Here is a 57,671-nt window from a genome sequence, read left to right on the forward strand (position 1 = left end):
CATGATCCTCAGAAAGCTGCGGCGTTTTTACGTCCTTGTACTTGTCGCATTGCTCAACCGCTCCGCGGCTTCCGCTTCGACACCATGAACGGCGTCGTCGCCGAAAACGAATTATTCAGACCCGACTGATGAGAGTCCGGTCAGCGTATTCCATCGGGGACCGCCGGCCTCGCGCCGGACAGTGAAGTCCGGAAGCATGGCCGCAATCATTACCTGACCTTCGTTGCAAATGAGAGCCTTGGCAAGCCGGGGGCGTCCATGCATGGTGTACACGGGTCGGGCGGCATGATCAGGCGGCCAGCGCTTGAGGAGCCGGTGTGCTTTCAATCACCGGAGTGCCGTCCTTGAAGGGAATGCCCTTCAGAAGCGGTTCGAACTTGTCGACGCCGCGGATCTTTCTCCAGGTCTGCTCGGCCGCTTCAATCAGCTTGAACGCCACTATCTGCACTAATTGGCGGGGCGGGCAGGCTGATCCTGTATTTCGGCGATCGCGTCTGAAATAGTGTCCCGCATGGCGATTAGGTCGTCTCCGTTAATGACGAACCCCTGCCAGCCAAACCCAGGGTGCCGCAAATGGAGCAAGATACCGTCAGTCATCGTTTCTAGGCTAATCTGCCACGGCGGAAAGGCAACGGACTCCAGTTTCTGATTAAGGTCGGGGGGCGCAGTATCGATCTGCGGCACCATATTCAGACGTACGCGCCCTAATGTCTCGATTAATTTACTTAAATTATTCGCATTCATCCGTACAACGGACTCAGGAAACGCCAATGTTGCGCGGCTGTCTCCCTTTGAATCCAACTCAAATGTTACAACAAAGCACGATGAATCAGCGTCAGGATCTATATCACTCAATTTTGACCTCTCGTTTTACGGTTGTTCCACGCCGGTCGGGGCTGGAGTTTGTTGAGGCGCTGCCTGCTGACGGCGCAGCCTGTCAAGATCGAAAAGGTTCAGCGTTGCCCCCCCTTCAGTTGGACCTGTCGGCCTCGGCGGAACTACCGGATCGTCCTTATCCTTGATGAGATTGTTATCCGATCTATATGCACCCTGCACACCTTGAATGTGATCGTAGCGATTTTGTGTCACCGCAAGAGCAGTAGCCCGGTCTCTGATAATGACAGGGCGCAGGAATACAAGTAGATTGGTTTTGGATCGGGTTTTATTTTCGGAGCGGAACAACGGGCCGAGCCACGGGATATCGCCAAGCAGCGGTACCTTGCTGTTGCTAACAACATAATTGTCCTGCATCAAGCCGCCTAACACAATAATCTCACCATCGTCTGCAAGTACAGTAGATTGAATCGAGCGCCTAGTGAATTGTGGGCCGTTTGGATTGGTCGATACGTCGGTCGTGGAGCCTACGATCGAGGAAATCTCCGTAGCGAGCTGTAATTTTAGGATGCCACCCTCGGTGATCTGCGGTTTAATATCCAGCGTCAAGCCGACATCGACCCGATCAACAGTGTTAAGGGTCGACGGGTTGCTGCCGCTGGTACTTGTGAGACTGGCATAGGATTCCCTTATAACCGGCACGTTTGTACCGACGACAATTTTTGCTTCCTCATTGTCAAGCGAGATGAGGTTTGGTGTCGAAAGAACGTTTGCATCGGAGGAATTTGCAAAAGCTTGCAGCAGAGCGCCAAGACCTTGCACACCGAGGAAATTGCGTACTAGACCTATATTGAGCCCTTGCGATAGCCCTGCAGTCGCGAGACCAGTTGCGCCATTCGCAAGTGCACCGCTCAAATTTACGATGCTGTTTCCGCTTCCGGTCGATAGATTCGTACCGCCTACGACAGTGTTGTTTCCGATCTGCCACTGGATTCCAAGATTTGCGCTGGTATCCGAATTCAGTTCGACAATAAGCGCTTCGATATAGACCTGCGCGCGCCGGGAGTCCAGTTCGTCGATAACTGCACGCAGATTACGGTATACCGGCTCGGATGCCGTGATAATTAATGAATTAGACGCAGCATCCGCTTGGATCATCCCGCCTTGCTGATTATCATCGCTTTTATCTTTATTGTTTCCAAGTAGACCAACCGCACTGTTCGTCCCACTTGAACCAGACTGTGAACTACCAAAGGGAGGCGATGAAGATGAGCCAGAGGGTAATGGCGGCATCCCTGATGTGCCAGTTGAATTGCTGCCGAAGGACGAGGATGAACCGGCATTCTGATTGCCTGTATTTGTGCCCTCGCTTGAGCTCGAACCGGTATCACCGCCTTTGCCGAGCATTCCCCGCAGAGTCTCTGCAAGCTTCACCGCATTAGCGTTACGCAGCGGCACAACGTGCATATTACCAAGTTGCGCAGTCGGCGCATCCAGCTGCTGTGCCAGTTTTTTCGCTTCTAATAGCCTTGCGTCGTTCGACGCACGCACCAATATCGAATTGGTGCGTGCGTCCGCGGTAACCAAAACCTTCATCGTGGCATCGGTGTTCCCAATTGCTCCAGGATCAAGCATCTTTGCGAGTTGCGGTGCCGCATCAAGCGCATTCGCGTTTTTCATTAAGACGACTGCTGAGTGCTGACCCGGTGTGTCAATGCCTGCGATGATTTGTCCAATTCGCTGTACATTATCCGCGTAATCGGTGACAACGATTGTGTTATTCGACGGATAGGCGGATACCGTGTTGTTTGGTGAAATCAACGAGCGCACAACAGGCAAAACGTTGTTGGCCGACGCGTTTCTTAGATGAAGTATCTGCGTGACAACTTGATCGCCGCGTGCAGGTGCAACGTTGCCCACATATGTCGGGACACCCTGCAGCTTTGCATCGGCTTCGGGCACCACCTTCAGAAGACCATGGTCTTGAACCAGAGAGAACCCTTGCATACGCAACGATGACTGTAGCGTCTTGAGAGCCAAGTCCTCGGGCACCGGATTTTCCGACACAAGATTCAGTTGTCCGTTCACACGGGGGTCAACAACGATAGTTTTGCCGGTCGCAGCTCCGATAGCCTTCGCCACCTGATCGATGTCTGCATTGACGAAATTTAGCGTTACCTGCGCATACACGATGTGCGTGGTGATCAACCCAACCGCTAGAAGTGCCATCGCGACAACTCCCAAAACCTTACGATCTCTTCTCATGGAATGTGATGTGTTCCCACCGATTGAGTTGCCCAGACTGGCTGCCGCCGTTCGGCAAGGGTGATGGATTATGCCTAGGGGAGATGACACGAGCACCTCGATTACTGCCTGAGTGAGGGAATGTCATTTGTTAATAGAACGCAAACGTCGTCGCCCTTACAGTGCCATCCCGCTCCGGATCGCATAAAGGTTGGCATCGCCGTGAGCAACTGTACGCCAATCACGGACGCGCTTTGTCCTAGGTCAAACATCGAAGATGGATCTGACCTGTGGCCACGACAGACCAGCGAAAGAGCGTGCGCGCCTTAAATTTGACGCGATCTTATGCAAAAAACGTAATTTTGTGGAATCAAATTGTTTTGATACGTTTTGGAAGTTTCTTTGATAGAAAGCCGAGTGCGATTATGCACATAGGAGATTTCATGAAAAGGCGATAAGGCGCCTGCTCTCAAAACAGATCGATCAGGATGCGCTCCAATCCGTTGGCCGTGTGACCCGTGAAGAGAGCTTTCACGCCATCGAGAGAGTGAACCTGCGGATCAAATTGGTCGACGGAAAGAGGATTCGGGGATGGTTCATTTGCAGTGAACACTCCTCGGTTGGTTGTGGTGCAAATAGCGCAAGGATCGGTTAGAGTGTCGCCCTGACCGATTTGAGAAGCCGCGATGAACAAGCGCTGAAGAGTCTGGACGGGCTATTCGCTGGCCGTCATTTTGACCGTGAGGTGATCATTCTTTGTGTGCGCTGGTATCTGCGCTACAAACTCAGCCTGCGCGATCTCGTCGAGATGATGGCTGAGCGAGGGTTGTCGCTGGCTCACACGACGATTCTGCGTTGGGTGCGCCGCTATAGGTTCTGTCGCGGTAAGAATGAGAGTTTAGAGAGTGTTAGGAACTTTGAAGTACTGACACGGCGTGGACAAGCATGAGCATTGCGAAGACGACGAAATGAAGCCCAGCGAGAGTTTCGGGGAGCCGTTCATAGTCACGTGCGAGACGCCGGAAACGGTTGAGCCAGCCAAAGCTGCGCTCGACCACCCACCGGCGGGGGAGCAGAACGAAACCCTTTTTCGTTTCTTCGAGTTTGATCACCTGAAGGTCAATGCCCTCGTCGAATGCAGCCTGCGCTGGCTCCTTGCCCGTGTATCCCTGATCGGCAAATGCCACCTTGACCGTTCGTCCCGTTACCTGCTGGACCTGCCGCGCAAGCTCCGCTACCTGTGCGCGCTCCTGTTCATTGGCTGGGGTCACGTGCACCGCCAGCAACTGTCCCAACGTGTCTACTGCAATATGTACCTTACTACCGCGCTTGCGCTTATAACCGTCATAACCCGCACGCGGGCCGCTCTCGCAGGTCGACTGTATCGTGCGGCCATCGAGGATGACCGCGCTGGGCTGTCCCCGACGGCCCTGTCCCACGCCTATCACCGAGCGCAGGTCACTCACCATGCTCTCAAAGCAGCCAGCCTGCAACCAGCGTTGAGTCTGCTGATACACCAACTCCCACGGCGGGAAATCATTGGGCAGCATCCTCCACGGCGCGCCGGCACGAGCCATCCAGCGCAATGCATCAAACATGTCGCGCAGTTCGTATTTGCGCTGGGGCGCGTCAACGTCCATCAGCGTCAGATACGGCGCCGCGAAACTCCATTCCTCATCCGACACATCAGTCGGATACCCTTTGCGGTCCGTTGTTTTCATCCCGCCAGGATACCAGGTCTCAATCGAAGTTCCTAACACGCTCTAAGTAGCGCTATGAATGGCAAAATGCAGCGCGGAGGAGTCGATCGTCATCTTCTGGTCGACTAACCGCCGACGCTTCGCGAAAGGTCCGGCGCAATCGTCGCGCCGCTCCTAATGTCGATTCTTGCCTTCGCGCTTCGGTCTTGAGGATGTTATTGGAACAGCAACGCAGACGAAGCCAGCGATGTCGAGCAATTAGGGAGACCCAATACGCATGCTTTCCGGAGGGTTGAACTGCCCCCCTTTTAGCACTCAACACTGAGCCCAGCCCCGAACGGCTCCACCCCTCACCGGATGATGTCATAGCTGTAATCGGTCTTCGAGATGCCAATCGTGCTTGCATCGAGTGTCTCGAAGAATTCATCCAGCAGCGCTAATAGAACGCGTAATGCCCCCGCATACCCCCACGTCGGATAGCGGTGGTAATGGTGGCGGTCGAAAATCGGAAACACGAGTCGGACGAGCGGCGTACCAGTGTCGCGCTCCAAGTACTTTCCGTGTGTATTGCCGATCAGGAAATCCACTGGTTCCGTAAATAGCAGCGAGCGCAAGTGCCATAGATCGCGCTTTGGATAGACCTTGCATCCTTCACCATATGGCGACGCGTCCAGCAATGCCCTAACCTTTTCCGCCCACCCCTCGTTACCGTTCGTCGAGAGAACGTGCACCGGCTCCGCGCCCAACTCGAGCAGGAAGTTCGTGTAACCGAGCATCTGATCTGGATCGCCATAGAGCGCATACCGCTTGCCGTGCAGACTCGCCTGACTGTCTGCCATCGCATCAACTAGTTGCCCACGCTCATTTTCAAGTTCAGCCGGGACTGGTCTTCCCGTCACGCGCGAAATCTCCATGAGGAAATGATCTGTACCTGAAACGCCGACAGGCGCATTCAGTGACACGACTTCGTGGCCATGATCGGCGAGGAACTTGCTGGTCTTCTCACAACAATACTCCTGAAAGACGAACGTTGCCTTGGCGTTCAGCGCACGTTCGACCTCCTCTTTCGTAGTCCCGCCCTCGTACATCCGAAATTCGCCATCAGTCGGCGTGTTCCATGTTCCCGATGGATCGCAAATAATATTCACGCTTACGCCAAATAAATCGAAGATACGCCGAATCTCCTTCATGTTTCCGACCACGAAGCCGTCGAACCCTCCGATAAAGTTCACGCTCTCGTCAGGAACTCGCAAAAGTGGTGCAGTAGTGCCCGCCTTGCCGTCCCAAAAGTACTTCAGGATGCCCAGGAGCGCATTGTCGTAGCCGGTCACGTGGCTGCCGACAAACGCGGGCGTATGCGCGAACGGCACGTCGTAATCTTGTGGCACGCTGCCCTTCTGCTTGCTATTCTTGATGAACGCGTCGAGGTCGTCGCCAATCACCTCCGCCATGCAGGTCGTGGATACGGCGATCATGTCGGGCTTGTAGAGATTGTACGCATTCGCGAGACCGTCGATCATGTTGTTCAGACCACCGAACACGGCCGCATCCTCTGTCATGGACGAACTGACGCACGACGTCGGCTCTTTAAAATGTCGCGAAAAATGCGAACGGTAATAGGCCACGCAGCCCTGCGAGCCATGCACGAAAGGCAGTGTCTTATGGAATCCGTTCGCGACGAATACGGCACCAAGAGGCTGACACGCCTTGGCTGGATTTATGGTCAGGGAGTCACGGGCGAAGTTCTTCAGTTTATAATCTTCTGTCTTCGTCCATTCGGCAACCCGCTTTATCGCCTCGTCGGAATGGTTGAACTCGAAGTTATCTTTCTTATTGCGAAGGAGCTCTTGATACTCCGGCTCGCGAAACAGCAGTTCGTGATCGAGAATTTTGTCGCTTGATTGGGGCATGATTCGCTCCTGTATTGATGTTCTATGCAACCGGCAATCGGCGCGGCCATGCCGCTAACAGCGCTCACGCCGCCTTCTTCCAAGGTGCTTTCGACAGACTCCAGACAGGACTCGAGATCGCCATGTCCATGTCCCGCGCGAAGATAGCGAAGCCGTCGTAGCCATGATATGGGCCAGAATAATCCCAGCTGTGCATCTGGCGGAATGGGACGCCCATCTTCTGAAAGACGTATTTTTCCTTGATGCCGGAGCCGACGAGGTCTGGTCGCGTATGTTCGACAAACTTCTCGAATTCGTAGCCAGTCACGTCGTCGTAAATCAGAGTGCCTTCTTTTATGTGATGCCTTGTGCGCTGGTAGTCGTCATTGTGAGCAAACTCGTAGCCGGTACCGACAACTTCCATCCCAAGATCCTCGTACGCGCCTATTACGTGGCGTGGGCGAAGGCCACCTACAAACAGCATCACTTTTTTCCTCTGAAGCCGCGGCTTATATTTGGCTATGACGGCATCCATCAACGGACGATATTTTGCGATCACCTTCTCGGCATTTTCCATAATGGTGTCGTCGAATCGGCTTGCAATCTCGCGCAAGCTTTTTTCGATCATTGTCGGGCCGAAAAAATTGTATTCGACCCACGGAGTGCCATACTTCTCCTCCATGTGCCGGCTGATGTAGTTCATCGAACGGTAGCAGTGAAGCAGGTTGAGCTTAGATCGCGGCGTATTCTCAAGTTCTGCGAGAGTGCCATCGCCTGACCACTGCGCGATGACCCGCAGGCCCATTTCCTCGAGGAGAATGCGGCTCGACCACGCATCACCGCCAATGTTGTAGTCGCCAATGATCGCGACATCGTACGGTGTGGACTCCAGCGCGGATCGCTGTCTCGGCTCGGTGCGGTCGAATACGCAGTCGCGAATCGCATCGTTTGCGAGGTGATGACCGAGTGACTGCGATACGCCTCGAAAGCCCTCACAGCGCACCGGTACGATCGTGTGCCCGCCGTACTGCGCGCTCTTCCTTTTAGATACTGCCTCAATATCGTCACCGATGAGGCCGATTGGGCATTCGGTTTGGACGGATATGCCCCTGTTCAGCGGAAACAGCTCCTGAATCTCGTCGACGATCTTATCGAGTTTCTTGTCACCGCCGAACACAATGTCCTTCTCTTGGAAGTCGGACGTGAATTGCATCGTGACAAACGCATCGATTCCTGTCGTCCCGACGTAGTAGTTGCGGCGCGATCCCCACGAGTACTGCCCGCATCCGACAGGTCCGTGACTGATGTGAATCATGTCCTTGATCGGCCCCCAGACGACGCCCTTCGAGCCCGCGTAAGCGCAGCCCCGAATCGTCATCACCCCCGGCAAAGACTTGATGTTTGACTTCACACCACAGTCAGGCTTGCCCTGTTCGAAGGAACCCAAATGCTTGGCCCGCCGTTTAGCCATTTTTTCAGGGTAAGCTCGCAGCACTTCGTCAATCAAGGCCTTATTAGCAGCTTTGCGTTCTTCAACCGTCGCGGTCATTGAATATCCTATAAGTGAAGACTGTCATTGGCGGAAACGGTAGCCGCGCGCCGCACGGCAACCGTCGTCCAGCACTCGTCAGGCGGTGAGCTCGGCGGCGGTCTTGCCGACTTGGGACTCATCGACTTGCACCATAATTCCTTTTTCCATCAATAAGTCTTCGAGCTGATCCATCGTGATCGGGGTTGGGATCACGCCATTGCCGCCGTTATGGTGAACCTTCTCCGCAAGCGCGCGATATTGCCCAGCCTGCTCGCTGTCCGGCGCGTACTCAATCACGGTCATCCGACGAAGTTCCGCATGCTGCACAATGTTGTCGCGCGGGACGAAGTGAATCAATTTGGTGCCTAGCATCGCTGCGAGTGATTCGGCCAGTTCAAGTTCCTTGTCGGTTTTGCGCTCGTTGCAAATGAGTCCGCCCAAACGCACACCCCCACTGTTCGCATATTTCAAGATTCCCTTCGAGATGTTATTAGCGGCGTACATCGCCATCATTTCTCCCGACATCACGATGTAAATTTCCTGTGCCTTGTTCTCGCGAATAGGCATTGCGAAACCACCGCAAACGACGTCGCCGAGCACATCGTATGACACGTAATCGACTCCGTCGTAGGCGCCATTCTCCTCAAGGAAGTTGATCGATGTGATGACACCCCGACCCGCACAGCCGACGCCTGGCTCAGGCCCGCCCGACTCGACACAGCGGATATTCTTGTAGCCTATCTTCATAACGTCATCGAGTTCGAGGTCTTCGACCGAACCGGCTTCCGCCGCGAGAGAGAGGATGGTGTCCTGAGCTTTCGCGTGCAATATAAGACGTGTCGAGTCGGCCTTGGGATCGCACCCCACGATCAAGATCTTTTGTCCAAGCTCGCTAAGCGCTGCAAGCGTATTCTGCGACGTGGTCGACTTACCGATGCCGCCCTTTCCGTAGAAGGCAATTTGTCGAAGTTGAGACATTGTTGTACTCCATTGAGATTAGAAGATAAAACTATAGGTGCGAATCAGCACTGAAAAGCCACGACCAAGTCCTCAGCCTGCTGCGTCTATATGGTCTTCTTCTAGAGTCACGCATCGGCCGGAGTGTGTCCGCGCCCTTCGTCCCTGCAACGTCCATGCCACAAGCCCCTGAATCGGCCAAATGCTTGCTCAGCGAGGCCATCCGCAAACTCTCAAATTTCGGCCACCGACAATTTCGACGTCGTCTTCCTGACAAACCGCACGCCGCTTTGCCCCAAATGGACATCCACGTGCAGAGTTGGTGCCCGCTTGACCCGGCTTACCGCAGTATTGGCCAGCATGCAGCATTGGTACGGATGTTGCGAGTTTCCTGCTGCCCGCTGAAAAGGCACGATCCAGCACCAGATTAACGATGCCAAGCTATTTCTCCAATTAGGATTACAAAATGCCTGATACGCTAACCTCTTCTGCACTCAGTGGGACACCATTTGCCCGCCTCGATCGCGAGGGGCGCCTCCTCAACCCCGTCTTTAAGGGCTGCACAAATGCGGCTGACAGGATCGGCTTTCGCGGCGAGCTGGCGCTACGATTTGGGCCTCACCTCGCCGACGAGGCCCGTCCGCCCGAGCTCTCTTGCGAGCAGGTGATGGCTGTCGCGAATGCTGGCGACCCACACGTCCAATTCTTCGCAGGTTGGTTACTGAGTTTTGAACACTTGACGAATGTCGGAGAAGTACTCGGCGAGGCCCTGTCGCACCACGGCAAGTACTTCCTGTTCTGTGACAACATCGATCTGTCCAGTCGCTTTCAGGTGCCGTACAAAGAAGCGACGTTTTATGTTCTGCCGATACTCGAATCGACAGTCTACAACGAGATGCTCGAACTCCTTTACCTGGAGAAGGGCGAACTCAAGAGGAAAGACACTGCCGGGAAGCTCGATGCTATCGTCGATGCGGCGATGCAATTTAGCTTTTCCTTTGACACGATAAGTTACGCGGAAGGCCTCAAACTGATGGGACCGATTCGCGATCCAAATGAAAACAGGCCCGTCTGACGACAGCGTCACGGCAGGTCGCCCGCATGTAATCGCTGCCTCTCGTTTCAGAATGTGACGGCGGTTCCAATCACCTCCACCGGAGTTAAAGCATGTCACTGCGCACCAAGACCGCATCACGTCAAACCGCGTCACTCGAGACTCCCCTACTCGAAAACCCGAGCCACACGCACACGGATATCGCGAACGCCGACGCAGATCTTCATGCACCTCCGTGCGTGGCGGTTGCGAAATGGCTCGATGCTCACGACTTCCCGGACACTCAATCGCGCAGCATTGACGGCAGTACGCCCTTAATGCTGGCGGCGCTGCACGGCGAAGACTACATTGTCGCTGCGCTACTCGAATCAGGCGCACGCATCAGCGCCCTCGACGACGAAGGAAACCATGCGCTGTGGTATGCATGTTTGGGCGGCGCACCAGGACCGATCCTTCGGTTGGTCGGTGCAGGACTCGCTCTTGATCACCTAAACGCGGACGATATGACGTGTCTGATGCAGGCGGCCGCCACCGGTCGAATTGAGGTTATGTGGCTGTTGCTGTCGCTCGGCGCGAATGACAGTCTCGTTGCGCCAGACGGCCGTGACGCCCTCGACATGGCTGCCGATTTGGGACTCCAGTTACTGCACGCGGCACACGAACGCAGGAGCCCCAAATTGGTCTCAGCCGGCGAATCGCCTTATTATGGCCCGGGGAGCGCGCGCGGCGTCTTCTCCGATAATGTTTCCCGCTGACCTGCCCCTCGTCATGCCGCTCTACGACTATGTATGTCGCAACTGCAGGTTGCGCTTCGAAACTCTCGTGCGCACGGACTCGCCCGTGGCCTGCCCCCGCTGTCAGAGCACCGAACTGGAGAAGCAGGTCAGTGCGCCGTCCGCCCCAGCGCGCAGCAGGGCAATCATCGCTGCGGCCCGCCGTCAAGCGGCGCACGAGGGACATTTCAGCAACTACTCGACGGCGGACCGCAGCAAACTGTTGCGTGAGGGTTAATAAAGGCGCAGCGACAACATGGCCGATGTTACCTTCTTCTCTCTTTCCGTCGTTCTACCTAGAGATAGATCGCGGCCCCCGCACCGACGTTGGTCGCCGTGTCCTTCAAAGTTTTGACGATGTACTTCACATCCTGAACAGTAAGCTGAGTGTGCAGCGGCAACGCGAGTGCTCGATCGCCAATCCGCTCGGTATCGGGCAGACAGCCTCGTCGACCTCCAATAGCATCGGCGGCCTTCATGTAATGAAACTGCTCATGCAACGGATAGCTGTAGGCTGCCGTTTCTACCCCGCAAGCCAGCATGTCGTCGATCATTTGAGCACGCGCGCTCTGAGTAAACCTCTTGCCCAGATGCACGACGTAAAGCATCCAATTCACTTCGTCCACGTCCTCCGCCTGATACGGTGGTTTGATGCCTTCGAAGCTCTCCATCGCTTCATGATACCAGGCTTCGACCCGCCTCCGTTGGGCGAGCCGCTCCTCGAGCCCTGCCAGTTGTGCGAGGCCGAGCGCGGCGGTGATTTCACTCATACCCGCCTGCAGCGGCACCCGGGCACCGAGGGAGACCGACTTTCGATCGGCGCTCAGACGTCGCCTTAAGTAACGCAGTTCGTGCGCCAAGCTGTCGTCGTCCGTGACGAGCATTCCGCCCTCTCCCGCACACAACGCGGAGGGTGGCGAAAAGTCAAAAACCGTCACTTTACCGAACGACCCCACGCAGCGCCCACGGTAGCGTGATCCGAGCGCCTCAGTGCTATCCTCGATCAGGCTCAGACCGTTCAGATCGGCAAGCTCGCGCAACGATTGCCACGCGGCAGGATGTCCGTTCGTATTTCCCGCAAGGATTGCACGCGTCCGATCTCCAATCTTCTCTTGTGCCTTCATCGCGTCGAGGCAACCGCTCCAGTAGTCGATATCGGCAAACACCGGTGTCGCGCCGGCGAGGGTGATCGCATGCGCGATCTGATGCCATGTATGCGATGCGCAGATGACTTCATGGCCTTGACCGATGCCGAGCGCACGCATCGCAATCCAAGTGCCGAGCGTCCCGCTCGCCACTGCGACCGCATGGACACGGCCGCTCCAGCCTGCGAATGCAGTCTCAAAAGAATCAAGCATTGGTCCGTCGCTCCAGCACGACGATTGCAGGACCGCGTGAACCAGCTCGATCTCCCGCGGCCCGCACGCAGGCTCAGTAAGTGAAATTCTCTCAGTTTCCATCGTAGACTCCGTCTTCTGCAAGGATGAGCATATTGGCCTTACTTGCGTCTGTTGTCACGGAGACACAGACACCTGTTGACGTCGCGAGATAAACGCGGCGGCCCCGAAACTGGAGGAGGGGTTTTTCATTGACAAGCTCGACCGCGCTAATCCGAATGACTCGCACATCGGGATACGACTTCCGCCAAGTTGCGGCAGCCTCCGGCAGCGTCGGTTCGCTCAGAATTAATTCGGCGATAGTACTGATCTGATCTGCTGTAAGTGCCATGTCAGTCGCGCTCACCCGCGACGCGACGCGCCTCTACGGTGACAGGAAGCGTTGTATCGGCCACCATCTCCGGCAGCTGGAATCGCCAGCCGTTCGCAAGCGTTATCACCCCGCCCCACATCTTCTTGCCATCGATGCAGACGATCTGCTCCTCGAGATCCTTCTTTGGCACGTAGGCGCTGAGTATGCCTTTCCTGTCCATGCGGATCATTAGTTTCACGTTGAGAGTTCCAAGGTCGGTTAAAAGATTCGCACTTCAACAAGTAATTCCAATAAATCTAACGATCGGGCCGAGAAGCACAGCGCTCGTCGTAGGTGGCTCTTGTACTGCGACGAGTGCCTCCCAGCTCTGATAGGCCGATATCGTCCTTCCTCCCTTACGACCGTCCAGTCGGGCGCGATCTCGCCCTCAGTGCAGCGACCGCCTGCCCGTCAAAATTGACTGATTGAGCGCATCGCAAGACTCGCCGGCACCACGTATTTATGGCCATTTCGGCAAGCCTCCAAGCCTTAACCAGAAAGCCGCTTCCGCACCGGCCTCAATAGACGTCACCGTTGCAAAGGTCCCGCAACTCCGTGACGCGGATTGCCGACGACTAGACGGGCTCCGTTGACTTGCGAACCGTCCGGTGCATCGTCACCATGCGCGTTACACGAGCCGCGTCCGACGGGTCCGTTGTGGTCAGTTCCCTCGGGGCTACGAAGACCTATCCAGCCTAGATCGGCCGCATGCTCGCCCAAACGGGCGAGCACGTCATGGGGAAGGTGGTCAAGCGTGCATAGCTCCTTGGCGCGCATGCCGACGCGATGGTCGATTTCGACGAAGTGAACTGCATAGATGTAGAACCGTTGCAGGAAGGTTTCGATTCCGATCACATACCCCACGTCGCCTTTGCTGACGAGCGATTCACCCATAGCCTTACCGGCGTAGGTGCCGTCGTTACGGATGGAGAAGCGCGAAGCGACGCACTCACCAATGCTGAAGCGAGGCGCAAATGTGAGCTCAATGAGGTCATCGCTGTCAATTCCAGTCATACTTATCCTCCGTGACATACCGAACTGCTAGCTCAAGACAACTGCGGTGGAGGAAGGGGTCACCCGCGTCCGATCGCGCTAACATCCATCCGAGCGACATTGGCACTGACCGCGACGACCGACCGTTGGTTTTCCTTAATAAATGCGAAACCTGACCGATCTGGCGTTTCGATGAAGTCGATCTTCAGACCATCTAGCAAAACGCGGCTTTCTGCCGGCAAGAAAATTCGCAGTCCGTGGACCTCGATGGTCTCGTCGCCGGTCCGAGCCTCTACTTCGGCACTGAATTCGGCGTCATATCCAGAGCATCCGCCGGTCCTGACAAGAAGACGAAAACCAGCACTTGATGGCAAGCCGGAAAAACGCACCACACGGCGCATAAACTTTTCCGCGGCAGCGGTAACAGCAAATTTGGTCAACATGATGTCGGCATGGTAATAGTTAGTAATCCTTTGACGATTCGTCCAGGTGCTGCCCGCGGCCAGCGATGCTAGCTCACCACAATGCACCCGTCCACGGGACAAACCGCCAAGCACTGCGGACTATCAAACTGTCCTTCGCATACGGTACATTTCTTCGGATCGATTGCGAATACGCCACCTTTCTCGCTTATGGCGACATTCGGGCACTGCGGCTCGCAGGCCGAGCAGCCGGTACAGGTTGAGGCAATGATCTTCAGGGGCATAATGGCACTCCTTGTAAGAAGGTTTGTATAGCGCGCGGGCAGCCGATCCATTTGTCCGTGTGCCGCTCAATCAGCAGCAGCCGTCGCAGTAATCGACGTCTTCTGCCGGATCCCGGGGGCGCCACGCTCCACGTGCACGGTCACGCCTTTCGTGATGCGGCTGCAATATTCGATGAACCATATCAGCGCGGCTTTTTCGATTGTTTCGTACGCGTACTGGTCCACCGGCTCAATGCCCGCCTGCGACAGCTCCTTGCGCGGACACAAACCGACCTTCGCAACCAGTACAGCGTGGCAATCGCTGATCGCGTGTATGAGCGGTGGCAGGCGATCTTCATCATCATGGCCGCCCCGACAATACGACTCCACGCGGCGGTGTCCCACAAAGATCGCTCCGCCAGCGCTGACCTCGAAAATCTGGAACTCGGAGACATGCCCGAAATGTGCGTTCACGCGGCCGTCTCCCTTCGTCGCGACAGCGATCAGCACCTTCAGGTCGGCCGGCACTTCGCTCGCCTTCACCAAAGCCATTGCAGTCTGTTTCGCGTCGCGCTGCGCAATGCGTTGCACTTCCACTCGGCGCTGAAGTTCCCGACGGTAATTAGCGTCGGACCTAGTTTCCATGTCGTCGATCCCGTCGAGCTTGAACTCGTCGCGGCGGTCCTCACTCAGTAGACCTACTGCGTCCGCACGGCACTGACGGCAATGGCGCATTAACGTAGCGCCTCCCTTGCAACGGTCCTGCACGACCATTAACTCGCTAGCAGTAGGGCCACGCTGTCCGTGCAGTCCGAAATACGTGCCATGCTCAGCGTCCGAGATGAGCGGCATGATATTGTGCAGGAAAGCACCGCGCTTCTTCACTTCGCTGTTCACCTCGATCAGGTGTTCGTCATTTATGCCCGGAATCAACACCGAGTTGATCTTCGTCAACACGCCGCGCGCCGTGAGCATTTCGAGCCCTTGCATTTGCCGCTCATGAAGGATCTGCGAGGCCTCCTTGCCCCTGACGCGCCGGTGGTCCCAAAAAATCCACGGATAGATCAATTCACCGACGTTGGGGTCCACCATATTGATGGTGATCGTCACATGCTCAACAGCGTTGCTGCAAATCTCATCGACAAAGTCCGGCAACGCTAGTCCGTTCGTTGACAGACATAGTTTGATGTCCGGAGCGCGCTCGCGGAGCATACGGAAAGTGTCAAAAGTCCTCTTCGGATTGGCGAGCGAGTCACCGGGACCCGCAACGCCCAACACCGTCAACTGCGGAATCTTGGCCGCGACGGCCAAAACCTTATTCACGGCCTGCTCCGGCGTCAGCTTCTCCGACACGACGCCGGGTCGCGACTCATTGGAACAGTCATATTTACGATTGCAGTAGTTGCATTGGATGTTGCAGGCGGGCGCCACCGCCACATGCATTCGCGCGTAATGGCGATGCGCTTCTTCCGAAAAACAAGGATGCTTGTTTATCCTTTCCCATACTTCTGCCGGCTCGCGCTCAGGCTCGTCCGACGAACTGCAGCCCGACTTGTCTGCGCGGCCGTGGGTGTCGCAGCCGTCGATCTGAACAAGCGCATGTCCGGTCACCCTCAGGGTTAGTGTCTTTTGGATACCGACAGGCGCAGTCGAGGACAGCGTGCTGGCATTCGCGCAATCTTGCATGGATGTTCTCTCCAAAGCCTCCAGTGGTTCGCCGGCTTTATCAGCGAAATCCATGCCACTCACTCGAACTCCATTGGTATCGGTACGTGAGTTGGCCAACCAACTCAATCTTCTTGCTACGCGTCTTGACCAAAAGCCGACAACCAAGCCGTATTCTGTCGCTGTCACGACAAAAATAACGCACTCGTCGTGAGCACAAATTGCTTTTGGTAGGCCACTATCCGCTCTCTATCACCCGGCACTGCCGCATTGCGCGTGGGGCATCCGCGATGCCTCTCCGCCTGAAGGGCAAGCTTCGGCCGTTCGTGTGGCGCCGACAGGGTACCGCGAAGCGTTGCTTTGACCTGTAGACCATCACCTGGCACAACGTTTGCGATACATGGCCAACAGCTGAAGGGATCCGACATGAGCAACCCAATCATCAATGACACGACACTCCGCGACGGCGAGCAAACCGCTGGCGTCGCATTTCGCACGGAGGAAAAGTGCGCGATTGCCGCCGCACTGTCGCAGGCTGGCGTCGCCGTACTCGAAATCGGCATTCCAGCCATGGGCGAAGACGAAATGGCGTGCATTGATGCGATTGTCGACATGAACCTCGACGCTCGTCTGATCGTTTGGGGGCGACTCACCGACGAGGACCTCAGCGCGGCATTACGCTGCGATGCCGACATGATTCATCTTTCGGTCCCGGTATCGGATATTCACTTGCAACACAAGCTACGGCAGTCGCGTAGTTGGGTGTTAGCGCGGATCGCACGCGTCATTGGAAAGGCTGCGAAAAGCCACCCCAAGATCTCCCTCGGTATGGAAGACGCCTCGCGGGCGGACCCCTCGTTCATCTTAGAAGTTGTGCGATGCGCAGAGCAGCATGGGGCTCAGCGCGTACGATTTGCGGACACCGTGGGCATATTGGACCCATTCAAGACATTCCACGCTATCGCAGCAATCCGCGTCGCCGTGGACCTGGAGATCGAAATCCATTCGCACGACGACCTCGGACTCGCCACCGCCAACACGCTGGCGGCCCTCTCAGCAGGGGCGACCCACGCCAGCACTACCGTCAACGGCCTGGGCGAGGGGGCCGGCAATGCAGCGCTTGAGGAGGTCGTCATGGGCACGCGACATCTGCTCCGACGAGACACAGGCATTGACGCAACTGCGTTACGCGACATCTCATCGCTGGTCGAACGGGCGTCTGGCCGCGCTATTTCCTCCAACAAGAGCATTGTTGGTAAGGACGTCTTTATGTACGAGTCAGGCATTCCTACCGACGGCCTTTCGAAGCTCCCCACGACCTACGAGGGATTCGATCCCACAGAACTAGGCCAGCAACGGTCGACGATACTCGGCAAGCATTCTGGATGCTCAAAGTGTACGTGACGTCTACGACGCTCTTGGCGTCACAGTGTCCGAGCGGCTTGTGCCTCAGTTGCTTGCACGTATCCGGTCATTTGCCACACAGTACAAACAGGCGCCGGGGACAGCCGATCTGCATCGCTTCCTGACGCAAGCACGTGGCACCCGAGTTAAGGTGTCTTGAGGCCGTCATCGGGTGCGCATTGGTCCAATAGGAGAAACGACGTGCAAGAGGTTATCGAACAACTGCATCGCCTGTCGTCCACGGAAGACTTCCTGCGATTCTTTGACATTTCATTCGACGAGAAGGTAGTGAACGTCAGCCGCCTGCACATTCTCAAGCGTTTTTTTCAGTACATCGAGCAACAGAAGGGGCTACCGCGTAACAACGCGGCGGCTGTGTTCTCTATCTATCGATGTTTACTGAATAAGGCCTACAACGACTTCGTCGTGTCCACGCCCGCAGAGCAAAAGGTTTTCAGAGTCTTTCAGGAAGCGGATGGACGGCGGGTCGTCTCAATTGACCAGCTGCGCGCGTCGCTGCCAGCACGCGGCGACGCCTGACCCGGAGTACCCAATGCATATTGTCGTTTGCATCAAGCAGGTACCGGACTCGGCACAGATCCGCGTTCACCCTGTCACCAACACCATCATGCGTCAAGGCGTCCCAGCCATCGTCAACCCGTACGATCTGTTCTCGCTGGAGGAAGCGCTGAGGCTAAAGGACCGCTTTGGCGGTACTGTAACCACACTCTGCATGGGGCCGCCGCAGGCTGAAGACGCACTTCGCAAATGCGTCAGCTATGGGGCCGACGAGGCTGTACTCGTCACCGATCGCGCTTTCGCTGGCGCCGACACGCTGGCAACGTCATATGCGCTGGCTGCCGCGATCCGACAAATCGCCAAGGAACAGCCGGTCGATATGATCTTTACTGGCAAGCAGACTATCGACGGCGACACTGCCCAGGTCGGCCCCGGCATCGCTACACGCATGGGCTTCCAGTTGCTCACTTACGTGTCCAGGATCGTGGAAATCGACCTCGCCGCACGCTCGATCGTCGTCGAGCGTCGCGCAGAAGGCGGCGTACACGTACTCAAAACTCGATTGCCATGCTTGGTGACGATGCTTGAGAACACCAACGAACTTCGCTTCGCGACGCTGCCCAGAATGATCCACGCGGCAGCTTTTCCGGTACGGAAATGGAATCGCGAGCAGGCCGGCATCGAGGACGTTAGCAAAATTGGGCTGAAAGGCTCACATACCGTAGTGAGCAAAGTGTTCGGCCCAACACCGCGCGAGCAAAAAGCCGAGATGCTCACACTGGATATGGCGAGCCTGCGCGGCGTCTCGTTGGATCTGGTGCATAGGATGTTCGCTCGCCATCCGACTTTGGAGGCAGATGTGCTAATGAAGAGGACCTTATGAACTCGACCGTTGCCGCGAAAAAGCAGCCGGCCTTGAATGCCAGAGGCCGCAACCTGGAGCTACCCGAACATCTAAAAAACTACACCGGTGTCTGGGTCTTCCTTGAGCACGACCGCGGCCACGTGCATAACGTGTCGTGGGAGCTGCTCGGCGAGGCCCGCAAGCTTGCAGACAAACTTGGCAGCAACGTCTGCGTGGCGGTGCTCGGCGGCACGGATGAGCCCCTCGAAAAGTTTTCAACTGAGGCGTTCAGCCTTGGAGCAGACAAAGCCTATGTCATTCACGACCCAGTGTTGCGTGGCTATCGCAATGAGCCATTCACGAAGGGGCTGACCGATCTGGTCAACAAGTACCGCCCTGAAATTTTACTGCTCGGCGCGACCTCGATGGGCCGGGATCTCGCCGGCTCCGTTGCGACAACCCTGCTCACCGGGCTCACCGCCGACTGCACCGAACTGAACATCGATCCGACCTCCCGGGCACTGGCGGCCACTCGTCCGACGTTTGGCGGCTCGCTGCTCTGCACGATCATGACGCTTGCATATCGACCGCAGATGGCGACGGTACGCCCACGGGTCATGGCGATGCCCTCAGCGCAAGAAGGCCGCGTCGGCGAGATCGTGCAGGAAACACTGGGGCTCGTCGAAGCCGACATTGTCACCAAATTGCTCGACTTTGTCGCTGATGCGACGAGCTCTCAGATCAACCTTCCGTATGCGGATGTGATCGTCAGCGGCGGCAAGGGTCTCAAAACTCCGGAGAATTTTCAACTCGCGTTTGATCTGGCGCGCGTACTCCGTGGCGAAGTCGGCGCTACGCGCCCGTGCGTGCAGGCAGGTTGGGTCGCGGCGGATCGACAGGTCGGGCAAACTGGCAAAACCGTGCGGCCGAAACTTTATATCGCAGCCGGCATCTCGGGGGCAATCCAGCATCGCGTCGGCATGGAAAGCTCGGACGTGATTGTCGCAATCAACACCGATCCGAACGCACCTATTTTCGAATACGCGCATTACGGCATCGTCGGGGACGCACTGCAGTTGCTGCCCGCGCTAACGCACGCCTGCAAGGAACACTTGGCACTTCGGCAAATGCGAGACACCAGGAGAGTTAGATGAGAGAATCGTCGCAATTCGACGCGATCGTCGTGGGTGCCGGACCGTCGGGCAACGCTGCGGCCTATGTTATGGCTAAGGGTGGACTGAAAGTACTTCAAATCGAGCGCGGCGAATATCCCGGTAGCAAGAACGTTCAAGGCGCGATTCTTTACGCCAGTGCACTTCAAGAAATCATCCCAGACTTCCGTGACGACGCGCCACTTGAGCGCCACATCATTGAACAGCGCATGTGGATGCTCGACGATACTTCGTTTGTAGGCACACACGCGCGTAGCGACGACTATAACAAGCCCCCGTATAACCGCTACACGATCATACGGGCGCAATTCGACAAGTGGTTTTCGTCGAAGGTCCGTGAGGCCGGTGCCTTACTGATCTGCGAGACCACGGTGAATGACCTGATTCTGGACGGAGACCAAGTTGTCGGCGTCCAGTGCGACCGCGAACACGGCGAAGTTTATGCGGATGTCGTGATTCTCGCGGACGGCGTCAACTCAACTTTGGCCCGCAAAGCGGGCTTTCATGGTGAGATCGAAGCGCGCAACGTCGCACTAGCTGTGAAAGAGATCCTCTTCATGCCCGAGGAGACAATTCGCGAGAGGTTTAACGTTGCCGATCAAGAAGGCGTTGTAATAGAGATGGTTGGACGACTCACAGATGGCATGGCAGGAACTGGGTTTCTTTACACGAACAAGGAGTCGCTGACGATCGGCGTCGGCTGTATGCTGAGCGACTTCAAGAAAAACTCTAATCGCACAACCCCGTATCTGCTTCTCGAGAAAATGAAGCGTCACCCGTCCATCGCTCCCCTTATCGCGGGTGGCGAGATGAAGGAGTACTGCGCGCATCTCATTCCCGAAGGAGGGTTTAATGCGATCCCGCAAGTATACGGTAACGGCTGGATGATCGTCGGTGACTCGGGCGGCTTCGTCAACGCCGCGCACCGAGAAGGCTCGAATCTCGCAATGACGACGGGGCGCCTCGCTGCCGAGACAGCAATAGCCGCCAAAGCGGCCGGCCGCCACGGCTACCGTGCCAGCACGCTGTCAGCGTATAAGGCCGCGCTAGACAAGAGTTTCGTGATGAAGGACTTGCACAAGTACCGCGATATGCCGAAGGTCTTACACCATAATCCCCAGTTCTTTACCACATACCCTGATCTCGTCGCGAAAGCGGCCCGCACTATGATGACGGTCGATGGCATCGACAAGAAGACCAAGAAGCGCGAGGTCATAACCAGCTTCCGTAAAAGTCGCTCGGTGACAGGGCTGATCGGCGACGCATACAAATTCTGGAGGGCTTTCCGATGAATAATACGACCACTGCCAACATCGACGAAAAGCTGTTTCAAAATCGCTACCGAGTGGACGTCGGGCGGCCGCACGTCCGCATAAAAGACGTGGACATTTGCACAAACGATTGCACAGAAAAGAGCTGTACATTCGTGTGTCCCGCCTCCTGCTATCGGAACGAGAACGACGGCTCAGTCACGTTGGTCACCGACGGCTGCCTCGAATGCGGTAGTTGCCGCATTTTGTGCACCGAACACCATAATGTTGAATGGGCCTATCCGCGCGGGGGATATGGCATACAGTTCAAATTCGGCTAAACGAACAAGCTCAGTATCGCTCCGCGGCTGAGCGCCTTATCACATCCGGAGAAACTTTGATGAATCTCATTACTGGTATCGAGTCGACGGATCTGTTCGGCGGTGAAGTCCCGGCCGGCGTACTACAGCTGATCGAGAGAACCCGCCGCGGCAGCGATGACGATGTGGTCGCCGCGTTGTGGACCGCCATCCTGTCCTATCCGCGCTGCCTGCCACCCTACTATCTGCTATATAAGTTCCATGCAAACCGGGGAGAACTTGGCGAGGCGCATAGAGTTGCAACGAGGGCTTTGGCGGTCGCTGCCTGGGAAGCGTCGATCAGCAGTGATTGGTGCGCGGTGCAGCCGGGCGACGCGGACTTCTCCATTCCCGGGCCGCCGCGCTTTTGGCTCTTTACGCTGAAGGCGCTTGCGTTCATCAGCGTACGGCGTGGCGAACGGGCCCTTGCACTGAAGCTGATTGCCAAACTACGCTGGCTGGACCCGATTGATTGCATCGGTTTCGAGGTCGTCGAAGCCTTACTCGCGCAGTCAGAACACGGCAATCGCAAACTGACGAATTGACAGACAGCAATTCGTCACTAGAAGGGGAACTCCCACGATTCATTGGAGCTTTTCCGCTGCCCAATCGAAATGCGCGGTCAGCTTTGTGATGCTCAATCCTTCCGGCACGGTGCATAGCACCTTCTCAACAACATGCAGACCATGACTTCGTGCGTTCGGTGCGGAAGGCAATCCCGGTATCGTCAATGTCGCGTCTACCTTCATGCAGGGGTGCACATCAATCCGTGCCGAAGGTTGCGAGCGAGTTCCGGACCTCGCCGCTGACGGCGTCGCAATCCCCGAACAGCTAATGCAATTCTAGTTCGAAAAGCATGAGTACAACGGGCCGCCAGCGGAGTTGAGCATCCTTTCGTGCGATGTTGGGGGCGGCTGTTCTGCTCGTATCAGTAGCATTCCAGTTGGCCGGATGCAATGGAGACGATGTGGCACCGCCGCTTACTGACAAGGAGGCAAGTCAACCATTCGCATTCGGCCAGTCTACACCGCCCGGTACCGTTACTCCATCGACCGCACCATCGCGGCCACCCCCGACGTCGACGACCGAAGTGGGCGCAAAGTAGACGCGCTCGGGTGGCCACGCGTGGGTAGTGCAAACCGGTCGACCCGACAGCTACAGATTATGTCGTCGTTGACGCTCGGGCCGTCATGCCCGGGATAAAGCGATGCGCGCGCCATTGAGGCAAAGCGTGATGCAGACGCGTGGACACCGTCAGGACGGCAAGCCCGACTGGATGCCTGCGCGTCGTGCAACCTGCCGAAGTGGCGGAGGGCGTCAAGACGCCAACCGTCGTGCGGGCGTCGGTTTATTACGCAGATCCGACCACCCCAACCCACGCACGACATTTGTCGGCGAGGCGGAAACATTCGAACGGGCTACACGATCGTCCACGCTCGATTCAATCGAGCCAACCAGTCGGACTGGTTGCATCGCCACATTCGGACAGAACCTGCCGGGCAATCGGTACAAGCTGATACGCTTCACACCGTGCTCTTCGCAATGCGGTTTTTGTTAAGGTCATGTCACTCATCCCTAGCTGGCAGGTTGACGACCATCGTCAACGGGATAACGCCCCGTTCACGTCAGCCTCATCGCAAGGGCTTCCACACCACTACGGACGGCTTCCCCTCGTTGCCGCATCGGAGTTTTTCGTCATGGTGTTTGTCCTTTGTCATTTCCAGCCATCAGGTCCGTAAGTCGCACCGGTTCGCAACTAACGATACTCTTACTTGAACAGCAGCGCTTTGATATCACACAGACTGAACCGAAACCTGAAGCATAGGACATCGCGCAACTGATGACCGCCGCTGGGAAGCGATGACTGTGGGTCACGGCGATCTCGCATCCTAAGCACGCGATCGTACTCGGTCAATTCAGCAATGTCACAGTGACTCTCTGACTGCTCATAGCCCAACTGATAGATTAGGTTCCATTCTCATTCTCCTTCGCGAATACGCGTGGATACTTCTGCGATTGTCATTTCACCAATGTGACGCGAAAGCGAATGAAAGAACATTTCATCAAAGAGCTCTTCCGATTCTTTGAAAGCTCTTGCTGGATTCTCCTCAACGAAAGCGTAGGCTTCTTCGTGAGCAAGGTCGAGAAGTTTATGAATCTGGCTTTTATGCATCGTGAACAGCATATCAACTAAAAATAAAGGCGCACACTGATTAAATGGCTGCATTTCTGCGTTCTAATACGTGCGAGCATTGCCACCAGCCACTTCGCTCGTAGTTTGAGCGCCCCGTTTCTTCGGTACGTATATGAGCAATTTCTGTATGGCTTGCAACGCAGTTCACCGCCGAAGCGACGCAGCAGCGTGGCCTCGCGGTTCAGCGCCAAGCCCGATTGGCGCATGCGGGACCTTGCAAAGGTTGCAGAACGGACAAGCGTGTCTACCCGGCTCGCGCTGCGCCATAAGCACATGCTCGGGGGTCAAGTCCACCTGTTCTCTTGTCCCGGTTTGCGAATCTACTCCGTACCGGCACTACAGCAGTAGGCGAGGAGGAATACATGGTTTCCGGTGTCGGTCCTGACGATTGAGCGGATATCCGCGTTGAGCTTCGCCATCGCCGCAGACACGTAGTCGGGGGCCGGCAGCTTGTCGGTATTGAAGTCGTGGACAACCACGGCAACGGCGTTGTTGTCCTTCGTCATTGGGTGAGCGAGAACTCGATCTTCTTCCGCGAACCTCTGTTCCCGCGTCGCTACTGCACCAACCCGTCCGCTGCAGTATCCGTGAGTACCTGACATCACATGAATCGTATTACCATCACCGCTCAGCCCCGCTGCGATCGTCTTGAGAGCGGCCGCGACGTCGTCCACGCAACACAGATCATGGAATCCCCAAATTTGCACGGCGTCGGGAGTACCGCTGGTAATGTTTACAAGTGTTGCCACGATGTTCTCCAAGGTTTCGAAAGGGCCCATTTGATGATCAACCAACAATGACGGCTAAAGTGAGATGTCACTGCCCCGCCATGCCGCGCACAGCGACTACACAAGAGCCGCGAAAGTAAGAGGCCAGTTCAAAAAGCTTGCTCTGCGCGACTTAACGCTTTCCAGTCGTCAAAAGAGCAACCGAATTCTAGTGCTTCATGAGTGCCAGCGGGACGCTTGAGGCGGAGGACGACGGGCGACGGCACCCCATAAACGAGTTCGCCACACCGCAATCTTTAGAAGTTAGGCCGACGATACATATAGCCCGCGCCCGACCGACGGCCATTCTCCGAAAGGTTGTCAAACGCGAAGTCACCTGGACGAGCATGTGCCTCATATCAACGAGTTTTGCTGCTTTGTCCGTTTCGTACCTGTGCCGTTGATCAGTATAGCAACAATCATGCTCGTCACCGGTTAAAAGCAACGCCCACTGACCCTCCGTCAAACGTTGCGCAGCGGTAAGTCCAGGAAGGATTTTGCGAGACTGACAGGCCGCCGCGTACTCAGCAGGCGACCAGCGGCGCTATTCCGGCTAGTACTGCGGCCAGCCCCATCCAAACATGACCCTCTTGATTTTAGGCATGGAAACTCCTTATCAGAATAGCAGATGGCCATCGAACCCGCGGTTCATAGCACTTCTGCCACGATAACGAAACTAACGTCATGGGTGCCCGCCGCCCACCTCAACGCTGAACGCGCTCGAACTCTGCCACGTTTTAGCTAGAGTAGCGAAGGCTAGCAGACTATAGAACAAATTGGCATTCAACATTTCTTATGCTACTAGCCGCAAATTTTTATCGACCGCTTTCAACGAGGCATATCCTTCGCGTGCGAGCCGATATCGGAATCCGACACAGATGGGGCCACGCAAACCGTGCCAGAGCACCACATGCCAGAGCACCACATTCCTGCGGCGATTCGTTGGGACAACGGCTGACAATCGTCCAACCGCGCATGCTCGATGACATTGCGAGACGGATGAGACGCTTGTGCGCCGTGAGCGTACCACTGACGAGCCATGGAGGCCTGGAGTGCAGCAAAGCCGCCCAGGTGGAATAGCCGGGATCAGATCTAATCTATGACGGCGAGGCCGGGTTGCAGCTGCGCAAAGAATCGGAGCAGCGACTATCAACAAGTGGCAGGAGCTACATTTTTGGCGACCGCGCGGACCACCACTTGACTGTTTGATTTGCGCGGCGCGCAAACCAGACAAAGAGTTCTATCGCATCCAAAGTGATTCAGAATTCAATCGGGGCTGCGTTGTATCGTCCTTCCAGACATCACAACATCGCAGCGCTTGGCGTTTCCTTGGTAGCACAGGCAAGCTATTGACAATGCGTTCAAGATCAGGCCAGATGCCGATCAGCGCGACACCTGATATTCATCTAGCTTGAAAATGCGGCGCAGCACCGGCACATCAATTCACCTTGCACCTAACGCTACGTCAGGCTTTAGCGTTGATGTACGCACCGGAGACGCAATGCAGTTAAAGATCGGTGAACTGGCAAAAAGAGCGGGGCTGAGCGTTCGTGCTTTACATCACTACGACGCGATCGGCTTGCTGTCTCCGTCGCAACGCACTGAGGGGGGAGCACGCCTGTACGGGCGTGGCGACCTGATCCGGCTGCATCGTATCGAGGCACTGAAACGGTTCGGTTATTCGCTTCCCGATATCAAAGTCAGCCTTGACGACCAACCGGCCAGTGCCCCGATAAATATTCTTCATCGCCAGATCGCCGAACTGGACGCGCGGGCTTCGCGGGCGCAGCGGCTCAGTCGCCACCTGCGACGCCTCGCCAAGATGCTGGCCGCCGGCAGCGAAACGCTCGCGATTGATTGGCTTAACACCTTGGAGTTGATGAGTATGTATCAAAAGCACTTGAACGAAGACGAACTCGACACGCTGTTTGCAACGGGCCCGGACGCGATTGCGCCGATGGATCCAATATGGGACGAGCTCATCGTTGAGGTTCATAGCGCCATGCGGGAAGGGCTGTCTAGTGAAAGCAGTGTTGCCCAAGAGTTGGCTTGGCGCTGGGTTCGGCTCATGACCCGCATGACGAACAACGACCCGGCGCTCGCTTACAAGTTGATGAAGATTCAAACCGCGGAGCCACGCGCACAGCAGATTGTCGGCATTACGGCGGAGATGCTGGTTTGGATAGACGAATCGTTTGCGCACGCGCGCTGCACACTTCTCGCCAAACACTTGAACCCGGCGCAAATGGACGAAGTTCGACGCCGCCAGCTTAACGAAAAGAACAGGCGCGAATGGCCAACGTTGGCGCTTGAGTTGCGGGCACACATGCAGGCCGGCGTCGCGGCCGACGCTGCGCCGGTACAGGCTCTCGTCGAGCGCTGGCAACAGCTTTTCCGTGAAAGCTTCTGTGGCGATGACGTGGTCTTGGAAGTGCATGTTCGAGACGCCTTGAACCAAGAGCCGGACCTGCAACTTGGGGTGGGGCTCGACGAGGCATTGTTGGCCTATCTGCATAAGGCACACATCGTTGGGCACGATGTGACGCCAACCGACGCCGGGCCCAAGCCTAGCGCCTTGATCGTGGCTAGACAACGGGCGGCGCACCAACTACTGGATCGCCCGCTGGCGCTTGATGATCCGCTCGCATTGGCCGTGCTAGGCAAAGCCGAGGCACAGGACCTACGCAATGGCCTCGATCGGTTCCGCCACCCGATGTCGATGTGTAGGCGCAGCGCGCTGGTCGTACGCAGTAGGCTAGCTGACGACATTTGGACCGAGGCCGCCGAGCGGGGGGTGCGACAATACGTCGTGCTTGGGGCAGGACTCGACACCACCGCCTACCGGCAGCACGACACGCCCGGGAGCATCTTCGAGGTTGACTTGCCGGCCACGCAGGAATGGAAACGAGCGCACCTGAATGAGGCGGGCATCCGCTTGCCGCAATCGTTGCGGTTCGTACCGGTCGACTTCGAGCGCATCAGCCTTGCCGAGGGCTTGACGCGTGCCGGATTCGATCCACTCGCACCGGCCTTCTTCAGCTGGCTCGGAGTAACCATGTACCTCGACGAGGCTGCGGTCGTTGATACTTTGCGGTTCATCGCGCGCTGCGCCAGAGGCAGCGCCGTGCTGCTGGAATACGCATTGCCAGTGTCCAGCTTGCCGCCGATGATGCGTGTCTTCGTCGAACAGTTGATGGCGCAATTCGCCGAGGGCGGCGAGCCGTGGAAAAGCGCGTTCGATCCGGCTGAGTTGGCTCAAATGCTGGTTACACTGGGCTTCAGCAGTTCCCACACTTGGACTATAGACCAGTTGAACCAAAGGTACTTTGCGAACCGCTCAGACGGACTGCAAATCGGAACAACACCGTCACGTCTAACTCTGGCCACGGTCTAATCGTCAGACTATGCCTCGCAATTACTTGTTTATCCGCCCCAGTCCGCGCAATGGTCAGCGCTACAAACGGCAAGGGCATCCCACAATCGCAAGGCTATACGAGTAGCAATGCGCCAGCGCAGCGATGCCACCGAGCCAAGTACGGGTCACCGCGGGCGCCGGGGAGCCGAGCAGGAAATCCTCGGGTGCGAGATGCACCGAGGATTTCAGGTTGTTTGCAGCCTCGGTACAGTCGTGTGCGACGAGAAACCCGGAGGCGAACGCATAGGAAGACATGATGACATCCACGCTTAACACCTTGATCCGCGCTGAACGCAATCAGCTGGCAATCGTTAAAGTATCTCCTGAGCATTTGTAGCTCACCGTCACGGCGAATATGCCAAGGCCCCGCATGGCCACGTATCGTCGGTAGCCAGACCATCAATCTGGTCCGAAGCAATCCGCGAAATCGCCACACTCCGCGCAGTTTGAAGACTTGCAGACAAGCAACGCCTCACGCTCGCACAGTTGCTTGTAGAGGAATTTCTTCCACTTCATACCGTGAACGTTTTTTTGCGCCAGCCGCGGAAACCAATAGCCCAACAGCACCGGCAATTCGCTACGCGAGCGAAGGCGCAGCTCCTGCCACAGGTGTTTGTGCCCCGCACAGGCGCAGGCGAGCGCATGCGAAACGCAATGGATTTCAATCGTTGTGCCTGCGAGCGGATCAGCATGTGCCTTCAACAGGTTTGCGAGGTCTCCGACCTCGTCGTCGCACGATCGCTGGCGCCACGCTGCAGGCGAGGCGGCCAGTTGCAAGAAAAGGGCGCTGTCGACGCCGGGAAACCAATGCGCAAGCAGCCAGTGGGTTTCATCCAGATTCAACCCGCGGATGGGCAGTGTGTGCACGCCGGCTTGGCCGAACGCCGCCGAGAGTACCCCTGCGAGGGCAAGAACCGTGGAATCGTTGCTGTCCACAGCGTGACGCATCAACGTCGTGTAGAAGTCCATCACCGTCCTTTGTGGCTCAGACCATGGCCACCGCGTGCGTGTAGCACTTTTTTGGGCATATCCTCGCGCATGCCGTGCAACCGATACACAACTCCCGGCGCGCAATAGTCATAACCTTCTTTTCGTACTCGTCGTCGTCATCCTCGCCTACCGGGGTAAGGTCGCCCCCCTCGTCTACACCGACGAGCTGCAGGACCCCACGAGAACACGACCGGAAGCATCGTCCGCAGCCGATACACTTCTCATCATCAAGGGCGGAGACAAAGGTAGGCGTCCACATCTCCCCGCTAGGTAGTTTTACGCAAAAAATCTCGCTCATCTCCGGCTCCCAGGCGCTTCGTCGAGAGCCGCAGCCGCGGCCTTGCGCGCGTCCATCAGCGCGGCGTGAGCTTCGTGACAGAGCTGCGCAACCGTCAATATCTCTTCCCACCTAGTCGGAAGATCCTCCGAAAGGTCGTGGAGATCCATCTTGGCCTGAATGGCCCGTGTATTGAGTGTCTTCAGGCGCACCTTCAGTTCATTCGGGTCACTCATGCCCCCTCCCGTGGTAAAAGGACGCGCCTCAGTTGTCGCTGTCCGCAAAGTGGCGGTCTTGTCAACAGTGGCTTTAGCCATGAGATACCTCGTCATCCTCGGCAAAGTCGAATGAGCGCACATTTCTGGTTAGCGCCTTGCGCAACCACGGCGGTGGCGTACCTTTCAGGACATCCCTAAGCTTGATAAGGATGTCCTCAATTGGCTCCAGCTGTGGCACCTTGACTGGATGCACCTTCAGCGCTACGACGCGCGCCGCTCCTGAACCACCGATTGCGGCAACGTACAGGATCGCGCAACCGCGGATCGCGTCCAGCTTCGGTGCAAGCTTATCTTCGTCGCCGTCCTCCTCTAACTTGCCGCCAAAATCGAAGGCTTCCACGAACGCGTACCCCTCCGCCGTCACATCGAAGATAACAATGCTTTTCGCCCAGCCAAAGTGCGCGTCGACATGCAGTTTGTCCTGCGTGGCAAATGCGATTTTCATGTAATGGTTCCCTCATGATTTGCATGCAATGGTCGCGACGACCGGAATTCCTTACTCCGCGTTAGCGACTGGCGCAGCGAGGTCGAGCGACGACTGCGGCAGAGCCCAGTCGGCCGGGCGGTGGTGCGTAACTCGATCGATTAATAGATTCGCGAGTTCGAAGACGAGGTTCATCGTTCCGCGATAGCCGACCTGGCATCGATGGGCATTGCCGACCCGGTCGAATACGGGGAAGCCTATGCGCAACAGAGGCTTGCCGAGACGCGCGGCCATCTGCCGGCCGTGCGAATGCGTAATAAGCAGGTCGCAATCCGCCGCGCCTCGTTCCATGTCCTCAAGGTCACCGAGCACGACCTCGCTCGTCGGCAGTAGCGCATGCGACGCCGATGTAGTCGTGCTGACGCAGACTGGCAACTCGGCGCCGATTTCGTGCAACAGCGAACCGATTGCAAGCAGCAAATCCGGTTCTGCGCCCAAGGCCACCTTAACGCCACCTATGTAAAAATGGCTGTCGAGCATTGCATCCAGCAGTTGGCTGCGCTGCCTCTGGTATTTGATCGGGACCTCCCGGTCTGACAATCGCGCAATGCGATGCAAGAGCCGGTCGTTCGGTTCGAGCCCTGTGAGCCGCTCAAAAATTTCGAACGGGATGCCTGCGATAGTCTCCAGTGCCTGCGCACCGTCGCGCGTTTGCTCGCCCACGCCGATGGTGAATGTCGACGCACCTGCGGCGCGTATCTGGTCGAGAGAAGTTCCGCCCAGCGTGGTCCCGCGCCAGTCGGGAGCAATGTGGCCATCGAGCGAACCGGAGACGTCTGGCAATATGATCGGAACTAACCCGAATGCCTCAATGATCTCTCGCAACTCGTCGATATCGCTGGGTGACAGATGACTGCCGGGCAGCACGTTGACCTGTCGCTGCACGGTTGGCAGTGGCTTGACAAGCGCCTTCACGATTGCAACGATGGCGCGCCTGTAGCCGTCCTCGAATGCGCCAATGTAGTCTGGCGTCGATACGTACACGAGTTCGGTATTGCTCAACTCTGGCTTGCGTTTGCGCACCATCGCGAGATGACCGGCGACATCTTCCCCGTTGGCCTCAGTCAGCCCTGTCGAGCAAAGCACGATGATTTTCGGCGCCGCGCGCTTGCAGATGTTCAGTAGCGCCGTTTCGACGTTTTCAAATCCGCCCAGAATGGTAGTGACCTCATTCATTGCAGTGGTCTGCAACGGGATGGCCTCCTTGAAATGGCGCACCAAGAGGACGAGGCCGAACGACGTGCAGCCCTGCGAACCGTGCATCACCGGCATGCACGCATCGAGTCCCATGGCGGCATAACTCGCGCCAAGCGGCTGGCTCATTTTTAGCGGGTTGACCGTACAGGCTTTCCCTAGTTCGACGACGTTTGCCATTGTGTCTGCACTCCGCTATGCTCAGGCCGCGACGCTGGGTCGAAGGCCCTTCGGCCAATCCCGCGCGCTTGCACGCGGCGACTGTTCTGTCATGCGCTCTGTGAACTCCATTCGCTCGCCACAGAGCCCTTCGCCTTTGTCGTCCCACGGAGCTGGAATGCGCACCTGCTGCCAGACCGGGTTGCTGATTGCGCGGTCAATCTCGTGCACCAGCTCGACGATTCCCTCATACCCGGCATATGGATGATGGCGTTCCTGATTGACATCAAGCCAAGGCACCCGCGCCTTTAGCGCGACAAACTGCGAGCGCCCGCCGGACAGCATGATGTCGGCCTGCGACTCGCGGAGCATGCCGTACATTTCGCTTGCCGTCATATTGTCGACTATGCGCGCGTCATCGCCCATGATCTCCTTGATCCTTTCCTTGTCTTTCTCGGTGCTTTTCTTCACACTGGTGCCAACGATCTTGAGCCCCACCTCTTGCAACGCCGCAACAAGCGACCAGGATTTCACACCGCCTGTAATCAGCAGCACGCGCTTTCCATCGAGGCGCGCCCGGTATGGCGCAATGCGCGCCCACGCGCGCTCCTCTTCTGCTTCAATCAAGCGATCGGCGCGTTTGATCAGATCGTCGGGCGCACCCCTTTGCACCAGCAGCTTGGCGACTTGGCGCAACGCATCGCTCACATCGCCGATTCCGTAGAAAGAGCCCTCGAAATAGGGAATGTCGTATTGCCGCTGCATCTTTGTGGCAATGTTAATCATCGACTTTGAGCACACCACCATATTTACCTTCGCGCGGTGAGCGCTCGCGATGTCACTGTAGCGAGCATCACCAGAGATGCAAGCCAAGATACGGATACCCAGCGCGTCGAAGAGCGGCTTCGTCTGCCACAACTCCCCCGAGAGGTTGTATTCGCCGATGATATTGATGTCGAACGGCGTTGTGTGAGCGGGCTCACGCGAGCCGATTACATGATCGAAAATCGCCTCCCCACCGAGTTTATTGCCGAAGTTTTTCGACCCGGCGAAACCGGGCGCGTTGACCGGTATCACAGGTTTGCCGAATTTCTTTGACGCTTGCTTACACACTGCCTCTATGTTGTCACCGATCAGCGCGGTGACGCACGTCTGATAGACAAACACGGCAGGGGGATCATATTTTTGGATAATCTCGCGAATACTTCTGAACAGCCGTCTCTCGCCGCCATAGATTACATCGATCTCACCTAGATCAGTCGTGAACGCGGACCGATAGAGCATCGACCCGGAGGATGCCGCAGGACGGTTATCCCACGAGTTGCCCTCGCACGCAATCGGCCCGTGCACAAGGTGCGCTACGTCAACCACGGGCTGAAGTGCAATCCGAGCTCCATCGAATGCACAACCGCCAGCAGTCGCTCCTGGCGGAAGTTGCTTGGCGCAGCCTTGTCTGCGCTCCGTCTCACTTTTCGCCCTATTCTTCGCGCAACCGGGTTCGTCGAAAATATCTGCAGTCCTAGCCTTGAACCACATTGGAGAATCCTGACAATATGAGGTCCACAACTAATTGCAAGTTCCATACCATCGCGCGAAGCCGCAGGCATCCGCAGCGTGGGGTATCGGGCACTGTAGTAACAGCGTCGACTTAAACCAGTGCTTTGTCGGAGTTGAACGGATTGCGACACAACATACTTATCGACCTTCTTTCAGACCATGCGCGTGCTGTGTTCCACGCGCGTCGCTTTGCATACCGAGCAGACGAAATATCGGAGCCGTCCAGGGCGTGACCTCAAGCTTCGCTTTCTTAGAAGCGCCGCAGTTTGATTCCGTGCTTGCGCAGTGCATAGCCGATCTGCCGCGCCGTAATGCCGAGCAGGCGTGCCGCCTTTGCCTGCACCCAACCGCAGCGCTCCATGGCCCAGAGCAGCCGCTCACGCTCGTCCTCAGGGATGTGCTCACCAGAGTGCATGCCGAGACCGCGGGCATCGCGCTCCGGGGCGCCGAATTTCGCGGGAACGTTCAGCGCGTTACTGACTGTAACGTCCGACGAGCGTGCCGGACGTACTGCGTCTTCTCGCTCCACATGATGCAACACCTTCGTGAGGCACCGGTCGATCTCGCAGAGAAACGAAGAACGACCAATCGTGTCATGATGCGCCATTGTCGCAGTCCGCTCAATGCAGTTTTCGAGCTCGCGCACATTTCCGGGCCAGTAACAACTCGACAGCACCCGCAACGCTTCCTCGTTGAAATGCAGAGCGCGACCGTTCTCACGATTAAAGCGGTTAAGGAAGTATTGCGCCATCTCGGGGATGTCTTCCCGGCGCTCGCGCAGCGGCGGCAACACGATGCTCACCACGTTGATGCGGTAGTAAAGATCCGCTCGGAATTCGCCCTCTCTCACCATTTGTTCCAGACTGCGATTAGTTGCAACGATGAGCCTCACGTCAACTCTCACGGGCGTTGTCCCTCCTACCCGCTCGAACTCCCGCTCCTGCAGAACGCGCAGGAGTTTCGCTTGGAACGACGGCGATATATCACCTATCTCGTCGAGGAAAAGTGTTCCGCCGTGCGCCAATTCGAAGCGCCCCTTTCGCTGAGTTTGCGCGCCCGTGAACGCCCCCTTCTCGTGGCCAAACAGCTCGCTTTCCAGCAGTGTTTCCGTGAGCGCCGCACAATTCACCGAGACGAATGGCTGGTCCTTGCGCGGGGACAAACGATAGATTGCACGCGCGATCAACTCCTTGCCGGTGCCGCTCTCGCCGCGCAAGAGCACCGTCGTTCTCGCAGGTGCGACCTGATGGACCTGCGAGAATACGTGCTGCATCGCCGCAGATCGGCCGATTGCCCAATCGACTTGAATAGGAGGGGCCGCGTTCCGTCGGCGACTAATCTCCTCCTGCACGCTTTTGCGGTTCGGATTCGCCTCACGCTCAAGCAGAAGTGCCCTGCCCATTGGCGCAGCAACAACTTCCAAAAGTTGGAGATCGTCTGCGAAAGCACGCTTCCCGCCCGGATTCTCACAAAGTGCTACGAGCACCCCGAGCGGCCGTCCTTCGTGCCGGATCGGTGTCCCAAGTAGAGCGACACGCTCGGCATTGGAAACACGAACAGCCCCCGTGCGGTCGTCGAACATTGGGTCACCATCCAACTCAGACACAACCACGGCGGACTCGCTTTCCTGTATCTGCCCTACGATCCCTTCACCGGAGGGAAAACGCATACCTTCTCGCCAGTCGTCTGACAGTCCCGTGCTACACAGGCCGCCAAGCTTTCCATCCGGCTGCTCGACGGCGATGAACGCGGACCGCCAGCCTCTCGCACGCGACAGAAACCACAGCGACTTCTTCAACGCGTGCTCCGCATTACGGGATGAGGCCAGCGTTTTTAGCACTTCGGCCACTACATCGAAATCGGGAGGGCTCTCGTTGATAAGAGAATGCGACATAGATTCGGGCTCCAGCGACAACTCGCCAACGCAGTGACGAGACGGCTCGGCACAACGGCAGAGCCATAGTCGCGTTGGTGGCAGCCGAATTCGGGATGCCGCTGTGCTCAGGCATCGCCAAACTCGACAAAAATGACAAAATCGCAGCAATGGCGTCGGGAAGCTGCAAACAGAGGCAACGAGGCCCCTCCGTTCGCGGCTAGCATACTAACCAAAAAAGACGTAGGTTTCACGACAAATTCGGGTCAACAACAACCCGCACAGCCAGTCGAGGTTCCTAGTCTCGGTCGAACGCTGCCAGCGTTGAAGGAAGGCAGAAGCGGTTTCGTTATATGAAATTCAAATCGTAAGTGCCATAGGCCTCAAATGGCAGCTCAGGTTGCATTGCACGACACAGACGCAACTCCGCGCGAGTCCTTCCAAAATGCTGTGAGAGCTGTTCAGCAGCTTGCTCGAGTGCATCCGCCCAGTTGTTCGTCGTTTCTTTTTTAGCGCGCGATCCAATGCAACGTTACACGCCTGCAACCGGTCGACACCTATGTCATTTCGCATCGAGGCCCGATGTTTCTCGATGACATAAGTCAAACGTCACTCAGTGGGCTCCTGAATTCCCAAAGCAACGCTGCCTGCCCGCGTCAGCGTCGGGGCTGTCCATCGAAAATACCCGGCAGCAACCGTTTTGACGCGCCGAAATATCATCTCTTCGACGCGACCACGGCGCGACGTCACCTAAACCTGACCACGCGTTGGCATCGCCGGCTGCTCTGCCGTGAATATTCCGTGCTCTGCCGAGCTCAGCTGCAGCGAGCGAAAGAGGAACCGTTGAAGTGCGGTAGCTGCGGATGTTCGGTCGTTCCAGTTCTCTTGAGTGAACAGACCGAATTCCGCCACTGGCGGCATCGGCAACCCGACAGCTTGCGGATCGATCGCGTGCATGGTGTCGCGGCGCACGTGCCAGTCGAGCAGCACTGCAATACCGAGTCCTGCCTCAACGGCCGACTGCACCGCCGACAGGCTTGTGCTCGTACACGCAACACGCCACGCGATGCCGGCGTCGAGTAACGTCGCGAAAAAAATCTCCTGCCACCGGCATGCGCCGCCGAATGCAACAATCGGAAGCGGGCCCTCGCCAAGGTCCGTGTTCCGGGTACGTGCGGCTGCCCAGCGAAGCGGATGCCGCCATGTAACTATCGGCTCCGAGTGAATCAGCGCAGGGTCGCCGATCGCGAAATCTAGTGTGTTGCTTGCGAGCCGCTGCGATAACGCCGGGCTCGCATCGACAACAATCTCCAGCGCTACGTCCGGATAGAGAGCCGAGAACTGCCGCAATGCATGGCGAAGGTGGCTCATTGCGATGTCTTCCGGAATGCCGACCCTCACTGTGCCAGAAACGTCGCCCTCAGTCAGGGCGGAGCGAGCCGCGAGGCCAATGTCGAGGAGCTTGTGCGCATATGGCAGTAGCACGTTGCCCGCGGTGGTCGGCTTTACGCCGCGCGGTGAACGTTCGAGCAAGCGTTGGCCAACCTCATCTTCGAGCCGCCGAAGGGCCATGCTGACAGCAGCCTGTGTCCGATGGAGAGCCATCGCAGCATTGCTCACGCTGCCGGCTTCTACAACCGTCACGAATGTACGCAGCAGCGTGCTGTCGAGATCGCGAATCATCAATTTCCCTCATGCAGACATAAAGATTATCAGCTTATACCACGCATACCCCTGCGGTTAATATCCTACCGTCACGAGTCAGGGAACATGGATGCGAAGAAAGTTGCACGAAAAACACGCCGAATACGCACTGCGGGGAATACCCGAGTCGCTGGCGCACCCGGCCCTTCGAGCTTCGCCGTGTACCTGATCGAACAGCCGCCACCGAACTGGCCAATGCTCCTTCCAGTGAAGGAGCGATACCGCAGAAAAGCACAGCTTGACGTTGTGGCCTCCAGTCACCTCGTGCCCACGTCATGGCGCTCCTCGATGAGGAGTTCTAGGCACGCCGGCCTATCTGAGCCCGGATACGTCCACTTAACTGCAATTAGCAAACAATAGGTTGAAGCATTGCGTTCAGCAGGTTGCACGAACCCTCTCTCGCTATGCCAGCCGAAAAAAATGCCCAAGAATGTTTGACAGTGCTGCCCTCTCATCGCACGACCACCGCAGTCGCGGTTCGAGTCTAGAAGCTCGCGGGACTCCCGCGAGCCTGATGTACGCATCGAAGTTTCCCGCAAGAACGCGTCAAGGTGCCCGGCTGATCTCCTCGACGCGTTTATAGCAGCCCGGTTCGCTCGTTTCTTTGCCTTTTTCAATTTCTAACCGGAGGTCACATGAGTACAGCCAACGATCGCATTTATTTTGAGCAAGTCGCTCAACAAGCTGTGGAGCAGATGTTCGCAACTTCGCCCGAAACCGCAGCGTTCCACCGTGGCGATTGGATCGACAGTGAGTACTATCGCCGCCACCTCGTAGAAACTGTATTGCGAATCCGACTCAATAACGAGGTCGACGCGTTCGCACTCTACAAAATCGGCTCCAAGGACAACACGCTCGCACAGATCCTCGCGCAATACTTGGCAGAAGGATACGGGCATGAGGGGAAATTCCTCCACGACCTTAAGAAATTCGGCGTATCTGCCAATGAAGTCGACCGGATTGCCCCCCTCCACAGCACCGACAAACTGATCGGCTACCTCTATCTGAGCATTGGTCGCAACGGTCCGCTGCCGACGATGGTCTGGAACTGGCTGCTCGAATGGTATACCAATCGCTACAGCAAGAGCATTACAGAAGCCGCCAAGCGGGCGTTCGGCCACGATCACGTTAAAGGTTCGCTCGACCACATTCAGTACGCAGAATCGCACAAGCACTATGACATCATTTGGATTGCCCTTCAGCGGGCAATAGGCGGCTGGGGCAGCATTGAGAGCGCGGAAATGTATCTCCGCAACTTCGTCGGCCTGATCCATGAATATTTCGATGAGTTGCGTGTGACGACCGTGCCCCGGACGGAAAGCATAACGTCGCGGGAAGCAGCCACATGACCGCCGTCGTCTTGGTTGCGCCTGCGTCATCCGGTACCGCAGTTTTCGCCGCCACAGCTCGTCAAGGTATCGCCGCCCTTGCATTTGCGCGTGCCGCGACCCTTCGACTGCGAGCGTCTGTTGCGTCCTTCGCGGTGGTGGGCGCTGCGCTCGGCGTCTTCCCATGCACAGGCGAGTCACCGTGGACAGTTCAGCGCTCGCGGAGATTGCCGGGCAGCAGCGTAATGGACACATATACCCACTGGTTAAACTGAACAAGTCGATCTTGTTGTCGAAACTGATGATACGCGGCCATATTTGCAATCCAAACCCACGCAGCTCCGGCAATGCGAACGTGGCGATGCGACGTGCCTAACCATCGTACGGTTCGTCAAATCCATATCAGCGGACTTCGCCGGCGGCGCCGAAGTGGCGAGTGTGCGCCACAATCCGGTCTCAAAGGAGACGAAGCTCCCACGCCCACCCGCCCTCCACTATCGCGAGACTGACTGCTCTCTTAAACCCCTACCAGACATGTCCGGCTCACCGCCGCAGATCGCCCCGACGCCGGGCCCGGACATCGCCAAAACGCTCTGTGCGCTCAAATTTGATCAAGCCGAAAAAATATCTGAACAAGTTGCTTCCACATGAAAGCCAATCATCCTGCTAAGGGTAACCGCATAGTCGTGCTTAACCGGTGGTCCGACGGTTTCGCCGCCTATCAGCGCTACATTGATCATGCGGCGAACAAGATCGCATACGTCTGCACGCCCAACAGTGTCGCCGCGCTTGACACCTCTCGCATTGCACACGTCGAACAGCTATCTGACATCCTCGATGAAGAAGCGCTGCATGCGGCCGTGCGCGCCTGTAGTTCAGCGCTCGGCGGCATCGACAGGCTAGTCGCCTTATCCGAATTCGACCTTTTAGCGGCCGCGCGACTGCGCAATTCGTTCAATATCCCCGGCGACCTTCCCGAGACAGTCGTGCGCTTTCGAAATAGGGCCGTTACGAAGAATACTATCGCCGCAGCTGGCCTGCGTGTACCGCGGTTTGCAGCCCTGGAAGATCTGGTCGTTGCCAAGGCGGCGACTACCACTGTGGTGCGTTTTCCGATAATCGTGAAACCGCGATCAGGTACGGCGAACATAGGGTCACGGCGCATCGAGACCCGTCCTGAGTTCGATGCACTGTGGCCGACACTACCGCTTGCCGAGTACGATTGCGAGGAGTACATCGACGGTCCGGTTTATCACGTTGACGGCTTCCTTCTGAATGGCACATTGGTTATCGCGCGCGCGTCTCGCTACATCAACACTTATGTCCAGTTCGCTCAAGGTAAACCCCTCGGCTCGGTGATGCTCGACCCAGGTCCTCTAAATGAGGCGCTGACCGCATTCTCCGTAAAATGTCTGCGCGCCCTGGATTTCAGAAATGGGCCATTCCATCTTGAGATAGTCCGGGGCTGCGATGGATTGTATTTCCTTAAGGTTGGTGCCCGCGTCGGCGAAGGAGAAATCCCATTCCTCTTTCACGATCTGTACGGTGTTGACCTGTTCGCCCTCTGGGCCGCGCAGCAGTCAGGTGACAGGGCGCGGTTAGCCACTCAGGTGCAAGCAGCGCTAGACGCGTCGGCATCGTCCGCCCGCGGTGGATTCCTCATGTTGCCGGAGCCAGTGGGCAAAGTATTCGTCGATGCAAAATTGCTACGAGAGATCCCCGCGCTTTACGATGCGGTTTTCCCCAAGCCACATCATTTCTTCGACGGCACCGGCGGCTACGCCACCCTCCTCGCGCGCTTCCGCTACCGCGCTGCATCGGAGCACGAAATCGCCACAGCAATTCACACGACATTAGACAATTTCCAATACACGCTCGCCGAGATTGCCGCGCCCCCCTTCACTGCGGAGCCAGCGGCTCCAATGGTTCATCCCGGAAGGCATTCCCCGCCGCTTCTGCCTTGCTAGACGTAGTTTCGCGCCTCCTCCAGCAGGAGCTCACGCATCCAGATGCTCGCAGGATCACCGTTATGCAGGGAAGGCCATTGGATCGCTTCAGTGAAACAGGAAAGTGGCAACGGGACGTCGACGATCCGCAGCGGGGCGACTTCTGCGAAATACTTTGCCAACCTCAGAGGAATCGTAGCGATACGGTTAGTATGAAGCAGGACTCGCGGGATCAAGTCGAAGGTAGGCACGATAACCTCTTCGCGCCTCTTGAGACCTAGATCGAGTAAGAAGAACTCCTCGATCGAAGGTCTCCGTGCACGCCCAAACCTCACTGTTACGTGTCCCATCGACATATACTTCTCGAGTGGCAGGCGGCGGGACAACTGTTTGTTCGTCGGACAGCCTACACACACGAGCTTCTCCTCAAAGAGCGGTGCTTTAGGATGAGCATCAGCCAACAACAGCTCCGGCAGGATCAAAAAATCGGCGTCCCCACGCCGAAGCAGCTCACCCGGGTCGTCATCAGGGAAAAGCAATTCGAAACCAACCGAAGGAGCCTCGCGCGCTACACGCTCAATGACATTCTGAAAATAGACCAGCGTCATAAAGTCGGACAGGCACACCCTGAAGCGGCGATTCGACTTGTCCGGTCGAAACACGTCCCGCGAGATGATCGAAAGCTGGATGTGCGATAAGGCTTCCCGAACAGGTCCAGCGAGCTCCGTCGCTCGCGCAGTGGGGACGAACTCACGACCTCTCAATACAAACAGGTCGTCGCCGAAATAATCGCGTAGTCGAGCGACGGCGGCGCTCATGGCAGGCTGGCTCAGATTGACGCTTTGCGCCGCAGCCGTCAAGTTGCGCTGCGTCATCAGCGCATCCAGCGCGACGAGAAGATTCAGATCAAGGCCTTTGAATCGCATGTTCCGGTATCCGCCTTATGGATGAGACATATCGAAACAATCGATTGTACAAATTATTTGCGATAACGCAAAGTTGCGACAATTCAAATTGAATAGGGAACGTCGAAGCCCGTCTGTCGTAGTGCTGATTGATCCGCAAAATCCCGCATAGTGATCCGCAGTTGGCGATCGAACCTATCGGCAGATCAAACGATACAAGGCATGCGTCGGACGCGATGGAAAGGCTATGAACCACCCAGACTATTTGACAGAAGTGCGCAGCGGCAGTGATTGTGCCGATCTTCGCCCTAAGATTTACCTTACATTTGATGACGGACCTCATCCAGTATGGACGCCGAAAATACTTGACATATTGGCATATGAGCAAGCGGCGGCAACTTTCTGTGTCATTGGCGCGTACGCAGCGGAGTATCCAGAACTGATCAAACGGATCGCCGCAGAAGGTCATGAACTCGCTAACCACACCATGACACATCCAGACCTTTCGAAATGTGAGCCGGACCTAGTTCGCCGTGAAATATGGGAGGCGGATGCGCTTATCAAGGAGACGTGTCCTGCGGCGAAAGTGACGTATATCCGCGCGCCATACGGAATCTGGACGAAAGACGCAATCGGGGAAACGGGGAAGGCTGGACTGATCGCGCTTCACTGGTCAGTAGACCCGCGGGATTGGTCTCAACCGGGTGTCAATGCGATTGTTGATGCGGTGATGGCATCAGTCCGGCCAGGCTCGATTGTGCTGTTGCATGATGGAAGCCCCCCCGGAGAGTCGAACTCCGATGTTCACACGACATCCCGCAGACAGACGGCCGAGGCTCTCTCGCGTCTAATTCCTGCGTTGAAGGCGCGCAGGTTCGTGATTAGTCGACTTCCTGATCGTCGATCCCAAACACTGGGCGAATGAGCGCACATCTGTAACCACTAGCCTGCTTGGACTATTGGCTGGCCCACTCATTGCAAACGGTTCCCAATAGTCACATCGAGAGATCGTGCACGATTCTGGCGCACAATCAAATGAAGATGTCAGGAAAAACTGACCCCCGAAAAAAGGATCCACTGATATAACTTTCCGTGTGCGCCGATGGAGGTGTTGTTGCTTACCTCGATACCATGGAACGCATTGAAGGAGGTTATTAGTCGGCCGAAAGCGACAGATTAATACGATTGCATCAACAAACGACGGTACACGACAGCACGCAGTCAACTCTTTCTACGGTATCGCAGTTTCACGCAGGGTCTGTCGTCGATGTGATCGCGCCAAGCAGGCGTATTGACGGATCCTAGCAGGCCTGTAATCAGATCATTTTTTGACACCACTTAGCAAACTGACCTCGATGAACATTCCTGCCGTCATCAATACGACCTCCGTTTTATTGTACGCACTTCTTTCTGCCGTTTATAAGACAGCACAGGTTCTACATTCCCTACCCGCTCCAGCTGAGCATAGCAACCAATCTGCCACGAATTTTCTTCCCGACGTCGACGTCATCGTTCCGTGCTTCAACGAAAACCCCGATACTCTGCGCGCGTGTCTCGCCTCTATCGCAACGCAGGAATACTCAGGAGCTTTAAAAATCCACGTGGTCGATGACGGATCCGCCAACCGCGATGCGTTGGAACCCGTTTATCGCGACTACGAGCACGATCCAAGATTCAATTTTGTTCTTCTCCCCCAAAACGTGGGAAAACGCAAGGCCCAGATCGCCGCAATACGGGCTTCATCCGCAGAACTCATACTCAACGTCGATTCCGACACGACCTTGGCGCCTGACGTTATAAGCCAACTCATACTGACAATGAGCGATGCAGAGGTCGGCGCCGCCATGGGTCAATTGACCGCCAGCAATCGCAACGATACGTGGTTGACCCGTCTGATTGATATGGAATACTGGCTCGCGTGTAACGAGGAGCGCGCAGCTCAGGCCCGGTTCGGCGCCGTGATGTGCTGCTGCGGACCGTGCGCGATATATCGCCGCTCCGCGCTTCTCTTGCTGCTTGACCAGTACGAGACACAGATGTTCCGGGGAAAGCGAAGCGATTTTGGGGAAGATCGTCATCTAACAATTCTCATGCTGGCCGCGGGCTACCGAACAGAGTACGCTCCAAATGCGATCGCTTCGACCGTGGTTCCAGACAGACTGGGGCCGTATCTTCGCCAACAATTGCGCTGGGCGCGAAGCACGTATCGCGACACGCTGTTGGCGCTACGGCTTTTACCCCGCCTAGATCGGTATCTTACGCTGGACGTCATTGCGCAGAATGCAGGCTCCCTATTGCTCGCGATCGCAATGCTCTCCGGCTTTTTACAGATCGTATTGACAGAGACGGCCCCATGGAAGGCGTGCTTCTTGATTGCGTCAATGAGCATGCTCCGCTGCTCCGTAGCAGCCGTGCGCTCTTGTGAGCTTCGATTTCTTGGGTTTTCCGCGCACACGCTGGTCAACCTACTGTTCCTACTACCTGTTAAGGCGTACGCCTTGTGTACACTCAGCAACAGCAACTGGCTGTCCCGCGGCGTGGCCGCCGGCGGTTGTAGCGCACACGTCGACCCGCCGGGGCACGACACTGAAACGGGCACCACTATATCCACAAATGGCGGGGCTCAGCGTGACAAGCCCCGTCGACACTGGGATGAGCAGGCATTCACGGAATCTGATGACGTTTTCCGAAACAAATGATCGTGTTCGTCACGAGATCTTCCTGAAGAGAACAACCATTTGGATTTCCATGTCAATGCCAACCGCAGCAATCACGTTTACAGGTGTCAACAAGTCCTACGGCGGGAAGCTCGCTGTCAATGGACTGTCCTTCCACGTAGAGCCGGGCGAATGTTTCGGCCTTTTGGGGCCCAACGGCGCAGGCAAGAGCACGACCGCGCGGATGGTCCTCGGGATGGCGCTACCTGACGCGGGTACGATCACAGTCCTCGGAGAGCCAGTGCCTGGACGCGCGCGACGGGCACGTGCACGAATTGGCGTCGTTCCGCAATTCGATAATCTTGAACCCGGGTTCACAGTGCGTGAGAACCTAGAGATATTCGGGAGCTACTTTGGCATGAGCGCAGGTGAGATCTCGGTTGTGATTCCCTCTTTGCTCGAATTCGCGCGTCTGGAAAGCAAGGCTGATGCGCGCGTTATCGAATTATCAGGCGGCATGAAACGGCGTCTGACGCTCGCTCGCGCGCTCATCAACGACCCCCAACTACTTGTAATGGACGAGCCCGCGACGGGCCTTGATCCGCATGCGCGCCACCTCATCTGGGAACGCCTGCGCTTGCTACTCGCGCGCGGCAAAACAATTCTTCTCACCACTCATTTCATGGAAGAAGCGGAGCGACTGTGCAACCGTCTCTGTGTGATTGACGAAGGGCGCAGCATTGCCGAAGGTACTCCTAGTGCGCTGATCGAAGAGCAGATTGGGAGCCAAGTGATTGAGATATATGGCGGCAATTCACATGAACTGCGGCCGTTACTCGAACCCTACACACAGCGAACCGAAGTGAGCGGCGAAGCATTGTTTTGCTATGCCGCTGATCCCGAGCAGGTGCGTTTGCAGTTGCGGGGGCATGCGGGTCTGCGCATTCTCCAACGCCCCGCCAACCTGGAAGACGTGTTTTTGCGGCTAACCGGCCGCGAAATGAAGGATTAGTGATGCGTGATGTATTCATGATAACTCTGCCCGGCAACGCGCTGAACTGGCACACAGTATGGCACCGCAACTACCTTGCATGGAGGAAATCTGCGCTTGTGTCGCTCCTCGGGAACCTTGCGGATCCGATGATGTACCTGTTTGGTCTTGGCCTAGGTGTGGGAATAATGATAGGCCGCGTCGACGGCACGTCATACATCGCGTTCTTGGCCGCTGGAATGGTTGCGACGAGCGCAATGACTTCTGCCACCTTTGAGACGATTTATGCGGCCTTCTCGCGAATGCATACTCAGCGCATGTGGGAAGCGGTGTTATGCACTCAACTCACGATTGGCGACGTCGTTCTAGGTGAACTTTCATGGGCGGCCACAAAAGCCCTTCTTGCCGGCGCTGCGGTGATGGTGGTTGCTGCGATCCTAGGCTATGCGGCGCTGTCGAGTATCATCTATGTCATGCCCGTCGTCGTTCTCACTGGACTCGCCTTCGCGAGTGTGGCTATGGTGCTCGTCGCCATCGCGCCCAGTTACGACTATTTCATTTTTTACCAAACCCTTGTTCTGACGCCCATGTTGTTCCTGAGCGGCGTCGTCTTCCCGATCGGTCATCTCCCCGGTGCTCTTCGGCAAATTGCGAGATTCCTTCCGCTGACACATTCCGTTGAGCTGATCCGCCCAGCGATGCTGGCACGGCCTGTCGCTAGTATCAGCCTTCATGTGGCTGCGCTTTGCGTCTACGCAGTACTGCCGTTCTTTTTATCGGCGGTTCTACTTCGCCGCCGCCTAATGTCGTGACGATTTTGGCAATCAATCCGAGCCCACGAACTTCGCAACGGACTATCTGCGCAGCGCTCACACCCTCTTTCAACCCGTTAGATTAACGCCATGACATACCCCATGCAGACAACTGAGCCATTTGTGATCGTGGGGATGCCGAGGACCGGCACTCACTACTTGGAAGAATTGCTGAATGCGCATCCGAACGTGTCAAGTAATGGTGAGTTGCTCAATCCGTATGACCCAATCTGGCCCGGTCGCGCCCGGCTTTTGCGTAGCGATCGCGAACTGCTCGAGCTAGCCTATCTGCACCATCCGACCATGACCGGGAATCCGCATTTGACACACGTCGGTTGCAAGATCAACCAGCCTCAGTTTAACGAACGTCCCGGGTTTTTCGAGACGCTGGCCGCGTGGCCACGTTTGAAGGTACTGCTCGTGATTCGACGAAACACGTTGGAATCGTTCCGTTCTTTGGTGCAAGCAAGACAAAGCGGTCAGTGGCTAAAATACGGTCCGGACAACGACGACTCACGTCCGCCTCCGCAAGTCATATTGAAAATCGAAGACTGTGAGGCTTACTTTAAGGCCGCGGACGATTTCCACCACTTAATTCTGAGCTCGTTTTCACCGTCGAGCGTGCTCACTATCAACTATGAAACTCTTCGGGACGATCCGGCCCCAAGTCTGAAGGCGGTCTCAGCCTTTCTCGGCATCTCGAATCACCCTTGCTCTGAAAACACATCTCTTAGACGTCAGGAAGTTCGATCGCTGCGGCAGACGGTACTTAACTTCGAAGAGTTGAGGCGTCACTTCGAGGGCAGTCGATACGATAGCTTTTTCGAAGCTCAAGGGGGCTGATCGGCCCGCCAAACATCAAGATTGCCCCGATAGCTTTCAATTGTCTAGCTTTTGAAGAGCATTGGCTTTATCGACTCGCAAACTGGGGTTTCGCGGTCCGCAGCCTAGCTAAACTAATTCTTGCGTTCCGAGCAGCAGATGAACTCCGATGTGTATGGCCCACTGTTCCGGTTCAGTGTTCAGCGAGTGGCGTATGAACATATTGTTATAGGGTAACTTCAAATGGCCTCAACTGTGCAATGGAGACTGTATTGGGAAAATGAGCTAGGGCTCTCGGACCACATAGAATTGTCCGAGTTCTTTCGGGCAACGTATGGACCAACTGGATCTTTTAACGCAAGACCTTTCGAGGGCAGCCGGAGTTGGGCTGGTGCGCGGCCCGAACTCCGTGCGATTGCCTACGATTCGCAAGGGGTGGCGGCTCACATGGGCTCGCTGCGCCGGTTCATCAAGGTTGGCACGGTCGATGTTCTTGTAGCCGAACTGGGACTTTACGGAGTTCGTCCGGATCTCGAAGGACTCGGCATCAGCCATTCGATCCGCGCGATGTATCCGGCACTGCAGGGCCTTCGGGTTCCATTCGCATTCGGCACGGTGCGCCATGAGTTGAAGAACCATATCGCGAGGTTGTGTCGGCATGGATTGGGAACGGTCGTCTCGGGCGTGCGGGTGCGGTCAACTCTGGCCGACGTTCGTCTAGATTTGCCCCCGACACGCACTGAAGACGTCCTTGCGGTAATCATGCCGATTGGTAGCCCGATGAGCCAGTGGCCAGAGGGGAGTGCAATCGAGCGCAATGGTCCGGAGCTATGAAGGCTGGCGCTTCACCACAGAAGGCGGTGGAGCCGACGCCCCCATGCAATTGTCCTTATAGTAAACCGCTATCGAGGTATGTGAACTTGACACATGTAGCGAATTTCGACTTGCTGCTTCGCGAATTGAACTCCAACGATCCGTGGCGGCTGGACAGTAACCCGTTCGAATTCGAGCGCCACAGGCAAATGCTTCGATTGGCACTTGCCGAGGGCATCGTCACAAATGCACTCGAAGTCGGATGTGCGAGCGGGGCGTTCACGGAAAAGCTGGCGCCTCACTGTCGACGGCTCACCGTCATCGATGTAGTTCCAGAAGCGATTGCGCGAACACGCGCACGGCTAATGGAATCGGCCAATATCACTTGGATCGTATCAGACATCCAGCGCTTTTCGGCTCCGGATAAGTTCGATCTGATAGTTGTCGCGGAGGTTCTTTATTACCTCGGAAGCATCGCCGAGGTACGGGCCACTGTGCAGAGCTTGGCGCGCATGCTTGCGCCCAACGGGCAGTTGGTATTCGGATCGGCTGTTGACGCCAATTGCCGGCGGTGGGGCCACATCGCCGGGGCGGAAACGGTGCTCGAAATGCTACGGGAAGAGCTGACCGAAGTCAAGCGCGTGCAGTGCATCGGGCGGTCGTCCAATGAGGATTGCATGCTCGCGCGCTTCCGGAGCCCGATGGATTTTACAAATCAACCGAATTTCCTCCGTTAGAGCGGGAGATACTATGCGCATCTGCGGCATCAAACTGACACACGATGGAGCCATCGCTGTTGTGGAGGATGGAAAGCTCCTTTTTTGCATCGAACAGGAGAAGCGGCACAATAACCCGCGATATCAGGAAATCGGGAATCTCGACGTAGTTGCAACAGTGCTGAGCGAACACGGGCTGCGTGTCGATGACATCGATCAGTTTGTAATTGATGGCTGGGACGGCGAGATAGAGTCGGAATTTCGCACTCTCAGCGGCCGTACGCCTGTGATCTTGAAAGGTGCTCCCTATATCGAACGCAGGGCCGACGATCTCCTCCATCCGCTCGAACGCACCGGCCTGTTAATCGCCGAACAATCGTATTCGTATCAGAGCTACCCTCATGTTTCGGGCCATGTCGCGTCCGCGTACTGCACCAGTCCGTTCGCGATAGGCGGGGAGCCTGCATACTGCCTAGTCTGGGATGGCGGCATGGTCCCAAGACTGTACTATGTGCGACCGGACGAAGCACGCCTCGTCAATTGCCTGTTCCCAGTTATCGGCCAAATGTACGCGGCGGCTGGACATCATTTCGGGCCCTATAAGAAGGCGAGCGGCGCTGACTGGGACCTGGGCGTCGCCGGCAAGCTTATGGCATACATCGCGCTCGGGTCGGTCGACGAAGGCATCATTGCAGTCTTTCGGGAGCTTTATGAGCAACGCTTTGCCGGCGACACCGAACTTGCGCAAGACTACCGCGAGAATGTCCGCATACCAGAAAGATCTCTCGCAGCTATACGCGACTTTTTCCAAGAATGCGTTCCACAATTGGAGGCCAAGCCTCAAGAAGACATACTTGCTTCCTTTCACGTATTCCTCGAGCGTCTTCTGGTTCAAGGAATGGAGGCAGCGCTCTCACGCCATCCGATTTTCGAGCCGCGGAACTTGTGCATCTCTGGCGGATGCGGTCTTAACATCAAATGGAACAGCGCACTACGTGAGAGTCGTCTTTTTGACGCAATCTGGATTCCGCCTTTTCCGAACGATAGTGGGTCTGCGATTGGCGCCGCTTGCTGCTCGATGGCAGCGAACAAAGGCTTCCTGCCGTTGGAATGGTCGATCTATAGCGGGCCAGCAGTGAAAACTGGTGACGTGCCGCCCGGATGGACAGCGTCCCCTTGCTCCATTGCACAACTCGCCGGCGTACTCGCTGAAAATCAACCCGTCGTCTTCCTAGCCGGCAGGGCAGAGCTGGGACCCCGAGCGTTGGGTGCTCGAAGCATTCTCGCTGCTGCGACGTCCCCTGCGATGAAGGACTTCCTCAACGCGGTGAAGCATCGGGAGCATTTTCGTCCGGTAGCACCAATATGTCTTGAAGATCAGGCGATTGCCGTCTTTTGTCCCGGTACTCCAGACCCCTACATGCTGTTCGATCATCAGACGCGCGAGGAATGGCGGGAGAGGATCCCCGCCGTAGTGCATCTCGACGGATCGGCGCGGTTGCAAACCATTGCAAGAACTTCCGCGCATCCCGTGGCGCAACTCCTAATTGAATACGAAAGACTCACTGGCGTTCCTTTGCTATGTAACACCAGTGCCAACTATCATGGACGTGGCTTCTTTCCGGACGCTGCTTCAGCCTGCGAGTGGGGAGGTGTCGAACATGTATGGTGCGACGGTCTTTTATTGAGCAAGGCATGTAGCACTGGCCTGCCATCGTCAATCGACGAACCAGGTTCTGACGGCCGGTTTGAGCGGGCCGTAGCCGCACCGCTCGGGGCGTGACTTGAGTGAGTGCGTCAGGGACTTTCTTTCACGGACGAACCGCACAGACAGCGGCAGCATCCCTCAATGCCAAGATTTTCTATATTGCCATACCGATGCCCACCACACTGCTCCGACGCCGCGATGCAGAGCGGACGCCTTTGCTTCCAACAGCGGTTTCACCCCCTATCGTAGGCAAGTATGAAGAAGACCTCCGTTTCAGATCGTCATGTGCACGGCTTCCGGATTCAGCCGGAGTCGAGAGGACGATTGCTCCGGCAAACGCCCGCCATCCTGTGGTTCACAGGGCTGTCGGCAGCTGGAAAGTCGGCGATTGCCGACAAGGTCGAGGCACTACTGCATGCGTCCGGCCAACTCACCTACATTCTCGATGGAGACTCTATCAGGCTCGGTCTATGCAAGGATCTCGGCTTTGCGGATGCGGATCGCCACGAGAACGTGCGGCGCGTGGCCGAAGTTGCAAAATTGATGGCTGACGCGGGACTCGTAGTGCTAGTGTGCCTCATTTCGCCGTTCCGTCGCGATCGGGAACTCGCCAGATCCACCGCGGGTAGGCACCGTTTCGCCGAAATCCACGTTCACGCTAGTTTGGCCGTAGCCGAAGCTCGCGATCCCAAGGGACTGTATCGGCTTGCGAGAACTGGCGCCATACAGCATTTCACCGGCATCGACTCGCCGTATGAACAGCCGACGGTCCCGGACGTATTCATCGACACATGTTCGAAGTCCATCGATGAAGGCGCGGACCTTGTGGTGAACTGGCTCAATAGCCGCTAGTTGGAGCGAGACGAGTGTGGGCACGCCGCAGAACTGGATTCGATAACCCGATGTTCATGGCGAGCGGCTCGATCGACGCCAGTTGCCGGAGCGGGCGAAACGTCGACACTCGCACTTTGCATACCCTCCTTCCAGCGAACCCGGTGCCAGGGACGTGAGTTTCTTCAGCCACCCATCTGATTGCACTGTGCTCACGCGGACCAAGGTAGACAGATGATTGATTACGGCAATCTCAATTGCTATCGCGGACGATCGCGGTCGCGGTTGCGCGACGCAGCGTTGCTTCCGGCAGCAAATCGGTCTTTCGGCCGTGCCGCATCAATCACTGCCCTGCTTTCACTAGTCTATTCACTTTCCGGCTGCACAGTCGGCCCCGAATATCGCACTCCCGCGCCGCCCGCGACCGACAGCTATACACCGACGGCCCTACCCGAACACACGGTTTCGTCGCCCGGTTCGACGGGTCTTGCGCAGCAGTTCAAGGCTGGCGGCGAGCTGCCTGCACAATGGTGGACCCTTTACCGTTGCGAGCCCCTCGACGCGCTGATACGCGAGGCCCTCTCAAATAGCCCGAATATCGCTGCAGCCCGCGCGGCGCTGCGCCACGCGAGCGAAAATCTGCGCGCGCAAACAGGGATCGATCTATATCCCGCCATCGATGTCAAGCTCAATGCTACTCGCGAAAAGCTCAATGGCACGACCCTAGGCCAGCCCAGCCTGAACAGAATACTAAGTCTGTACAACGCATCAGTGAACGTTTCCTACAACCTGGATCTCTTCGGGGCTGCACGGCACGAACTCGAGGCGCTGGGCGCGCAGGTCGACTTCCAGAGTTTGCAGCTACAGGGCACATACCTGGCGCTGTCAGCGAACATCGTCACCGCTGCGGTCAGGGAAGCTTCCCTCCGCGAGCAGATTGACGCGACCGAGCGTATCGCCACGGATGAGGAGACTCAGCTCGGTGTATTGCGTAAGCAGCTTGAGTTCGGCGGGGTGGGTCGCGTGGCCGTGCTCTCGCAGGAAACGTTGCTCGCACAAACGCGCGCTACCCTGCCGCCACTGCGGCAGTCTCTCGATCGGGCGCGACATCAGCTTGCCGTGCTCGCGGGTAAACCGCCTAGCGATAACAGCGTTCCCGAGTTCAGGCTGTCGATGTTCACCCTACCGCAGAGCTTACCCGTCGCCCTCCCTTCGTCGCTCGTCCGTCAACGTCCGGACATCCTGGCTGCGGAAGCCCTGCTGCGTCAGGCGAGCGCCCAGGTCGGCGTCGCAACCGCGAACATGTATCCGCAGCTTACGCTGTCCGCAAACTACGGCCCGCAATCGTTAACGCCAGCGGGCATGCTGAAGTACGCGGACATGATCTGGAACATCGGCGCGGGACTCACTCAGCCGATCTTTAACGGAGGCCAACTGAGCGCTAAAAGGCGCGCGGCGGAAGCCGCCTTCGATGAGGCCAACGGGCAATACAGGCAAACGATACTGCTTGCATTCGAAGATGTCGCGGACACGCTCCGCGCACTCGATCACGATGCAACCGCACTCGCCGCGCAAACCGAAGCGTGGCGTGCAGCCAGCAGCTCGCTCGAGCTGACGCGTGGCCAGTTTCGTGCCGGCGGTGTCAGTTATCTAGCTCTGCTCGATGCGCAGCGTCAATACCAGCAGACCATCGTCAATCTCACCCAAGCGCGCGCTGCACGCTACGCAGACACGGCGGCATTGTTCGAAGCACTGGGTGGCGGCTGGTGGAGCGACACTGCGAGGATCCAGACAGGACAGGCGGACTCCGATATCAACCCGCAGTGAACTCTCTTTCTGCTTGCCGCGCCCCGCATGGTTTCCAATGCTGCGCGTCCAACGGGATCTGTTCCATATCAGTTTGCCGTGCAAGGACACGACGATGACGACAAATAAACCAACAGCAAAACGGATGATCACCATGCTGATCTGCATGGGCGCTCTGCTTGGCGCGCTGATCGGTTTCAACCTGTACAAGGCGCATATGATCCGGAAATTCATGGCGCACAACGCGGTGCCGGCTGCTACCGTCACGTCCGCCGTCGTGAGCTATCAGACATGGCAGCCACAGCTTGCCGCTGTGGGCAGCCTGCGTGCCGTGCGCGGTGTCGACGTGACGAGTGAAGTGGCTGGACTAGTTCGCGAGATCGCATTCAAGTCCGGCGAGGAAGTCAAGGCCGGACAGGTGCTCGTGCGTCTGAACGACCGCTCGGACCGCGCGCAGCTCGCCTCGCTAAGAGCTGCCGCCGACCTATCGCAAACCGTCTATAACCGCGACACAGCACAGTACGACATTCAGGCGATTGCCAGGGCGCAAGTCGATACTGATGCCGCCGACCTGAGAAGCAAACGAGCACAAGTCGAACAGCAGGCCGCACTGGTCGAGAAAAAAACGGTTCGCGCCCCCTTCGCGGGACGCGTGGGCATCACGACAGTCAATCCGGGCCAGTATATCAATCCGGGCGACGCCATCGTTACATTGCAAGCTATCGATCCCATCTACGTCGACTTTCACCTGCCCCAGCAGGAACTCGGTCAACTGCAGGTGGGACAGAGCGTCGCCGTAAATGCAAGTGCATTCGTGAGCCACGGCTTCGTGGGTAAGATCCGCGCTATCAACCCGCGCCTCGACAGCACGACGCGCAACGTGGAGGTCGAAGCGGCCCTCGACAACCGCGAGCGCAAACTGTTGCCGGGGATGTACGCTAGCGTAAAAGTCGATGTTGGTCACGAGCAGCGCTACCTGACACTGCCGCAAACGGCAATCACTTACAATCCCTACGGGGCAACAGTTTTCGTCATCAAACCGGGCGAGCATAAGGACGCACGCGGCAAAACGATGCCCGTTGCGCAACAAATCTTCGTAACGCCAGGACCCACGCGCGGCGATCAGGTTGCGATCCTGAAGGGCTTAGACGATGGCGCACTAGTGGTAACGAGCGGCCAGCTCAAGCTGAAGAACGGCACACCGCTCGTGATCGACAATCGCGTGTTGCCGGCAGACAGTCCTGCTCCGACGCCCCAAGAACAATAAGAGTTCCTCAGATGGATTTCACCGATATCTTTATCAAACGGCCGGTCCTCGCGTCCGTGGTGAGCCTGTTCATCCTCGTGCTGGGCTTACGTTCCCTGTCGACACTCAAGGTTAGCGAATATCCCCAGACTGGCACTGGCGTCGTTACCATCACCACCTCGTACTATGGCGCTAGCGCCGAGACGATGGCCGGCTTCGTTACTCAGCCGCTCGAAGCCGCGATCGCACAGGTGCAAGGCATCGATTACATGTCGTCGAAGAGTAGCACGGGTGTCTCAAGTATCACCGCGACTCTCCGCCTGAACTACGATCCGAACCGCGCGCTAACAGAGATCAATACCCAAATCACGTCTATGCGGAACCAGTTGCCACCCCAAGCGCAACAGCCAGTGTTGACGATTCAGGTCGGCCAGACTACTGACACGATATATATGGGCTTCTACAGCGATGTCCTGCCAAGCAACAACGTCACGGACTATCTGCTGCGCGTTGTCAAGCCGAAGCTCGATTCAATTCAGGGCGTGCAAACCGCAGAGGTTCTCGGCGGCCGTCAGTTCGCGTTGCGCGCGTGGCTTGATTCCACCAAGCTCGCAGCGCACAACGTGACGGCTTCTGACGTCTACACCGCACTCGGCAACAACAACTATCTGGCGACGCTCGGAGCAACCAAAGGCCAGATGACCAGCGTCAGTCTAAACGCCGGTACCGATCTGCATTCCGTCGAAGACTTCAGGAAGCTGGTTATCAAGCAGAAGAACGGCGCGATCGTACGCCTAGAGGATGTCGCCAATGTTGTGTTGGGTGCGGACAACTACGACTCCGATGTCGCTTTTAGTGGAAAACGCTCGGTGTTCATTGGGATCAAGGTAGCGCCCGACGCGAACCTGCTCGAAGTAGCGAAACGCGTCAAAGCTGTGTTCCCTGATCTGCAGAAGCACCTCCCCACGGGTGTGTCGAGCGACATCGTCTATGATGCCACGGACTTTATCGAGACTGCCATCGACGAAGTGATGAAGACGCTCGTCGAGGCACTACTGATCGTAACGCTAGTGATTTACCTGTTCTTCGGCAGCTTCCGCGCGGTGATAGTGCCCTTGTTCGCGATGCCGCTGTCTCTGATCGGCACATTCTTTACGATGCAGTTGCTCGGCTACTCCATTAATCTACTGACGCTGCTCGCGCTGGTGCTCGCGGTCGGACTCGTGGTCGATGACGCGATCATCGTGGTTGAGAATTTCGACCGACACCTGACGACCGGGGGCAAGCGTCCCTTCGATGCCGCGCTCATCGCCGCGCGTGAACTCAGTGGCCCGATACTCGCAATGACTGTTGTGTTGATTGCCGTCTATCTCCCCATTGGCTTCCAAGGCGGACTGACGGGCGCACTGTTCACGGAGTTCGCATTTACACTGGCAACCGCGGTCACTATGTCGGGCGTGGTCGCGCTAAGCCTATCGCCAATGATGTGCTCGCGACTCTTTCACCACGAGCAGCAACCCGGACGCTTCAACCGTCTCGTCCATCAGCAGTTTGAGAAAGTGCACCGGGGTTATATGCGGCTCCTGCGCTCGATACTGGACACATGGACCGTATTCGTCGTGATGGGTGCAATACTGTTATGCGGGACCATCTATTTATTTGCGACGTCACAGTCCGAACTCGCCCCCCAGGAGGACCAAGGCATCGTACTGTCGCTGATCCAGGGACCACCCAATGCGACGATTCAACAGATGCAGATGTATGCCGACCAGGTTTTCCAGATATCTAAGCAATTGCCCGAGTATGCGCAGATGTTTCAGTTGACAGGCGCGCCGACATTGAATCAGGGCTTCGGCGGCGTGCTCTTCACGACATGGGACAGGCGAAAGAGAGGTGCCTCCGAGTTGCAACAGGAGCTTCAACAGAAGTGGAATGGCATCGCCGGCGCGCGAGTTGCTGCTTTCCAGCTTCCACCCCTGCCCGGTGCGCAAGGCTTCCCGGTGCAGTTCGTGATCAACACGACGGAGCCTTTCGATAACCTCAACGAAGTGACCCAAGCGGTTTTGCAACAGGCGCGCGAAAGCGGCATGTTCCTCTTTGTCGACAGTGACCTAAAGATCGACAAGCCCGAGACCGTTCTGATGGTCGACCGCGACAAGGTCGCCTCGCTCGGCCTTACGCAAAGCGACATGGGACAGGCGCTCGGAGCTGCGCTCGGTGGTAACTACGCGAACTATTTCTCGGTCGCCGGCCGTTCGTACAAGGTGATTCCGCAGCTTCAGCAGGTCGACCGAATGAACCCATCGCAGCTATTAGACTACAACCTGCGCACTTCCGACGGCAGTATGATTCCTGCTTCGACTGTCTCGCATCTGAAGTCGACGGTTGTGCCCGAATCCATCAACCATTTTCAGCAAATGAATTCGGCAACGATCTCGGCCGTAGCCGCACCCCGCGTTTCGCAGGGCGAAGTACTCGAGTTCCTGCGCAACGCCACAACCCGCGTCGCTCCCTCAGGATACAACATGGACTATTCCGGACTTTCGCGCCAATTCATGCACGAGTCCGGCGGCTTCCTAATCACTCTGATGTTCGCAGCGGTCATTGTGTTCCTTGCACTCGCGGCGCAGTTTGAAAGCTTCCGCGATCCCATCGTCATTCTGGTATCAGTGCCGTTGGCGTTGTTCGGTGCGCTGATCTTCATTAACATCGGCGTTTCCACGCTCAACATCTACACGCAAGTCGGACTGGTCACACTCATGGGGCTTATCAGCAAGCATGGCATTCTCATCGTGCAGTTCGCGAATGAGTTACAGCGTTCAGGCCGCAGCAAGCGCGAAGCTCTTGAAGAAGCGGCAGGCGGGCGCCTGCGCCCGATCGTCATGACTACAGCCGCCATGGTGCTTGGTGTTCTGCCGCTAGTGATTGCGTCCGGCGCCGGCGCGGCAGGGCGCAACGCGATCGGACTGGTAATATTCACAGGACTGTCGATCGGCACTCTGTTCACACTGTTCGTTGTCCCGTCGATGTACATGTTGTTAGGTGCAGAACATCACGAGAAGACAACAGCAATGACGTGACCGCCATCAACTGTGCAATTTTTCGCGCACTCCTCGCGCCGCGGTGTGGCTGGAGCAAGCAGCTTGCGATGACTGCAAGGACTGCCTTCACGCGGCGAACAGGCGGTGACCGTGCCCGGCACGCAGGCCGCAACAATCGTCATGCCACGTCTGGCCCAGCAACTCGCGTCCTTGCGCAAGCAACGCGACGAGGTCGCCAGCGAAGTAGAACGCCTGGTACATGCACACCCTCTTTGGCCGGTCCTGACCAGTATGCCCGGAGTCGGCGTCAGGACCGCCGCCAGACTCCTCACTGAAGTCGCTCACAAAGCCTTTGCTTCAGCCGCGCATCTCGCCGCCTACGCCGGCCTCGCCCCGGTCACACGACGCTCAGGTTCGTCCATCCGTGGCGAGCATCCATCCAGGCGGGGCAACAAGGTGCTCAAGAGAGCGCTCTTCCTCTCGGCCTTTGCCGCCTTGCGAGATCCAGTCTCGAGGGACTATTACGCTCGTAAGGTCTAGCAGGGCAATCGCCACAATCATGCGCTCATTGCCCTTGCCAGACGACGCTGCGACGTGTTGTTCGCAATGCTGCGCGACGGCACTTCTATCAACCAAAATCCGCCCCTAACGCTTGACGAACGACATAGCCCCCCCCCCCCCGCATCCGCTGACCACGCACGTACACTGGCCCACAGCAATGGTATGGCTCACTCGTTCTTGAAGACGATGTGCGTTTTCCCCGGGGTTACAGGGCAACTCCACTCCAGGCCCCCAACCCGCAATTGAGTCCAGTCCGAAAGCTATATGCCCATGGTGTCTCGTCGTCAAGTTAGTCGATATCGAGCACGAGGTAATCTTTTGCAGTCGACATCCCGACGCTCGCCTCGTTGCGACATTGCCTTCACGTCTTCGCAAGCGATGTTTAGGCAACTCGGCGGCGACAAAAAATAGACGACCGGTTGTGACCTCACGATATCTTTTCACAAGCATCAATTTTATTTGTTTGATCCTGAGGCAGACGATTTGCTATCGTGGCATTCACGGGTATTAAAGATAAATAGCGGTTTGTCCTGACAGACAACGGAGTTATTGGCAACGAAATAAGCAATCTTTACCTGTCTTATCTAAATCGTAGCGTTAATCTCAGCGATCGTCTTTTGGACGGGTAGAGGCACTCAAAAGGGAGATAATTCATGAAAAACTGCGCCGCATCTTCACAAATTGCATCACCGACTATTGACCTATTGTACGACTACGCTCCTTTCCTCGAGATTTGCAAATCAGAAGGAGCAATTGGTTCGTTTTCACCCAGTGTACAGACGCCGCGGGTTGCAATCGTGGGGGCCGGCATTAGCGGGCTTCTGGCCGCGGCAGAATTGATGCGAGCAGGTGTCACCGATGTCACCGTGTTTGAAGCCCGCGATCGCATCGGAGGTAGAGTATGGTCACAACCTTTTGATCCACGGTACCCGCATCTCATCGCTGAAATGGGTGCAATGAGATTTCCTCCGAGT

The 57,671-nt window shown here is 56.8% G+C and carries 51 protein-coding genes and 3 pseudogenes (1 of these 54 running past the window's edge); 28 read left to right on the plus strand and 26 right to left on the minus strand.

Annotated features, from left to right (window positions below):
- Positions 1-289: 289 nt before the first annotated feature.
- From AB3X94_RS35105 to gspD, 3 genes are read right to left on the minus strand one after another with little or no spacing between them, the layout of a single operon-like run.
- Positions 290-439, minus strand: a complete 150-nt coding sequence (locus AB3X94_RS35105) for a hypothetical protein (protein WP_246392557.1) — start codon at positions 437-439, stop codon at positions 290-292.
- Between the two features lie 8 nt (positions 440-447).
- Positions 448-855: a hypothetical protein gene (locus AB3X94_RS35110; protein ID WP_176112392.1), complete on the minus strand. Its 408-nt coding sequence runs from the start codon at positions 853-855 to the stop codon at positions 448-450.
- 15 nt (positions 856-870) lie between these two features.
- Positions 871-3,099 carry a type II secretion system secretin GspD gene (gene gspD / locus AB3X94_RS35115; protein WP_368594350.1) on the minus strand — a complete coding sequence of 743 codons (2,229 nt, stop codon included), beginning with the start codon at positions 3,097-3,099 and terminating at the stop codon, positions 871-873.
- 676 nt (positions 3,100-3,775) lie between these two features.
- Here gspD and AB3X94_RS35120 point away from each other — a divergent pair.
- A pseudogene (locus tag AB3X94_RS35120) lies at positions 3,776-3,949 on the plus strand (IS6 family transposase); the annotation flags it as partial.
- A 37-nt stretch (positions 3,950-3,986) separates the two neighbouring features.
- On the opposite strand, the gene AB3X94_RS35125 reads toward AB3X94_RS35120, so the two are convergent.
- The 4 genes from AB3X94_RS35125 to nifH all read right to left on the minus strand — a co-directional run bounded on the left by AB3X94_RS35125 (position 3,987) and on the right by nifH (position 9,176).
- Entirely contained in the window at positions 3,987-4,799 is an 813-nt protein-coding gene (locus AB3X94_RS35125) for an IS5 family transposase (RefSeq protein WP_368613929.1), read from the minus strand.
- Positions 4,800-5,128: 329 nt separating this feature from the next.
- A complete protein-coding gene (gene nifK / locus AB3X94_RS35130; RefSeq protein WP_368613930.1) occupies positions 5,129-6,688 on the minus strand; it encodes a nitrogenase molybdenum-iron protein subunit beta in 1,560 nt (519 codons plus the stop codon).
- 64 nt (positions 6,689-6,752) lie between these two features.
- Entirely contained in the window at positions 6,753-8,216 is a 1,464-nt protein-coding gene (gene nifD / locus AB3X94_RS35135; RefSeq protein WP_368593697.1) for a nitrogenase molybdenum-iron protein alpha chain, read from the minus strand.
- 78 nt (positions 8,217-8,294) lie between these two features.
- Positions 8,295-9,176 (minus strand): nitrogenase iron protein, encoded by an 882-nt coding sequence (gene nifH / locus AB3X94_RS35140; protein WP_176112424.1) that lies wholly within the window; start codon positions 9,174-9,176, stop codon positions 8,295-8,297.
- Positions 9,177-9,621: 445 nt separating this feature from the next.
- On the opposite strand from nifH, the gene AB3X94_RS35145 reads away from it, so the two are divergent.
- The 3 genes from AB3X94_RS35145 (at position 9,622) to AB3X94_RS35155 (ending at position 11,220) form a co-directional block, all read left to right on the plus strand.
- Positions 9,622-10,230 carry a hypothetical protein gene (locus AB3X94_RS35145; RefSeq protein ID WP_368593698.1) on the plus strand — a complete coding sequence of 203 codons (609 nt, stop codon included), beginning with the start codon at positions 9,622-9,624 and terminating at the stop codon, positions 10,228-10,230.
- Positions 10,231-10,322: 92 nt separating this feature from the next.
- Positions 10,323-10,964 (plus strand): ankyrin repeat domain-containing protein, encoded by a 642-nt coding sequence (locus AB3X94_RS35150; RefSeq protein ID WP_368593699.1) that lies wholly within the window; start codon positions 10,323-10,325, stop codon positions 10,962-10,964.
- A gap of 13 nt (positions 10,965-10,977) precedes the next feature.
- Positions 10,978-11,220, plus strand: coding sequence for a zinc ribbon domain-containing protein (locus AB3X94_RS35155; RefSeq protein ID WP_176112427.1), 243 nt, complete (start codon positions 10,978-10,980; stop codon positions 11,218-11,220).
- A gap of 58 nt (positions 11,221-11,278) precedes the next feature.
- On the opposite strand, the gene AB3X94_RS35160 is transcribed toward AB3X94_RS35155, so the two are convergent.
- The 7 genes from AB3X94_RS35160 to nifB form a co-directional block, all read right to left on the minus strand.
- Positions 11,279-12,442, minus strand: coding sequence for a DegT/DnrJ/EryC1/StrS family aminotransferase (locus tag AB3X94_RS35160; RefSeq protein ID WP_368613931.1), 1,164 nt, complete (start codon positions 12,440-12,442; stop codon positions 11,279-11,281).
- Entirely contained in the window at positions 12,432-12,710 is a 279-nt protein-coding gene (locus tag AB3X94_RS35165; protein ID WP_176112429.1) for a hypothetical protein, read from the minus strand. Before AB3X94_RS35165 ends, AB3X94_RS35160 begins: the two co-directional genes overlap by 11 nt.
- A 1-nt stretch (position 12,711) precedes the next feature.
- Entirely contained in the window at positions 12,712-12,930 is a 219-nt protein-coding gene (gene nifT / locus AB3X94_RS35170; protein WP_368593702.1) for a putative nitrogen fixation protein NifT, read from the minus strand.
- Positions 12,931-13,259: 329 nt separating this feature from the next.
- Positions 13,260-13,745, minus strand: a complete 486-nt coding sequence (locus AB3X94_RS35175; protein ID WP_368593703.1) for a nitrogen fixation protein NifZ — start codon at positions 13,743-13,745, stop codon at positions 13,260-13,262.
- A gap of 59 nt (positions 13,746-13,804) precedes the next feature.
- Entirely contained in the window at positions 13,805-14,167 is a 363-nt protein-coding gene (locus AB3X94_RS35180; protein ID WP_368593704.1) for a HesB/IscA family protein, read from the minus strand.
- A 68-nt stretch (positions 14,168-14,235) separates the two neighbouring features.
- Complete coding sequence (locus AB3X94_RS35185) at positions 14,236-14,430, minus strand: 4Fe-4S binding protein (protein WP_176125947.1); 195 nt, start codon at positions 14,428-14,430, stop codon at positions 14,236-14,238.
- A gap of 66 nt (positions 14,431-14,496) precedes the next feature.
- Positions 14,497-16,095 (minus strand): nitrogenase cofactor biosynthesis protein NifB, encoded by a 1,599-nt coding sequence (gene nifB / locus AB3X94_RS35190; protein WP_368613939.1) that lies wholly within the window; start codon positions 16,093-16,095, stop codon positions 14,497-14,499.
- A gap of 405 nt (positions 16,096-16,500) precedes the next feature.
- Here nifB and nifV point away from each other — a divergent pair.
- The 7 genes and pseudogenes from nifV to AB3X94_RS35225 all read left to right on the plus strand — a co-directional run bounded on the left by nifV (position 16,501) and on the right by AB3X94_RS35225 (position 22,167).
- Positions 16,501-17,638, plus strand: a pseudogene (nifV, locus tag AB3X94_RS35195) (homocitrate synthase).
- A 41-nt stretch (positions 17,639-17,679) separates the two neighbouring features.
- Positions 17,680-18,018: a nitrogenase stabilizing/protective protein NifW gene (gene nifW, locus AB3X94_RS35200; RefSeq protein WP_368593705.1), complete on the plus strand. Its 339-nt coding sequence runs from the start codon at positions 17,680-17,682 to the stop codon at positions 18,016-18,018.
- A gap of 13 nt (positions 18,019-18,031) precedes the next feature.
- The gene (locus tag AB3X94_RS35205; RefSeq protein WP_176112436.1) at positions 18,032-18,880 is read left to right on the plus strand and encodes an electron transfer flavoprotein subunit beta/FixA family protein; all 849 of its coding nucleotides are present in this window, start codon (positions 18,032-18,034) and stop codon (positions 18,878-18,880) included.
- Positions 18,877-19,995 carry an electron transfer flavoprotein subunit alpha/FixB family protein gene (locus tag AB3X94_RS35210; protein WP_368593706.1) on the plus strand — a complete coding sequence of 373 codons (1,119 nt, stop codon included), beginning with the start codon at positions 18,877-18,879 and terminating at the stop codon, positions 19,993-19,995. Before AB3X94_RS35205 ends, AB3X94_RS35210 begins: the two co-directional genes overlap by 4 nt.
- Positions 19,992-21,305 carry an FAD-dependent monooxygenase gene (locus AB3X94_RS35215; protein ID WP_368613932.1) on the plus strand — a complete coding sequence of 438 codons (1,314 nt, stop codon included), beginning with the start codon at positions 19,992-19,994 and terminating at the stop codon, positions 21,303-21,305. Before AB3X94_RS35210 ends, AB3X94_RS35215 begins: the two co-directional genes overlap by 4 nt.
- A complete protein-coding gene (locus AB3X94_RS35220) occupies positions 21,302-21,604 on the plus strand; it encodes a ferredoxin family protein (RefSeq protein WP_176112439.1) in 303 nt (100 codons plus the stop codon). Before AB3X94_RS35215 ends, AB3X94_RS35220 begins: the two co-directional genes overlap by 4 nt.
- A 59-nt stretch (positions 21,605-21,663) precedes the next feature.
- Positions 21,664-22,167, plus strand: coding sequence for a hypothetical protein (locus AB3X94_RS35225; RefSeq protein ID WP_368593708.1), 504 nt, complete (start codon positions 21,664-21,666; stop codon positions 22,165-22,167).
- Positions 22,168-23,600: 1,433 nt separating this feature from the next.
- Here the strand turns inward: AB3X94_RS35225 and AB3X94_RS35230 are convergent.
- Positions 23,601-23,849: a hypothetical protein gene (locus AB3X94_RS35230; protein WP_368593709.1), complete on the minus strand. Its 249-nt coding sequence runs from the start codon at positions 23,847-23,849 to the stop codon at positions 23,601-23,603.
- A gap of 287 nt (positions 23,850-24,136) precedes the next feature.
- Entirely contained in the window at positions 24,137-24,565 is a 429-nt protein-coding gene (locus tag AB3X94_RS35235; RefSeq protein WP_312883734.1) for a hypothetical protein, read from the minus strand.
- Between the two features lie 1,519 nt (positions 24,566-26,084).
- Between AB3X94_RS35235 and AB3X94_RS35240 the strand changes: the two genes are divergently transcribed.
- Entirely contained in the window at positions 26,085-27,977 is a 1,893-nt protein-coding gene (locus AB3X94_RS35240) for an SAM-dependent methyltransferase (protein WP_368593710.1), read from the plus strand.
- 60 nt (positions 27,978-28,037) lie between these two features.
- On the opposite strand, the gene AB3X94_RS35245 is transcribed toward AB3X94_RS35240, so the two are convergent.
- The 9 genes from AB3X94_RS35245 to AB3X94_RS35285 all read right to left on the minus strand — a co-directional run bounded on the left by AB3X94_RS35245 (position 28,038) and on the right by AB3X94_RS35285 (position 36,493).
- The gene (locus tag AB3X94_RS35245; protein WP_368593711.1) at positions 28,038-28,253 is read right to left on the minus strand and encodes a hypothetical protein; all 216 of its coding nucleotides are present in this window, start codon (positions 28,251-28,253) and stop codon (positions 28,038-28,040) included.
- Positions 28,254-28,397: 144 nt separating this feature from the next.
- Positions 28,398-28,967, minus strand: coding sequence for a nitrogen fixation protein NifQ (locus tag AB3X94_RS35250; protein ID WP_018435008.1), 570 nt, complete (start codon positions 28,965-28,967; stop codon positions 28,398-28,400).
- 16 nt (positions 28,968-28,983) lie between these two features.
- Positions 28,984-29,286, minus strand: a complete 303-nt coding sequence (fdxB, locus tag AB3X94_RS35255) for a ferredoxin III, nif-specific (protein ID WP_368593712.1) — start codon at positions 29,284-29,286, stop codon at positions 28,984-28,986.
- Positions 29,283-29,501: a CCE_0567 family metalloprotein gene (locus AB3X94_RS35260; RefSeq protein WP_026228605.1), complete on the minus strand. Its 219-nt coding sequence runs from the start codon at positions 29,499-29,501 to the stop codon at positions 29,283-29,285. The genes fdxB and AB3X94_RS35260 overlap by 4 nt, the downstream gene beginning before the upstream one ends.
- 73 nt (positions 29,502-29,574) lie before the next feature.
- Positions 29,575-29,988, minus strand: coding sequence for a nitrogen fixation protein NifX (gene nifX, locus AB3X94_RS35265; RefSeq protein WP_368593713.1), 414 nt, complete (start codon positions 29,986-29,988; stop codon positions 29,575-29,577).
- A 51-nt stretch (positions 29,989-30,039) separates the two neighbouring features.
- Positions 30,040-31,401: a nitrogenase iron-molybdenum cofactor biosynthesis protein NifN gene (nifN, locus tag AB3X94_RS35270; protein WP_368593714.1), complete on the minus strand. Its 1,362-nt coding sequence runs from the start codon at positions 31,399-31,401 to the stop codon at positions 30,040-30,042.
- A gap of 21 nt (positions 31,402-31,422) precedes the next feature.
- Complete coding sequence (gene nifE, locus AB3X94_RS35275; RefSeq protein ID WP_368593715.1) at positions 31,423-32,916, minus strand: nitrogenase iron-molybdenum cofactor biosynthesis protein NifE; 1,494 nt, start codon at positions 32,914-32,916, stop codon at positions 31,423-31,425.
- Between the two features lie 271 nt (positions 32,917-33,187).
- Positions 33,188-34,831: a nif-specific transcriptional activator NifA gene (gene nifA, locus AB3X94_RS35280; protein WP_368593716.1), complete on the minus strand. Its 1,644-nt coding sequence runs from the start codon at positions 34,829-34,831 to the stop codon at positions 33,188-33,190.
- 729 nt (positions 34,832-35,560) lie between these two features.
- Positions 35,561-36,493: a LysR family transcriptional regulator gene (locus AB3X94_RS35285; RefSeq protein WP_176112450.1), complete on the minus strand. Its 933-nt coding sequence runs from the start codon at positions 36,491-36,493 to the stop codon at positions 35,561-35,563.
- 656 nt (positions 36,494-37,149) lie between these two features.
- On the opposite strand from AB3X94_RS35285, the gene AB3X94_RS35290 reads away from it, so the two are divergent.
- Together AB3X94_RS35290 and AB3X94_RS35295 are read left to right on the plus strand one after the other, a co-directional pair.
- A complete protein-coding gene (locus AB3X94_RS35290; protein WP_368593717.1) occupies positions 37,150-37,863 on the plus strand; it encodes a hypothetical protein in 714 nt (237 codons plus the stop codon).
- A 626-nt stretch (positions 37,864-38,489) separates the two neighbouring features.
- Complete coding sequence (locus tag AB3X94_RS35295; protein WP_368593718.1) at positions 38,490-39,809, plus strand: acetyl-CoA carboxylase biotin carboxylase subunit family protein; 1,320 nt, start codon at positions 38,490-38,492, stop codon at positions 39,807-39,809.
- Here the strand turns inward: AB3X94_RS35295 and AB3X94_RS35300 are convergent.
- Positions 39,806-40,714 carry a LysR family transcriptional regulator gene (locus AB3X94_RS35300; RefSeq protein ID WP_176112453.1) on the minus strand — a complete coding sequence of 303 codons (909 nt, stop codon included), beginning with the start codon at positions 40,712-40,714 and terminating at the stop codon, positions 39,806-39,808. The genes AB3X94_RS35295 and AB3X94_RS35300 overlap by 4 nt on opposite strands.
- 226 nt (positions 40,715-40,940) lie before the next feature.
- Here AB3X94_RS35300 and nodB point away from each other — a divergent pair, with 226 nt between their 5' ends.
- The 14 genes and pseudogenes from nodB to AB3X94_RS35370 form a co-directional block, all read left to right on the plus strand.
- Positions 40,941-41,618 (plus strand): chitooligosaccharide deacetylase NodB, encoded by a 678-nt coding sequence (gene nodB / locus AB3X94_RS35305; protein WP_368593719.1) that lies wholly within the window; start codon positions 40,941-40,943, stop codon positions 41,616-41,618.
- Positions 41,619-42,048: 430 nt separating this feature from the next.
- Positions 42,049-43,392, plus strand: a complete 1,344-nt coding sequence (gene nodC / locus AB3X94_RS35310) for a chitooligosaccharide synthase NodC (RefSeq protein WP_368593720.1) — start codon at positions 42,049-42,051, stop codon at positions 43,390-43,392.
- Positions 43,370-44,362, plus strand: a complete 993-nt coding sequence (gene nodI / locus AB3X94_RS35315) for a nodulation factor ABC transporter ATP-binding protein NodI (RefSeq protein WP_368613933.1) — start codon at positions 43,370-43,372, stop codon at positions 44,360-44,362. Before nodC ends, nodI begins: the two co-directional genes overlap by 23 nt.
- 2 nt (positions 44,363-44,364) lie before the next feature.
- Complete coding sequence (locus AB3X94_RS35320) at positions 44,365-45,153, plus strand: ABC transporter permease (protein WP_176112455.1); 789 nt, start codon at positions 44,365-44,367, stop codon at positions 45,151-45,153.
- Between the two features lie 102 nt (positions 45,154-45,255).
- Positions 45,256-45,996, plus strand: coding sequence for a sulfotransferase (locus AB3X94_RS35325; protein WP_281375199.1), 741 nt, complete (start codon positions 45,256-45,258; stop codon positions 45,994-45,996).
- 222 nt (positions 45,997-46,218) lie between these two features.
- On the plus strand, positions 46,219-46,809 hold the full coding sequence (locus AB3X94_RS35330) for a NodA family N-acyltransferase (RefSeq protein WP_176112457.1): 591 nt from the start codon (positions 46,219-46,221) through the stop codon (positions 46,807-46,809).
- 80 nt (positions 46,810-46,889) lie between these two features.
- Positions 46,890-47,525: a nodulation methyltransferase NodS gene (gene nodS / locus AB3X94_RS35335; RefSeq protein ID WP_368593722.1), complete on the plus strand. Its 636-nt coding sequence runs from the start codon at positions 46,890-46,892 to the stop codon at positions 47,523-47,525.
- Positions 47,526-47,538: 13 nt separating this feature from the next.
- On the plus strand, positions 47,539-49,287 hold the full coding sequence (nodU, locus tag AB3X94_RS35340) for a nodulation protein NodU (RefSeq protein WP_368613934.1): 1,749 nt from the start codon (positions 47,539-47,541) through the stop codon (positions 49,285-49,287).
- A 180-nt stretch (positions 49,288-49,467) separates the two neighbouring features.
- Positions 49,468-50,064 (plus strand): adenylyl-sulfate kinase, encoded by a 597-nt coding sequence (gene cysC, locus AB3X94_RS35345; protein ID WP_176112460.1) that lies wholly within the window; start codon positions 49,468-49,470, stop codon positions 50,062-50,064.
- A 213-nt stretch (positions 50,065-50,277) separates the two neighbouring features.
- On the plus strand, positions 50,278-51,870 hold the full coding sequence (locus tag AB3X94_RS35350) for an efflux transporter outer membrane subunit (protein WP_368613935.1): 1,593 nt from the start codon (positions 50,278-50,280) through the stop codon (positions 51,868-51,870).
- 94 nt (positions 51,871-51,964) lie between these two features.
- Positions 51,965-53,116 carry an efflux RND transporter periplasmic adaptor subunit gene (locus AB3X94_RS35355; protein WP_368613936.1) on the plus strand — a complete coding sequence of 384 codons (1,152 nt, stop codon included), beginning with the start codon at positions 51,965-51,967 and terminating at the stop codon, positions 53,114-53,116.
- A gap of 11 nt (positions 53,117-53,127) precedes the next feature.
- Positions 53,128-56,175 (plus strand): efflux RND transporter permease subunit, encoded by a 3,048-nt coding sequence (locus tag AB3X94_RS35360; protein WP_368593726.1) that lies wholly within the window; start codon positions 53,128-53,130, stop codon positions 56,173-56,175.
- A 96-nt stretch (positions 56,176-56,271) separates the two neighbouring features.
- Positions 56,272-56,792: pseudogene (locus AB3X94_RS35365) on the plus strand (transposase); the annotation flags it as partial.
- Positions 56,793-57,350: 558 nt separating this feature from the next.
- Positions 57,351-57,671 carry the start of an FAD-dependent oxidoreductase gene (locus tag AB3X94_RS35370; RefSeq protein WP_368593727.1) on the plus strand. 1,368 nt of this gene lie beyond the right edge of the window, so only the first 321 of its 1,689 coding nucleotides appear in the window; its start codon is at positions 57,351-57,353; the stop codon falls past the right edge of the window.

The sequence above is a fragment of the Paraburkholderia sp. BR10923 genome, assembly GCF_040948765.1.
Classification (GTDB): Bacteria; Pseudomonadota; Gammaproteobacteria; order Burkholderiales; family Burkholderiaceae; genus Paraburkholderia; species Paraburkholderia youngii.

Coding starts and splice junctions, on each gene's coding strand:
- gspD (WP_368594350.1), bottom strand. CDS start 3,099: ATGAGAAGAGATCGTAAGGTTTTGGGAGTTGTCGCGATGGCACTTCTA.
- AB3X94_RS35125 (WP_368613929.1), bottom strand. CDS start 4,799: ATGAAAACAACGGACCGCAAAGGGTATCCGACTGATGTGTCGGATGAG.
- nifK (WP_368613930.1), bottom strand. CDS start 6,688: ATGCCCCAATCAAGCGACAAAATTCTCGATCACGAACTGCTGTTTCGC.
- nifD (WP_368593697.1), bottom strand. CDS start 8,216: ATGACCGCGACGGTTGAAGAACGCAAAGCTGCTAATAAGGCCTTGATT.
- nifH (WP_176112424.1), bottom strand. CDS start 9,176: ATGTCTCAACTTCGACAAATTGCCTTCTACGGAAAGGGCGGCATCGGT.
- AB3X94_RS35145 (WP_368593698.1), top strand. CDS start 9,622: ATGCCTGATACGCTAACCTCTTCTGCACTCAGTGGGACACCATTTGCC.
- AB3X94_RS35150 (WP_368593699.1), top strand. CDS start 10,323: ATGTCACTGCGCACCAAGACCGCATCACGTCAAACCGCGTCACTCGAG.
- AB3X94_RS35155 (WP_176112427.1), top strand. CDS start 10,978: ATGCCGCTCTACGACTATGTATGTCGCAACTGCAGGTTGCGCTTCGAA.
- AB3X94_RS35160 (WP_368613931.1), bottom strand. CDS start 12,442: ATGGAAACTGAGAGAATTTCACTTACTGAGCCTGCGTGCGGGCCGCGG.
- AB3X94_RS35165 (WP_176112429.1), bottom strand. CDS start 12,710: ATGGCACTTACAGCAGATCAGATCAGTACTATCGCCGAATTAATTCTG.
- AB3X94_RS35175 (WP_368593703.1), bottom strand. CDS start 13,745: ATGACTGGAATTGACAGCGATGACCTCATTGAGCTCACATTTGCGCCT.
- AB3X94_RS35180 (WP_368593704.1), bottom strand. CDS start 14,167: ATGTTGACCAAATTTGCTGTTACCGCTGCCGCGGAAAAGTTTATGCGC.
- AB3X94_RS35185 (WP_176125947.1), bottom strand. CDS start 14,430: ATGCCCCTGAAGATCATTGCCTCAACCTGTACCGGCTGCTCGGCCTGC.
- nifB (WP_368613939.1), bottom strand. CDS start 16,095: ATGCAAGATTGCGCGAATGCCAGCACGCTGTCCTCGACTGCGCCTGTC.
- AB3X94_RS35205 (WP_176112436.1), top strand. CDS start 18,032: ATGCATATTGTCGTTTGCATCAAGCAGGTACCGGACTCGGCACAGATC.
- AB3X94_RS35210 (WP_368593706.1), top strand. CDS start 18,877: ATGAACTCGACCGTTGCCGCGAAAAAGCAGCCGGCCTTGAATGCCAGA.
- AB3X94_RS35215 (WP_368613932.1), top strand. CDS start 19,992: ATGAGAGAATCGTCGCAATTCGACGCGATCGTCGTGGGTGCCGGACCG.
- AB3X94_RS35220 (WP_176112439.1), top strand. CDS start 21,302: ATGAATAATACGACCACTGCCAACATCGACGAAAAGCTGTTTCAAAAT.
- AB3X94_RS35225 (WP_368593708.1), top strand. CDS start 21,664: ATGAATCTCATTACTGGTATCGAGTCGACGGATCTGTTCGGCGGTGAA.
- AB3X94_RS35230 (WP_368593709.1), bottom strand. CDS start 23,849: ATGCAGCCATTTAATCAGTGTGCGCCTTTATTTTTAGTTGATATGCTG.
- AB3X94_RS35240 (WP_368593710.1), top strand. CDS start 26,085: ATGCAGTTAAAGATCGGTGAACTGGCAAAAAGAGCGGGGCTGAGCGTT.
- AB3X94_RS35245 (WP_368593711.1), bottom strand. CDS start 28,253: ATGTCTTCCTATGCGTTCGCCTCCGGGTTTCTCGTCGCACACGACTGT.
- AB3X94_RS35250 (WP_018435008.1), bottom strand. CDS start 28,967: ATGGACTTCTACACGACGTTGATGCGTCACGCTGTGGACAGCAACGAT.
- fdxB (WP_368593712.1), bottom strand. CDS start 29,286: ATGAGCGAGATTTTTTGCGTAAAACTACCTAGCGGGGAGATGTGGACG.
- AB3X94_RS35260 (WP_026228605.1), bottom strand. CDS start 29,501: ATGAGTGACCCGAATGAACTGAAGGTGCGCCTGAAGACACTCAATACA.
- nifX (WP_368593713.1), bottom strand. CDS start 29,988: ATGAAAATCGCATTTGCCACGCAGGACAAACTGCATGTCGACGCGCAC.
- nifN (WP_368593714.1), bottom strand. CDS start 31,401: ATGGCAAACGTCGTCGAACTAGGGAAAGCCTGTACGGTCAACCCGCTA.
- nifE (WP_368593715.1), bottom strand. CDS start 32,916: ATGTGGTTCAAGGCTAGGACTGCAGATATTTTCGACGAACCCGGTTGC.
- nifA (WP_368593716.1), bottom strand. CDS start 34,831: ATGTCGCATTCTCTTATCAACGAGAGCCCTCCCGATTTCGATGTAGTG.
- AB3X94_RS35285 (WP_176112450.1), bottom strand. CDS start 36,493: ATGATTCGCGATCTCGACAGCACGCTGCTGCGTACATTCGTGACGGTT.
- AB3X94_RS35290 (WP_368593717.1), top strand. CDS start 37,150: ATGAGTACAGCCAACGATCGCATTTATTTTGAGCAAGTCGCTCAACAA.
- AB3X94_RS35295 (WP_368593718.1), top strand. CDS start 38,490: ATGAAAGCCAATCATCCTGCTAAGGGTAACCGCATAGTCGTGCTTAAC.
- AB3X94_RS35300 (WP_176112453.1), bottom strand. CDS start 40,714: ATGCGATTCAAAGGCCTTGATCTGAATCTTCTCGTCGCGCTGGATGCG.
- nodB (WP_368593719.1), top strand. CDS start 40,941: ATGAACCACCCAGACTATTTGACAGAAGTGCGCAGCGGCAGTGATTGT.
- nodC (WP_368593720.1), top strand. CDS start 42,049: ATGAACATTCCTGCCGTCATCAATACGACCTCCGTTTTATTGTACGCA.
- nodI (WP_368613933.1), top strand. CDS start 43,370: ATGACGTTTTCCGAAACAAATGATCGTGTTCGTCACGAGATCTTCCTG.
- AB3X94_RS35320 (WP_176112455.1), top strand. CDS start 44,365: ATGCGTGATGTATTCATGATAACTCTGCCCGGCAACGCGCTGAACTGG.
- AB3X94_RS35325 (WP_281375199.1), top strand. CDS start 45,256: ATGCAGACAACTGAGCCATTTGTGATCGTGGGGATGCCGAGGACCGGC.
- AB3X94_RS35330 (WP_176112457.1), top strand. CDS start 46,219: ATGGCCTCAACTGTGCAATGGAGACTGTATTGGGAAAATGAGCTAGGG.
- nodU (WP_368613934.1), top strand. CDS start 47,539: ATGCGCATCTGCGGCATCAAACTGACACACGATGGAGCCATCGCTGTT.
- cysC (WP_176112460.1), top strand. CDS start 49,468: ATGAAGAAGACCTCCGTTTCAGATCGTCATGTGCACGGCTTCCGGATT.
- AB3X94_RS35350 (WP_368613935.1), top strand. CDS start 50,278: ATGATTGATTACGGCAATCTCAATTGCTATCGCGGACGATCGCGGTCG.
- AB3X94_RS35355 (WP_368613936.1), top strand. CDS start 51,965: ATGACGACAAATAAACCAACAGCAAAACGGATGATCACCATGCTGATC.
- AB3X94_RS35360 (WP_368593726.1), top strand. CDS start 53,128: ATGGATTTCACCGATATCTTTATCAAACGGCCGGTCCTCGCGTCCGTG.